This window comes from Saliphagus infecundisoli, from assembly GCF_020177375.1.
GTDB lineage: Archaea > Halobacteriota > Halobacteria > Halobacteriales > Natrialbaceae > Saliphagus > Saliphagus infecundisoli.
In genome coordinates this window covers 109,144-162,518 of the sequence record NZ_JAIWHV010000006.1, presented here as the reverse complement: position 1 = coordinate 162,518, position 53,375 = coordinate 109,144, and the positions used below count along the sequence as shown (strand labels likewise).

Here is a 53,375-nt window from a genome sequence, read left to right as displayed (position 1 = left end):
ATCTGTCCTCGATCAGGTCGTCGTTGACTCCCTCGAGTCGCCAGACGGGGTCTTCGAGGACGACGGCCCGCGGCCGGTCTGGTTGGCGGGCCGCGGCCGCCGTGACAGTGTCCGCACCCATCGAGTGTCCGAACAGGATCGGATCGTCGAGCGCGAGCACGTCGAGTAGACCGAGCAGGTCCGCCGCTCGCTCGGGCGCGCCGTACTCCGCATCGGGGGCGTCAGAACGGCCGTGGCCGCGAGCGTCGTACAACACGACGTCGAAGTCGTCTCCGAGTTCACGGGCGAGGTCGAGCCGACAGTAGCCGTCGTCGGTGAAGCCGTGGGAAACGACGAACGGCGGCCCCGACCCGCCGGTGCGACAGTAGTGGAGTTCGATGCCGTTCGCCTCGACGAATCCGCGTTCCCAGTGCTGGGGGAGCTGCGTCTGCTCACTCATCGAGGAGGATCTCGCAACCGGAGCAACAAATCAGTTCGGGGGCGTCCAGCCGATCGGATTCGATCGCTGACGACCGGATGGAACGAACCGGGCGTTAATCGCCGAGAACTGTAGTGATTTTGTCGAGCAACGTCTCGTTGCGGTCGCCGTAGAACTCCCAGAACATCATACCGCCGTACTGGTGTTCCTGCACGTATTCGGCCTTGATTCCGACGGAATCGACGTCCTCGTAGGTGATGAAGACACCGTCCTCCACCGAGTACACATACGGTACCTTCGCCTCATCGTCCCAGTGGCGCTCGTAGGACGGCTGTGACTCCAGAAGATCGGATACGTACGGATAATCGGTCTCGCCGGGGTCGCCCCGGTTCAGATCCGCTGCGTCATCGAAGGGCTGGTAGAGCCCGTTGTTTTCGTCCGGGACGCCGACGAACCCGTATCCAAAGAACCCGGTCCCGTAGACGAGTTTCTCTTTCGGCATTCCTTCCCCGGCCCAGCCCTTCATTCCGGCATCACCACTGTACCTGTCGGGTCCCGGATCGTCGTCCGCCGCGTAGAGTTTGCCGTTGTGGTTCGTCAGCGAACTCCAGGTCCCAGTGTAGTCGTAGTTCATGACGCTGACGAAGTCGACGTACTCGGCAATTGCCGGCACGTCGAGCGCGGCGGCTTTGTGTGGATCCGTCGCAGCTGCGATGCTCAGTTCGTACTCCTGGCCGTCTGTTGTTTCCGCGTCGTCGAGCTGCTGTCGGACTTCTTCGAGAAGTAGGACGAAGTTTTCGGGATCCTCCTCGCGCTCGGTGTTCCCCGGCGCACCTCCGCCGTCGGGGTATTCCCAGTCGATATCGATCCCGTCAAAATCGTACTCCCGCATCAGATCGATCGCCGTTTGGGCGAACCGCTCCCGGTTTTCCTGAGTCAGTGCGGCGTCCGAAAAGTGCTCGGAGAGTGTCCAGCCCCCGATCGACAGCTGCATTGTCGTCTCCGGGTGTTGCTCTTTCAGATCTCGGAGCGCGTCTAAGTTTAGTGGATCCGCGTACTGGTCATAGAAGGTAACGGTCCCATCCGACTCGATGTCCATGAACGCGTAAATGAGGTGAGTGACCTTCTCGAGTGGGACATCGCTCGGATAGTATTCCTGGTCGTAGCGTGACCAACTCGTGTAATAGCCGACGATTCGCTGCTCCGATTGGGGGTCACTAGGAGCCGATTCGGTTGTTCGCACTGTCACCGGTGACGAGGACGGTCCTTCCACGCCGTCCATACTTGCCGTCACTTCATACGTGTACTCCGTTCCTTCGTCGAGACCGTCGTCGGTGAACGCCGGATCAGTGGTCTCCCCGACGACTGGTTTCTCGCCGGTGGAACCGTTATCGGTGGTACGCCTGTAGACTCGGTAGGACGAAACCCCGTTCAGAGCGTTCCACTCAAGCGTTATACGTGTGGGCTGTACTTCGACGGCTTTCACTCCGGTCGGTTCTCCAGGCTGTGGTTGATCGTTCCCGGCTTGGCCGATCTGATCCCATGGTCCGTTGGACGCATTCAGCGATGGTTCGTCACCTTGTGTCCACCACTGTGCTTCCCAAACGTACCCGTCGTGGACGACCCGATCGCCCTCTTCGTAGACGTTTTCGAGATACCAGGTGGGATGGTCGTACGATTCGTCGAGAGCACTGTAGCGCTTCCAGACCCTGGCTGCTCCAGTCGGCTCGTCGCCACGGGTCCACCACTGGGCATCCCAGATGTAGCCTTCATGGACGACTCGGTCACCCCCTTCATACACGTTTTCTGGATACCAAGTCAGATAATTGTACGATTCGTCGAGGGCTCTAAGGCGCTTCCACACGTCGAGGCTGCTCCTCGGTTTTTCTCCTCGGGTCCACCACTGCGCCTCCCACATGTATCCCTCGTAAATGATCCGGTCACCGGTCGTATAAATGACATCCGACTCCCAGTCTGGATACTCGTTGCTTGCTGCCGATATCGTATTCACACCTACTAACAGTCCAGCAAGTATTGATGATTTCTGGAGAATTCTTCGACGGGATTCTTTCATGAGTTCTGTAGCTGCCTTAGGTTATAACCATTTATATCTATCGGCAAAATTATAACACGACAAAATCACACTCGTCGAATAATGAGTGATGGCTGCCGAAATGCGGCTAATCGTTGGCCTCGTGGCAAATCAGCTGAACCGATTCTAGAGAAAATATCCGTACAATATCTTATAATTTAATGAGTAATATACTAAGACGACCAGAGTTCACCAGCCAATATTATTACAATATACATATAACTTAATCAACTGGAAGTCTTATTGTTTCGCTGGTCGGGTCGGTAATCGCCACCTCCGTCGTTTCGGTCGCTCCGTCTACACGTGCCGTTAGTTCATACTCCCCAAGGAAGGCGGAAATGGTGACCCGCCCCTGATCGTCAGTGGTCCTCTCCGTTTCGGTCCACCACTGACTGAATACCAGATCGATATAGACGTCGTAGGCCGGTTTCGGCGACCAGTCGGTCCGAAACAGTGGGGCGTTGTCCTGCCAGTGGATCGCGTCCCAGAACCCCCACATGAGAAAGCCATCCACGCTCGGATGGCTGAAAACGGTCTTCAGGAACTGGTAGAGGTAGTCGGCTTCCATCTCTTCGGTCCACTCCTCGCCCCACGTGTCGTATTCGGTGATCTTGATCGAGTCGACGAGGGCGCCGAACCGATCAAGCGTCGCGAGCAGTTCCTCGGGCTCTCGTCGATGGGTCACACTGGGATGGTGGCCCTGCATCCCCAGTCCGTCCAGGGGAGCGTCGTTCTCGACCGTATAGGCGATAATGTCCTCGAGGGTCTCGCGGTGACGGTCATCATCACCGACGAGGGCGTCGTACTCGTTGAGGTACAGTCGTGCGTCGGGATCGGCTTCGGCGGCGAGCCGGTACCAGTCGAGAATCGGTTCGGACCGAGTGGGTGGGGCGTCCGGATCGATGAGATCAGTCATTTCGTGATACGCGACCTGCTCGTTTAGTACGTCCCACTCCGTCAGACCCGTAGTATCGCTGAGGTAGCCGACAATACTCGAGACGTGATCGTTGCTCCGAGTCGCGACGTACTCCCCGTCGCCGTCGTCCATCGCTTCGAGGACGTCCTCAGGAATGGCGCCCTGGTTGCGCCGTTGCCAGATACACGTATGGCCTCGCATCGTCAGCCCCTGTTCGAGCAGCCACCACGTCGCGATCTCGGCGAACTCCCGCTGGGAGGGATCCTCCCAGAAGCCCCATTTGTGGTGGTTTTCTAGAACGGCCGTATTGAACAGCTCCGCGATTGCCGTCCGATAGTCGTCCCCCGGGTCGCTCTCCTCGACGAGGTATGCTGCGTTGACCGCGGTCCCGAAGTCGAAGGCGTGTCGTTGCATCGCCACCTCGACGGTCGCCCCCTCGACGGGATCGCCGCTTTCGTCGACAACAACAACCTCGAGTGACGTCGCCCGATGGCGTTCGATCCGGTCGTCCGCGTTGGCTTCCCAGTTCGATGGCCTTTCATCACGGGCGTCCTCGGGCGGGTCGATGTCGTCCACATCCGTGTGTGAATCGTGCTCGTTCAGTGAGCCAACCGAACGGAAAAAGTCGTAGACGAGTGCGAACGAACCGACGACGAGCCCGCCTAAAAGTACCCCGCTGATGAACACCCGTCGCGTCGTCATAGTGACACGATCTATGGGTGAATCCATCGGGCTAGCAGTGTCTGTGTCCTCGTCTTTCGGCCCTTTATCATTCATTTACATCTCCGCCGATCAATGAGAGCCATTCGCTTGTCGTAATCACCTCAATACCGTCTGCGTCGTCGATGTATTCGATCGTTTCCTCGAACCCAGCCTGGGAGATCCAGTCCTCGGATTCGCCGACGTCATGGAACATGATGGGGACGACGGTATTGTACACGGTCGCCCGATCGATCGCTGCCTTGACTTCCTCACGGTTCTCCGCGGTGGCGCGCCCACAGAGTAGCGGTGACGTGATATTCGTTCCGTACTCTGCACGTGGTACCTTGAAGCCGAGTTTGTGGTAGCGGGAGACGACCTCGAGGTTCTCGTCGTTGATCTCTCCGTATGGGTAGATGATGTAGTCGAGGCCATCGTCGAACCCGTGATCGGTGTGCCAGGCCTTGTACTCCGCGAGGAGCTGGTCGAGTGTCGATGGCTTCATCTCCGCGAACGACTCCGCGGCGTGGGGGTGGCTACAGAATTCCCACCCGTGATCCGCGAGGTCGCTGATCTGGTCCTGACTCATATAGTTGTCCGCACCGATCGCGCCAATGGTCGTCGCGCCGGTCGCCTTGAACCCGTACCCTTCCAATATGGGGAACGCGTTCGTGTACGCCCCCTCGAAAAGGTCGTCAAAATGCAAGAGAACGTAGCTCCCGGTGGCCGTCTCGGTCGTCCGAATGTCGCCGACGTAGACCTGGGAAGTGACGTCGTCGACCCAGGTCATGACGTCGACGGTCACGATCGCCGAGAGATCCGGTTCACCCTCGATAGCGTTAACGCCGAGATCGTATCGGTGCCACCCCTCGAGCGTGAGTGTTTCGACGTACTGAGTGAGCTCGAGGGCGTCTCCTGACTCGTCTCGTAGCGTGAGTGCGACCTGATAGTATGCGTCAGTTGGTTCCTCCCATTTTACCGCGATCGAGATCGACCGATCCTCGAAGTTATGGGGTTCGGCGAACGTCCATCGGGCGATCGCTTCCGTCTGGGTTTCGTCGGTTTCGAGGAGCAACGCCCCGTCTTGGTGTCCAGCGTGTTCGTCAGTGGTCGCGGAGACGGCGCCGGCCCACGCGTCCCACTCTTCGAGTTCCTCGTTGAGTTCCGGAACGACTGTCCCGGCACTCGACCGATCATCGAGGAACGCCGATCCGATTTGGTACTGCTCGGGGTCGAACGTCTCGTCAGTCGTCTTGACGGGAGAGGTATTCTCGTCTGGCGTCGTCCCGCTCGACGGGTCATTGGATCGGGCCCACGAGAGACATCCCGCTACGGCGGTTCCTACGGTCGCTGCCGTGAGTTGAAGGGCCCGCCGTCGGGAGCTGTTCGGATCGCGTTCTGTTGGATATCTGTTGGTCATCTTAGAGGGAAGGCGTAAAGTCGTGGAGCATGTCACTTGCTCCAGTTCCGGTTTCCAGTGAGCAGTTCGCCCACTACCCGAATGTAAATATAGAGCGCTGCCGGAAGCTGGTACAGGCGTACCGGGATCGCCACGAGAAACGCCACGAGCGTGAAATGCTGCCGTGCGAATACGAGGGCGATGAGCCCGAACACCGCATACTCGATCGCGACGATCGCGAGCGGTAGCGCGATCGACGTTACTCCGAAGATTGTCAGTACTCCAACAACGAGGAGTCCGACAGGATACAGCCCATCGACAACCTGTGAGGCGACGATTGCGCTAAGCATCCGCTGTGGGTGGGTACGCGCGGCCCCCTGGTTCACTCCGGCCGCCCGTCCGGCGGGCCGGTCCTTGGCCCTCGATAACGCGATTGATTCGTCGGTCGGTGACGCTGGCTCGTCCGTTGCCATCTCCCTCTGGCCTATGACGGACGTCCTGTTTGCACCCCCGTTGGGTTCGGGATCGACTGACGAGTGCGACGCTGGATCAGTACCCGACTCCTGTCCGATGCCGTCGGTAACGTCCCCAGTCCAGGCTCGCAGTCGCCGTGAGAACAACCGGTAGTAGTACGTACTCTGGAGGTACGAAGAACCCCAGAGATACGTCTGGCGGAAGAGCCTCCCGATCGACGGCTCGGTCGTTCGCATCGTAACGCCGTCGACCTGAACGTTTCTGAACCCGCGGTCGAGGAACGAAAAGCCGATGAAGATGTCCTCGCTGTTGGTTAACTGATCGCCGAGAGACGTCTCGAAGTCGTCAACGACCTCCTGGAGCTTCGCCCGGTCGTAGAGAACCCCACAGCCAACCGGAAACAGCGCCGAGCCGATGAGACGCATCTGTGAGGGTTTGAAAAACGCCTGTTCGATCCCATAGAAGACCGAGCGATACTGTTCGACGGAGCGGTGAGTGAGCAGATAGACGAGCCGCTCGCGCCACGATCGATCGGCGACCCGTTTACGGACCGCGTCTCCTGCTCTCGTCTCTGCGGACAGCAGCGATCCCAACTCTTGACTAGTGTAGCTGCTCCTGGCGGCATCGGAGTCGGGATGGACGATCCCGAACGAACAGCCGACGTTATCGAGACTGTGGGCGTCGACCAATCGTTCCAAATAGGTCTCACTGACGAGGTACGTATCAGCGTCGAGGACGAACATCTTATCCGCAGAACTTCGCCGAACAACCTCCTTAAGCCGCTTGGTCTTGCTTCCCGGATCGTCGTGGGAGACGAGATCGATCTCGAGATCGACGTGGGCTCGCATGTCGTCGACGATCTCCGAAGTCGCGTCGGTGGACCCGTCGTCGACGACCGTCAACCGCTCCGGTCGATACGTCTGTCTATCCAACGAGGCGATCGCATACGCGATCGTCTTCGCCTCGTTGTGGGCCGGTATGAAAGCCTCGACTGTTGGATCGGTAGTCCGCTCCTCGTCGCGCAGTACCGACGGGGACGTCCGAAAGAGATAGGCGTAGAGCCCGAGGAGGACCGAGAGACCGGGGAGGAACAACACTCGTTGTCACCCCCTCACTGCTGGGAGAGGGTGAACTGCTCCGTCTGGAGGAGCGTCTCAGCGATCTTTCGAATCCCATCCGAGAGCATCGTTCGTGGCTCGTACCCAAGACGAATCCGTGCTTTCGTGATATCTGCACACCGGCGCTCGACGCGATACGGTCGCGGATCTTCGATATGGACAACCTCCCCACAGTCGAGGACTTCAGTGACGAGTTCGGCGAGTTCCCGGATGCTCGTCTCACGGCCGGTGCCGATATTGAACGTATCGTTTCGTCCGGCGGGCCCCAGCGCACGGATCGTTCCGTCGATCGCGTCGTCGATATACGTAAAGTCCCGCGTCTGTCTCCCGCTACCATAGACCAGGACCCGGCCGCCACCGAGCGCGCTTCGAACGAACTTGGGGACGACGTAGCCGTCGGTCGAGCCGTCCTGATTGGGCCCGTAGACGTTGAAGTAGCGAACGATCGTGTAGGGGACGCCGGCCTCCGTACAGTATGCCTCAACGTACCGTTCGTTGACCGCCTTCGCGACGGCGTAGTTCGTCTTCGGCGCGATCGGGCCGTCCTCCCGGTACGGTGGCTCAGAGAGGTCGCCGTACATCTCCGAGGTTGAGGTGAACAGCACGCGATCGATCCCGGCCTCGAGCGCGCTGAAGAGAACGATCCGGGTTCCCTCGACGTTGACCTCGAGTGTTTGGGAGGGGTGGTCGATCGTCCGCTGGACGCCCGCCATCGCTGCCATGTGGACGAGCACGTCTTGCCCCGCCATGACCCGATCGACGAACGCCTGATCCTGGATGTCGCCGGTTTCGACCGTCACCCCGTCGATCCCCTCCATGTTCCGGAGGTTACCGCTCGTGAACGCGTCCAGAACCGTCACATCCGCGTGTGGAGCAATCCGTCTAACGAAGTTCGAGCCGATGAATCCGCCCCCGCCGGTGACGAGGATACGCTGTCTGGCGAGTCCCTCGACCGTGAACTCGGTCGTCTCCTCGTGTCCCGACCCGTCAGCTAACGCGGATCCCGTCACCGAGTCTGATCGAGTCGATCCCTCGCCATCGTTGTGGTGGTTTACCATGGATTATAGCCTCCGGAAGATGATGTCCGAGCGGGTCGGCTCCTCGAGGTGCCCGGTGATGTCGACGACGACCGGCGGCTCGGACAGCGACGCCGCGAGCCCGTCGGTCGTGAAGTCGGCGAACTCGTCGTGATTGGTAAGCAAGAGGACGGCCGACGCATCGCTCTGCTCGATCGACGAATAGCATTCGAGGTCGAATGCCCCGGCCGCCGCCTCGGGCTCGACGTGTGGATCGTAGCCGACTGGTTCGAGACTGGCTTCGCGGAGCCCGTCGAACAGCCGTCGTTTGATTGTCGAGCGGACGTCCGCTGTGTTGGGTTTGTACGCGAGGCCACATGCGAGCACGCGGTGTCCCGTTGTGGTCGCGTCCCCGTCGTCAACCCCGTCTTGCTCACGGCGCTCGTCGAACGCGTCGGCCACTAACTCGAGGATGTAGTCGGCGACCGATTCATTGACGACTCGAGCCTCGCGCATCAACGAGGCGGACTCGCCGTAGCGTTCGATCGTATCGATCAGATAGTACGGATCGACCGGGATGCAGTGGCCTTCGACCAGTCCAGGCCTGTAGCGTTGAAAGTTCCATTTTGACTCGGCGACCCCGAGGACGTCCTCGTAATCGAGCCAATCGATCCCTTGACACGCCATCGCGAACTGATTGATAAAGGCAATGTTGAGGTCTCGCTGGGCGTTCTCGAGACATTTGGCGGCCTCGGCTGATTCGACCGATGGCGCGAGATACACGTCTCCGGCGACGTTGCCATAGAGGTCCGCGAGCGTCCCACGGACATCGTCGGTGAACGCACTGACGGGTTTGACGGTGTTTTGGAGGCTTCTGTCGGTTCCTGGATCAATTCGTTCGGGAGAATAGCCGACATCGAAGTCCTCGCCGAGAACGAGCCCGGAGGCCTCCTCCAAGACGGGCACGAACTCCTCACGCGTCGCACCCGGATTTACCGTCGACTCGAGAACGGCGATCGTCCCCGGGGTGAGCTGTTCGCCGATAGTTCGACCTGCAGCACGGACGATTGAGAGATCCGGTTTCCGATCCGCGGTCACTGGTGTCGGTACCGACGTGATGATGACGTCGCAGTCACCCAACTGCGTCGGATCGGAGGTATAGGCAGGCGGATCCGATCGATGCGTCGTTTCGGGGATGTTCGTCACCGCAGCCACGAGCGCTTCTCGACCGAGGGTCTCGATCTTTTGCTCGTCGATATCGTAACCGGTGACTCGAAACCCAGCGTCCGAAAACGCTGCTGCGAGTGGCTGTCCAACGTACCCCAATCCAACGACACCTATATGCATTCCTAACTACCCCCTTGAGTTGTATCTCTTATGATACTGACCTAGCGTAAAACTGTATCGACACTCCTTTTGACTTGATTTATGAATTGGATATAAGGTTAGACAAACAGCCATGTTCGAGGTTACATCCCCTGTATGGCCTAAAATGGGCTATCTCAGGCGCTCTTGGAAAACATTCTATCCTATACGATCGATATTTGTTACAAATATTAGGGATTGAATTTTAAGAAATGTCATAGATGGCTCACTGAGAGGGATGGGATATGTTCTATCCAATGGCTCTTTCCAGTACGAATTATCAGCGAATGATGAACATTGGATTCGGTAATTCGACGCCGTGAATCAGCTATCTTTCATAGGCGAGAGAATCCGGTCGGTCACGGCCGTCCTCAGAACGCACGCGTTCTGATGGGCATCGCAAACCTTCGGTTTGCTCAGGGGCGTGAATCGCCGCATGGTCCGTAAACCGCCGGACCGGCAGTGTTAGGTGCGTACCTCCGTCCACCCGACGCTAACAGATCAGGTACCTCAGACTCCCGAAACTCCGAGTGGAACCGCGTTCGGTCGAAACCGAACCGAACGAACCGACTGCGGCTCAGGGAGAGGAGTAACGGCTCTGTGGCAGTGCCAGCACTTCGTCGGTGTGCGAACCTGCAAACACCTAACTCATCGAGATCGGCCTCGTGGAAAGCCCCGGCGTGAACGTCGAGGAGGATGTCACACAGTCAGATAAAGTCTGACAACGTCCTGACCACAGGAAGCCCCACCCTCACAGAGCGAACAGCGTCAGCTGTGAGCGGGTCGGGTGGGAGAAAGTCACTTAGGGGATGGCTTCAGTTTGACTGGCATGAAAGTGCTCTGTATCGCCGCCCATCCCGATGACGAAGTACTCGGTGTCGGGGGGACGCTCGCGAAACACGCTTCGGAGGGGGACGCGGTGGAGGTCATGTTGTTGAGTGACGGCGAAATGGCCCGTCACACGACGGTCACACCGGACGTTCAAGATCGGCGGGACGAACGGCGCCGAGAGGCGCGGGATGCAGCGGACGTCCTCGGGGTCTCGGGGATTGAGATTCACGACTACTGGGGAAACCAGCTCGACGACGTAGCACTCATCGAGATCGTCCGTGACATCGAAACGAAAATCGAGGCGTTTCGTCCAGATACAATCTATACGCACCACTACGGCGACCTCAATATCGACCACGAACTCATCGCTCGGGCCGTTCGAACGGCCACGCGGCCGGACGAGGACTCAACCGTCGACCGGCTCCTCTCGTTCGAAACCCCGTCAGCCACCGAGTGGGCGATGCCGACGGCCGACACTGCGTTCCAGCCGACGGTGTTCGTCGACATTGATGATCACCTCGCACAGAAGATGCAGGCGTTCGAGGTTTACCGCAGCGAGAGCCGCGACCGCCCCCATCCTCGCAACGAGGCGAGCGTCCGGGACAACGCGAGACTGTGGGGGGACAAAAGTGGATTGTCCGCAGCCGAACCGTTCGAATTGCTCCTCCAGCGCCGTCGGTGATGGTCTCCCTCAAGTAATTTCCTGGGCTTTCCCGTTCCACGATAGGGCGTATACCGACGGCACAGCGGCCCCGGTCTCCAGAGGTGTTTTGGTCGTTCGGCTCCACCCGTTCCTACCGATACTACGCGAAACACCCTTCAGCACTGACCCGAAAATCCCCTACTTACTGAGATTGAACGTCAAAAGGTTGCGCTAGATCCTACCGTCTGGCGAACGCGCTTTGCAGCAATCGACTGCGAGGCCGTCTCCTCTGCTCGTGCATTCCGTGCTCGCTGAGGAAGAGGCCTTAGCGCCCCGGTTTACGTAATCCATAGTGAAGTTCATCCGTCCCTCAGTGACAGACATATGGGGAGGATCGTCTCGGGGCATCAACCGCAGTACTATCCGCCGTTGCATTACTTCGCCCGGGTGCAACAGGCAGACGTCTTTTTTCTCTACGACGACGTTCAGTTTTCCCGGGGATCGCTCCAACACCGCGTCTTCATCCGCGGCGATAGCCGAGACTGGTTGACGATCCCGGTCCGAAACACTGGGATCGACACCACGATCACCGATGCGCGAATCGACATGGCGACCCCGTGGCCTGCACGCCATATCAGAGCTCTCGTCGAGCAGTATGGCGAGGATGTGAGGGAACTGACGCCGTTCTACGAACGCCTCTGTCCGCCCGTCGTCGATCCCGAGACCCTCCGTGAGACTCCCGATCGGTTCGATACGGCGGGATTCGGAACTCGACTCGATGAGTGGATACGGCTGGACGAGAAGTGGCGTACTCAACGAACAAAGCTGCGAGCACTCCAGCAGGCGAAATATCGTCTTGCTGCCGAGATCGGTCGACAGAAACGGGTGGATCCGACTGCGGCGATCGACGAGCTGACCGCGGCTGCTGAAGCCCTCACGGCTAAACTCGAGTGCGCCGAGAACACATCCCAAATATTCCAAACCCGTCGTGACAGGGTGCTCTTGGACATCTCACGGGCCTTCGATGGCTCCAAGGAAATTGACAAACTCCCAATGGCAAAGCGGTGGGAGCTTGCTCTCGATCCCGTAGAGTGGATGGGTGACGTGAAACTGGTCGACCTCACGATCCCGTTGCTCGAGGAACTGTTCCGGCGGCTCGAAATCAGTACGACGATCGTCCGGTCCAGCGAGCTGCCCGTCGAACGGGCCGACAACCCGTCCGAATATCTGGCCCGGCTGACCGAGCACCTCGGAGGAGATAGGTTTCTCTCCGGCGGCGTCGGCTACGCGGCCTATTTGGACGAAGCCCCGTTCGAGACCCGAGGGCTGGAGGTAATCGTCCAGGACTGGACGCCGACGTGGGTCGAGGGAGACGTTTGTGTCCTCGACGTGCTGTACGGAGCCGAGGATCCCTCACACTACATCCGCTGAGCAACCTCCTGGATGGGACAGTGGCCGTCACCAATGTCAATAAGCAACGCTTAATTATTTCGTCAGAATTATTTATATTCGCCCACAGTGTACGCTTTTCCATGCCAAGAACCATGGACGACGAATTACAGGGATTGGTCGCGTACAATATCGGACGGGCCAGGGATTTCGCAAACCGGATCAACGAAATCGGTGACATCGATGCGGACACGTTGACCACGCAGGATCCGATCGATACGGAAGGGGTCACCCTTTCGTTGAACGGCTATCTCGGAACGATCAACCTCGCGGTGGACGTCATCCGGACCCAGAGTCGCGACAACTTGAGCGACGTCACCGGGATCGACGCCCACGACCACCTCCAGGAGTTTTTCACTACTCACCGGCGTTCGTCGATCGAGATCCGGAGTACCCTCGCCGATGTCGATTCCGACATAACGAACACAGTGATCATCGTTCCGAACATCGACACCAAACACGGGCGATTCCATTTCAACCTCGCCCGACTTCCTGACCCGGTCAAAGAACACTACGCAGACAAGTCCTACGATGCCTACGTTGAAACCGACCGATGTCCTTCCGTGCCGCTCTCGGAACTGTGTTTAGAGTACGCGAACAGCGTGAAGCAGTGGGAAAGTGAAACGTTGTCACCAGCGATGGAACCGCTCCCTTCCTCGTCCTGACGCGCGCTTACCCGTTTGTAGCCGTTCGTCGAATTGATAAGTCCGTGTGCTCTACCCTGTAGCCTACTAGAGGGTTCGCCTCCCAGCTAGTCGACAACACCTAACAGTCCGGTCACAGTCCTAAGAGTATGAACTACACAGTCCTTCGAGTGTGGGGAATCCCGATTCGAGTGAATATCTCGTTGATAGTTTTCCTACCGATTCTCGCATGGCTCATCGGGAGCGGCGAACAGCTGGCAGCGTATGCGACCGTCATCAACAGCATGACGCCGGCAACCGTTTCGGCCACTGATCTCGGAGCGACCGATCGCTGGATCATCGGAACTGTCGCGGCAGTCGGGTTGTTCGTGAGCGTCACGATTCACGAACTCGGTCATGCGTGGGCTGCCATGCGCTATGATATCACTGTCAAGTCGATCACGCTATGGCTTCTTGGCGGGCTGGCACATCTTGGCGAGGTGCCCAAACAGTGGGATCGTGAGTTCTGGATCGCCATCGCAGGCCCCATCACGAGCCTCCTCGTCGGGGTCGTCTGTATCGGTGCGCTCTCCGTCATCCCTGCGTCGGCAACAATCGTTGTCTTTGCGGTCGGGTTTCTCGCCGTGATGAATCTCGTGATGGCGGTGTTCAACATGCTGCCGGCGTTCCCGTTGGACGGCGGCCGGGTGTTGCGGGCCTTGCTCGCTCGGAATCACTCATACGTCAGCGCGACGCGGACGGCCGCCCGTGCCGGAACCCTGTTCGCGATCGTGTTCATCATCCTGGGGGTTATCGAGTTCAGCCCCGTTCTCATCCTGATCGCGGTGTTCATCTATGTGGCAGCGACAACCGAATCCCGGACCATCGTTCTCGATGCCCTTCTCTCGGGGGTAGCTGTGACGGACCTTCTGGGCACGCCGGAGACGGTTCCGGTTGATGCGACCGTCGACACCGTCCTCCCCCACTTGCTCAGCGCTCGCCGGACGGATCTCGCTGTCGCCGACGAGACCGGCACGATCGTCGGAGCCATTACTGCGCCCTCGCTGCGCTCTGTCCCTCCTGCGGAGTACGACACGACGACCGTCGGCGACATCATGACAACCGATCTCCCGCGTGTCAACAGCGAGACGAGTGCCTTTGATGCACTCCAAGCACTGCGTCGCAGCCCGGCTACGGTCGCCTTCGTCGAGCGCGATGGCACGCTCGTCGGGGTCCTCTCGAACGGCGATTTCACCGCCGCGCTCGATGTTCGCCGCAACGCTGAACCGTTCTAGGGGAATCCACCCGAACGGAGCCTCCACTGCGTTCAGGTTCTATTCTAGTGCGACATAAGGCACCGATCCGTTCGACTCAATCGGCGTGTGTGACGCTGTCCGTACGTTCAGAGATCACTCGGCAGCGTCGACATCGACCCCGATTTCGAACGGAAGATACGCTCTGAGAAAGCGTCACGCTGGCGTTCCGGGCATATCAGGCTGCGTGTCGGGCCGGTCGGGCTGGTCGAGCGTGCGAAGCTGGTCGTATGCGCTGACGGTCGTCGCGAGTGCGTACATCGTGAGGGCTGCGCCGACGGTCTGGGTCACGATGGCGCCGACGATCCCGAACGGCGCGGCGGGAATGGAGACGAGGGCGGTGACCACGACCAGCAGTCCGACCACGGCGACACCGAGACCGAACAGGCGGAGTCGACTGCCGCGAGTGAGGCTCCAACTGCTCCGGAACGCACGAACGAAGTTCTGATCCTCGACGGCAACGAAAACGCTCCAGTAGTAGAGACTGACCAGCAGGAACAGTCCCGGTATCACCAGCAACACGCCTCCAAGAGTGACGATGACGGCGAACACGACCCCGCCGACGATCACGTTCAGCGTCGCCAGACCGATGGTCCGGCGGACGAACGCCCGTGGGATATGTTCGGTTTCGCCGGAGGCGAACACTCGAAGGGCCACGATCATGGTGACCACTGACGCGATCGCAACGACGAACGACAGAAGGCCCATCACAAAGCCGAGGACGCCGACGGTTGGGTCGGCCGTGCCCGCCGGTTCCATCGCAGTCGAGGCGAGGAGGGTATTCATGACGGTGAGGACGGCGAGGACGGCAACGAGGACGAGCCCGTTTCGCTGAACGGTTCGCTCGAACCCCTCGGACATCGTGTTGAGGATCGCAAAGGCCATACACTGAGTACGCGCCCAGCGGATATATACTAGCGAGGTAACATGTATCGCGGACGCTGACGGTCCCGGATGCGTTGTTCTGGGGGGTGACCACTGCCTTCTGGGGTAGCTGGAGCCGTCTTCCCGTTGGGTCCGATAGGATCGTCCCGTGGCCGGAGTTGTCTGTGCAACGTTCGAACGAATCTCACTGAGGACGGGATCGGCGGGAGGAGGTAGTCATCGGGAGTTCGTTTGAGAGGGCCGATGATCACGTCGTGCCGCCGGTTTCGGTAGCGATACCGAGGGTTGCGATTGCCGTGATCGCTTCCTCGACGTTCATCTCGACGTCGGTTACGTGCTCGGTCGGGACGTGCATGACGAAGCCGTTCGTCGTCGGGTTCGGGCCGAGGGGAACCATGATCGTGACCATCTCTGCACCGAGGCTGTGTTCGATTTCGTCAGCGGTATCGCCGGTCAGAAATCCCAACATGTGGGAGTTCTCGTTCGGGAACTCGACGAGTTTCACGTCCTGGAACTGGTCGGTATCGTCGTCGAGAAAGATCTCGCTGGCCTGCCGGACACTCCCGTAGATCGCGCTCACACCCGGGATCGTCTCCATTGTCTCGTGGACCGCCCCGGAGACCCGCCCCCCTGGGGTCTGATCGGCGATGAACCCGATCACGAGGATGAGTCCGACCAGCGCGAGTATCGTCACGAGCTGGAGGACGGCGGTCGACGGTTCGTTGGACCACGCGTATCCGATCGCGGCTACCACCGGGGAGAGTGCCCGGAGCAGGAAGTTCACGACGACGCTGAGAACGATCAGGGTGATCACGAGCGGGATCGTGACCACGACGCCGTTGATCAGCCACTGCTTCACCTTCGCCCAGAGGAGCGCCATGCTGGCCGATTCCACACAGGGGTCCGGAAATTTTTCGGGTTGCGAGAGAAGGCACGCGGTCGGGCACTGGCCTCCTTGATCGTCGCTTCGGCGCTCGTTCAGGGACTTCGTTGTGAGCCTTAATCGAGCGGAACCCCACCCGTTGAGTGATTAGCGCAATGGATGAATACGCATCACAGGCTCCAGCTCAAAGCGCTTCTCACCACAAGTGGATTTCCCGATTAAACAAGCCTCCGAGCGTCGCTGAGAACTAGATCGCCACGTTCCTTCTGGATATTCAGGTGTTGCAGTGACCACTCCACGGGTGGGTCCGAGCGGACGAATCGGCCACAACCGCACGGTTTAGGCCCGTTGGGGTCGTTTGTTGGCGTAACTCAACCGGGAAATCTGGGGCTGGCTTGGGCTTCTCCGTCACCAACTACAGCACCCCTTCCCGCGTGGGGCTTGCGTCGATCCGGTTCGCCGCAAGTACGGCCGATGGCGCGGCCTGTGTGCCACAAGCGGGGCGACCGCGACGGACTGTCGCGGTCGGCGTTCCCATGCGTTCTCCGCCCCGACGTGGAGCATACGAACCGAGACCGTCCAACGGTCGGACGGGAAGTTGCCTCCGTCGGAGGTCGGTTGCAGTGACCGACCCCGAGCGTACGGACGAGGAATTCCACGACTTCAGTCGTGTGGAGGGCGTCAACAAACGTTTCGCGTTTGTGATCTATGCAAGACCGAACGTCTTGCAGTATGACGAAAGTCGCGAAGCGCCTTTCGAACCACCGGCTGGCTTGAGTGATTGGCATAACCTTTGAACGTCCCCGGTCTGCAAACTGCGTCTCCTCCTCCCGTCGATCCTGGTCTCAGCGTCAACGTATTCAAACGTTGCGCGGACTACTCTCGCCAGCCCTCGGCAAAAGCTGGACCAAACGCACTCCACTCCCGGTGGTCGCTCGTCGGCTCGCTCGTTTGCGGGGAACGGCATCGCTTGGGTTCTTCGAACCGTTGGGGTCTATCCAGACGACAGTAGAACGTTCTTATCGGCCGTTGACCCGGATCTGAACGGTGCCGATGCCGGGGACCGCCAGTTCGGTCATCCGGCCGTGGAGCCGCCGGGCGAGTCGTGGCGCCCCGAGACGGAACAGCGCCGCGGCGGCGGCGACCGTTCCGACGACGGCGACGGCGTAGACGGGGTAGCTGATCGCGACGAACAGTCCCATCACCACGAGGGCGAACAGGAGGCTCCCGCGGATCGAGGCGGTCGTCGTGTGCTGGTCTCGTGGGACGTCCGGCCGGCGTTGGTACGGATGTGGCGTCATGGTGGGTTTCGGATCGAAATACGCCTCCAGCGTATATAGTGTTTCATATTTCTGGTAGGAATAGATGGGTGTTACCACACCTTATATAGCAATATCTCCTTATCGACGCGTCTTGCGCCACGTAGCTTCTAGCATGGTACACGGTCATCTCATTACGGTATGATTATGGTTATGTACAGAACGATCGTGGCGGTCGTCGGGAGGTCCAGCGCCGGCTAGAGGTCGGCGACGTCCTCGATGGCGTCGGTCAGCGCCCGGACGCTCTCGACGTCGTGTTCGCCCATGTGGCCGATCCGGAACGTCTCCTCGCCGAGATCGGAGCCGTAGCCGTTCGCAAAGACCATGTCGTACTCTTCGCTGACCGCCTCGATGGTGGCGGCGACGTCGATGCCCCGGGTGTTCTCGATACAGCTCACCGTCCGCGATTCGTACCCCTCCTCGGGAAACATCTCGAAGTGTTCGCGGGCCCATTCGCGGGTGTAGTCGGCCATCTCGCGGTGGCGCTCGTCGCGGGCGTCGTGGCCCTCATCGAGCATGTGTTTCATCTGTTTACGGTAGGCGAGCATGACCGGAATCGCGGGCGTCGAATGGGTCTGGCCCTTCCGGTCGTAGTAGTCGAGCGAGCGCTGGAAGCCGCCGTACCAGGAGGCGGAGTCCTTGTCGACCTCGCGCTCGTATGCCTCGTCGCTGACGACACAGACCGCGAGTCCGGGTGGCATCGCGAACGCCTTCTGGACCGACGTGAAGATGACGTCGATTCCATGGCTATCGATGTCGACGTAGTCGCCGCCCAGCGCGGAGACGGCGTCGACGACGAAGTACGTCTCCGGGTAGTCGGCGACGACGTCACCGATCTCCTCTATGGGGTTTCGGACGCCCGTCGAGGACTCGTTCATCACGCAGGTGACGGCGTCGTACTCGCCGTCGCTTCCCTCGAGTGCCTCCCGGACGTCCTCGGGTTTGACCGCCCGGCCCCACTCGTACTCGAGGGTGTCGACGTCCTTGCCGAGGCGTTCGGCGACGTTGGCCTGGCGTTCGCTGAAGCTGCCACACGTCGTCACGAGCACCGACTCGTCGACGAGGTTGAGCATCGAACTCTCCATGAACTCGGTGCCCGAGCCCGTGAGGACGATGACGTCGTTGTCGGTGCCAAGGAACTCCTTGGTGTCCTCGACGACGGTCGTATAGAGGTCGGTCATCCGGTCCATCCGGTGGCCGAACATCGGCTGGGCCATCTCCGCGATGACTTCCTCGCGGACCTCGGTCGGCCCCGGGATGTACAGCGTCTTGTCGGGATACTCCCCGTACTCGTGTTTCTCGGTCACGGTGGGGACAACTGCGTCGCGCGAGGGTATGGTCGTTGTGATAGCCCCGAAAACTGACGGCGCGCGCCGCTCAGGCGACCAGCGGGGACTCCGGCTCGCCGTCGGCGTGCTCGGCGAGGAACGCCCGAATCCGCGCCGCCGTCCAGTCTGCGTTCTCGACGGGAAGGAGGTGCGAGCCGCCCCGCCGAGTCTCGAGCCTGGCGTCGGGAATCCCCGCCTCGAGGAGCCACGAGTTCTCGACCGGCACCACCCGGTCGGCGCTCCCGTGGAGGACGAGCGTCGGGAGCCGGATTTCCTCCAAGCGGTCGCTCGCGTCGAAGTCCTCCATTGCCCGCCACTGGGCCTGCCGGGCGGCCTCGCCGACTTCGCCCTCGAGGCGCCACTCGACGATTCGGTCGATCAGGTGGGGGTTGCGGTTCGTAAAGCGCTCGGTGAAGGCGGGGCGCATCCGCTCGCGAATCGTCGCCCGGTCGGAGCCCGCACGCGCAAACAGCGCCTCCGCCGCCCCCTCGGGAACCGCCACGGCGTCGCTCCCGCCGTGGGTCGTTCCACAGAGGGTCAGCGATGCGGCTCGCGAGCCCTCGAGGGCGTACTTCATGGCGACCATCCCGCCGAGGCCGAGGCCGACGAGGTGGGCGTTCCGGATCGATTCCGCGGCGAGGACGGCCTCGAGGTCGTCGGCGAGATCCTCCACGGTGTAGCCGAAGCGAGAGAGCAGCGGTCCCCGCAGGAGGGAGGGGAGCGCGCGAACCGGCCGGGGGATGGCGACGTCCGACCGGCCGGTGCCCCGCCAGTCGGGCGCGACCGCATCGACCGCGAGGGCCTCGCGCTGCCAGCGCCAGAGCCACCGGCCGTACCCCATCTCCTGGAGAAAGACCACGGTCGGCCCCTCGCCCTCGTCGCGCTCGTAGTGGATCGCCACGCCCGCGTCCGTTTGCGCCCACGGCATGCTCGCTTCGAGGAGCGCGAGGGCCTTGAATGAGGGGTAACCACGGCGCTTAACACCGGCCGCGCGAATGGGTTGACGATGCAGCGACTGCACGCGCGCTACCCGTTTCTCGAGGCCGCCCGCGAGACCGTCGCCTCCGAGACGGTCGAACTCGCGACGGTCGTCGAGCGCGATCCGGCGGTCGTCGAGCGCGCCGTAGAGCGCGTCGTCGCTTCGCTCGAGGACGGCGACACCGGCGAGCCAAGCCGGGACACCCGCACGGAGCTGCTCTCGTACCCGGTCGCGCGCGTGCTCGTCTCCGCGGTCGAGGAGAACGTCCTCGTCCGGAAGTACGCCCGCGCCGAGGCCGAGGAGGCCCACGACCGTTTTCGCACCGAGTTCGAGGAGACGGTTGAGCTCAAGTCGGCAGCCTCGTCGGGACTCACCCGCGAGACGCTCCTCTCGGAGTTCGACCTCGCGGGCGACGTTCGGGCGGTCGAGGGAGGCTACCGGATCGGCGTCGGCGCCTACCTCCCGCTGGCGGCGGGTTGCTGGGGCGACGAGTGGCGCCTGGTCAACCGGGCGCTGTCCGACGGCGAGGTCCCGGTCGACGAGACCGAACTCCACGCGCTCCTCCGGGAGGCGGTCCGGGCCCGCGTCGAGGAGGGGCTGCCCTTCGCGGTGCCCGAGGAGATCGTCGACTCCCTCGAGGCGGAGGTCGCCCGGGTTCGGGAGATCCTCGCCGACCTCGAGCTTACCCGCGAGATCGACACCGTCGTCCCCGACCTCTTTCCCCCCTGCATGACCGCCCTGCTCGACGACATCCGGAAGGGCGAGCACCTTCCCCACCACTCGCGGTTTGCGATCACGGCCTTCCTCGCGAGCATCGGGATGGATACCGACGAGATCGTCGAACTCTACCGGGTGAACTCGAGCTTCGGCGAGGAGATGACTCGCTACCAGACCGACCACATCCGCGGGGAGACCTCCCCGACGGAGTATTCGGCGCCCTCGTGTGCGACGATGCAATCGTACGGCGACTGCGTCAACATGGACGACCTCTGTGAGCGGATCTCCCACCCGATGGCCTACTACGAGCGCCGGCTCGACGACGCCGACGACGAGGAGATAGAGGACTGGCGCGAGGCGGAACTCGAGGAGGCCTGATCAGGCGGCGTTCGGGCCGTCGGCGTCGTCGAGGCCGTCCTCGGGGTCGTTCAGCGCGTACGCAAGCGCGATCCCGACGGCCGTAAGCAGGAGGACAAACCCGGCGATCACGGCGACCAGAAGCTGGCCGCCGTCGGTGCCGAGGTCGCCGCCGTTGCCGTAGGTCGTGCCGATCCAGTACATCGCGGCGATCATCGCCCCGACCGCGCCGACGGCGGCGACGATTTCGACGATCCGGTCGCGCTCGAGCATTACTCGGGGTTCCAGCGGACGGGTCAAAAGGCCTTCGACGCGGCCGGTTTCGGGCCTGGAGGACGCAGGCGAGGGTGTTAGGTAGCCTCGGCACCTACTCCCGATACAGGCGAACCGTCCCCCAATCACCCGAGATCAACCCACATGACGCAACCCATGAACACACCCGCGTCACGGAAGTCCCGCCTCCCGCTGCCCGACGAGCCGTCGGTCTTGGACGACCGGTCGCGGCGCGCACGAACCGAACGGATGTCCGTCCTCGCGCTCGGCGAGGGCCTCTACGAGGTCGGTTCCGAGAGCGACCACACCTACCTCGTCGACCTCGAGGCCGGCCGCTGTACCTGCCCGGATCACGTCTTCCGGGACGCCCGCTGCAAGCACGTCCGCCGGGTCGCAATCGAGATCACCGCGGGTCGGACGCCGCCGCCGGGCAAGCGCGCGGTCCCGTGTGGCGACTGCGACGAACCCGTCTTCGTCCCCGAGGACGCCCCCGAACCGGTTTATTGCGAGGAACACACCCTCGCGCCGGGCGACACGGTTCGGGACCGCGAGACCGGCGACCGGCTGACCGTCGTCGGCGCCTCCGACCTCCGGGCCGACAGCGTCGAGATCCCCGAGGCCGGCTCCACGGTCGCGGAATACGGCACCAACGCGGGCTACGAGCCCGACGTCCCGGTCGTCGGCGCCGTCTATCCCCACGCCCGGATCGCCCGCAATGGGCCGGTCCCCCGGGAACTTCGGGTCTACACCTTCCCCCGGACCCGTCTGCAAAAGGCGGATGTCGGCGAGGAAGCGACGGGCGAGGCCCAGCCTGCTTAGCGAGAGCATAGCGTCCGACGGTTGTTTTCGGCCCGCTCAACCTGATTCTCGTGCTTAGTACAGGCTTAGATATATCGGTCAGTACGAGAAGGCATATTATAAATCAGTGTGAAGATCGGTCGTGTATGTCCACCCTCACGCAACAATTGGTTGATTTTTGGGGATCGCGAACTGCACAGGCCATCGGAGCTGTGGTCATCCTCGGATTAGGTGGATATACTCTACTGTACGACACCGGAACGTTCGCTCTAGTAAGTGGTGTCATGTTCCTTTCCATGGGACTACTAATGCTGTATGAACTGCTCGCCGGTAAGGCTACCAGCTGAGTATGTGAAGAACGACTGACGTGGATGATACATTCATGTCTGGAATGAACATATTCCAGAAATAACACCAAGTGTGGAAACGGCTCTGTGACTTCCTAACGCAGTCGTACCATCACGTTCGGGCGGCTCACTCCAACATTGCCGCGCCCTCCTCGACCGACAACTCCCCCTGCTCGACCGCCTGCAGCACCCGAACGATTTCGGGGTCGGGTCCGTCATCGGCGACCTCCGCCAGGGTGACCTTCTCGCTGTCGCCGACGAACTCGGCGAAGTCGGTGCCGTCGGCGAGCGAACGCTCCTTTTTGACCCGGTAGTTGCCGCCGTCGGTGACGTAGAGGTCGGCGGGATGAAAGAAGTACCAGTCCTCGCGGTCGAACCGGACGCCGATGCGGGGTTTCGCGCCGAAGTTCCGGGCGAAGTAGGTCAGCGCCTCGACCTCCTCGCCGGAGAGGTAGATCGGGTCGCCCGCGCTGGATTTGGCCTCGATCGCGTAGAACGTCTCGCCGTCGCCGGCGAGCACGTCGGGTAGTTCCCGGTCGGTCGCGGCGCCGCTCGCGGGCGCGCGCATCACCGCGAAGCCGGCCTCGTCGAGGGCGTTGACGAGTTCGCGCTCGCGCCGGTCGCCCTTCGCGTGGGACATACACGGGATCGCTCGCGGGCGATAATAAACCGGGCGGAGTGGCGCGGTCGTCGGGGAGCGATGGAGGGTCGGGAGGAGAGGATAGGTTAGCCAAGCAGGTACTTCAGGACCGGGCGCTCCCGGACGATCCGGTGGGCCTCGACGAGCCGGTCGACCCCGAGGATCCGGCCCGCGGCCAGCGCGCCCAGCGTCAGGAAGACGGCGGCGTACACCAGCTGGCTGTTGACGAGGCCGTTGGCGACGTCCCAGCTACCGAAGTAGAACAGCACCATCTGGAGCGTGGCGCCGAACGCGGCGAGCCTGACGGCGGCACCCAGGATCAACGCGGCGCCGATCAGGAGCTGGGTCCCGGGGACGATCACGTCCACCGCGGCCATCAGCGTCGCGTCGGCGGCCATCGCTCCGTAGAGTCCGCTGGCTGGGCTCGCCGGATCGACGTTCGCGAGGTAGCCCTCGGCGCTGAACCCGCCGGTGGCCTTCCCCCAGCCCGCGGACAGCATGACCCAGCCCATGAGCAGGCGCAGGCCCACGACGGCCCAGGCGCCGAGCTGGTGTGGTCTCCCCTCGAGGGTGATCCCCCCGAGGCGGCTCTCCAATCGGTTCTCGAGCGTTGTTTCCATCGTCGGTCACCTCACGTCTGGATCGACGCGTCCCGACCACGTATAACGAGCCGACGGTTCCCATCGGCCGGGAATCGGGCGCTATGGCGGTCGAAACCGACGGATTCGCCTCATCCAACGGGAAGAGCGAGCCGGACGAGCGCCATCGCCGCCTCGAGGTCCTCGGGGGCGTACTCGATGGTGAGATAGAGGAACCCGAACTGGATCGCGTTGAAGCCGGCGTGGGCGACGATGGGGACGACGAGGTTCCGGGTCCGGACGTAGACGTAGCCGAAGACGATCGAGCCGCCGAAGACCACGAGCAACGAGACGAGGACGCCGGCGAGGCCGGTCGGGTCCAGGCTCGGCGCGGTCGCCGCGTAGACGGGAAAGTGGACGCCCGCGAAGACGAGGCTCGTGACGACGACGGCCCCCATCCGGGAGAAGGCGGCGTAGAGGCGCTTCTGGATGACGTTTCGCCAGAGGAACTCCTCGGCGGGGGCATTGAAGAGGAAGGCGATGACGATGAGATAGAGCGCCATCGTCGAGTCGTCGCCGATGTAGTCGACGACCTGGTTGTCGGTCGCCGAGAGGTCGGCGACCGTCGCGAGCACGCTGACGACGATCACGAACCCGAAGCTCGCGACGATGCCGAGGATCGCGTACTTCCAGTCGCGAAGCGACGGCGTTCGGAGATCGACGAACGACCAGCCCAGCCCGGTGTAGGCGAGATAGGCCGCGCCCGCGACCGCAAAGCCGAGGAAGTTCAGGATGAAGAAGGCGACCAGCAGCCCGCGGCCGACGCCCGACGGGTCGAGAGCCAGGTCGGGTTCGACCAGGATCGCCGGCAGCGTCGTCACCTGGGAGGCGAGGAGCCCGGCGACCGTCAACGCGACCGCGACGAGCACCGACCGGACCCGGCCGTCGGCCTCGGTGAGCGTGTCCATGCCCCCCGTAGGAAGGGAACTCCCTTGGGCGTTCCTCTCTCCGAACCGCTCCTCTTCCGAAGCCGCCCCCACATGAATGGCCGTCGAAACCAACCGGACCCCGAGTAAACCCGTTCAGGTCCCGTGCTCCCAGCTTCCCATGTACTCCGTCTGGGTATCGGTGAGCGAGTCGATCGAGACGCCGTCGGCCTCGAGTTTGATCTCGGCGATCTCCTTGTCGAGTTCGTCCGGCACGTCGTGGACGCCCGGCCCGTACGCCTTGCTCTCGACGAGTTCGCGGACGCAGGCAGCCTGTACCCCGAAGCTCTGGTCCATCACTTCGACCGGGTGACCCAGGGCGACGGGCGCCGCGAGGTTCACCAGCCGACCTTCGGCGACGACGTTCAACCGCCGGCCGTCGTCCATCACGTAGGCCTCGACGCCGTCTCTGGCCTCGTAGCGCTCGGTGGCGAGGTCGTCTAGGGCCTCGAGGTCGATCTCGATGTCGAAGTGGCCGGCGTTCGCCAGCAGGACGCCGTCTTTCATCTCCGGGAAGTGTTCCTCGACGATGACGTCGCGGTTCCCGGTCGTCGTCAGAAAGACGTCGCCGACCTCGGCGGCTTCGGCCATCGGCAGCACGTCGTAGCCCTCCATGTGGGCCTCCAAGGCCCGACGGGGCTCGACCTCGGTGACGATGACGTTCGCGTTCTGTCCGGCGGCCTTCTTCGCGACGCCTTTCCCGCAGTAGCCGTAGCCTGCGACGACGACGTTCTTGCCCGCCCACGAGAGGTTCGTGGTCATGGCGATCGAGGCCAGCGAGCTTTCGCCGGTGCCGTGGACGTTGTCGAACAGCCGCTTCATCGGCGTGTCGTTGACCGCGAAGACGGGGTACTCGAGCGCGCCGTCTGCGTCCATCGCACGAAGCCGGTGGACGCCGGTGGTGGTCTCCTCGCAGCCTCCCAGGATCCCCTCGATCAGTTCGGGGTGGTCCTCGTGGATCGCCGCGATCATGTCCATCCCGTCGTCCACGGTAACGGTCGGCTCGTGGGAGATGACTGCCTCGATCGCCTGGTAGTACTCCTCGTCGTCGACGCCGCGCTTGGCGTAGCTCGTGATCGAGTCGTGGCTATCGAGCGCCGCCGAGACGTCGTCGTGGGTCGATAGGGGGTTACAGCCGGTGACGGCGACCTCCGCGCCGGCCTCCGCGAGCGTCTCGACCAGGATCGCCGTCTTCGCCTCGACGTGCATCGCCATCCCGATCCGTTGGCCCTCCAGTGGCTGTTCCTCCTCGTACTCCTCGCGCAGGCGCGTACAGATCGGCATGTGCTGGGCCGCCCACTCCATCTTTCGACGGCCCTCCTCGCGAGCCGCCTCGAGGTCGTCGAGTTGCTCGCCGATCGGGGGATAGTCGGTCATGGCCCGAGGTGGACGGGCCGTCCCCAAAACGCTACCGAAGGGGCCCGAGAGCGGACGATCTCTGCGGGGAGGTGATGGTCCGGTGCTCCCCGAAAGTGGTCGCGGCGACCGCCGACCGAACTCCGACGGGGGAGAACCCTTTTGGCTCGCCTCCCCCTATCGAGCGGCGTGAACCTCTATCGTAGCGCCCGGACCGTCGCCGGCGCGTCGGGCGATCGGGCCGTCGACTGGCGGGCCGCCGCTGAGGCCGCGAAAGCCGCCACCGACCCCGGCTCGATCGACCTCGAGCCCGGCGAGCGGGCGGCCTACGCGGGCGACGTCCGGGACGCCCGCGACGACGTCTCGGAGATCGCGGGCCTCGAGTTCGAGCTTCCGGGCACCGTCGAGATCCAGAACCGCCACCACTGGATCGACGCCAACGTCGAGACCTTCGAGCGGGTGATGGCGCCCGTCGAGTCCCGGGTCGGCGCCTTCCCTGGCGTCGCCCGGACGGTAAACACCGGGACGATGACCGTCATGCTCTCCTTTCTCGGCCGGAACGTGCTGGGCCAGTACGACCCCCTCCTGCTGGCCGACGACCCGACACGCGAACACGCGCTGTACTTCCTCCGGCCGAACATCGTCGACGCCGCTGACGCCCTCGACGTCGAGTACGACCGCTTTCGCCGGTGGATCGCCTACCACGAGGTCACCCACGCCGCGGAGTTCGCGGCCGCGCCCTGGCTCCCCGACCACCTCGAGGAGCGGATGCAACGAGGGATCGACGAGCTCTCGGAGGGCAGCTTCGACAAGAAGGCCTTCCGGGAGCTCGACGCGACGATGACCGTCGTCGAGGGGTACGCCGAGCTCCTAATGGACCACGCCTTCGACGACGAGTACGCGGACCTCCGGGAGAAGTTAGAGGCCCGCCGGCAGGGACGAAACCCCCTCCAGCAGCTGTTCCGGCGGCTGATCGGGCTCGGGCTCAAGCGCCGCCAGTACGAGCGCGGGAAGGCCTTCTTCGAGCACGTCGCCGCCGAGCGGGACGTTGCGGCCGCCGGCGCCGTCTGGGAGCGCCCGGCGAACCTGCCCAACCACGACGAGATCGACGAGCCCGACCGCTGGCTCCGCCGGCTCGATCCCTAAACGATCCAGCGCAGGTAGGCGAGCAGGGCGAAGCCGGCGAGGAGCCCGCCGAGAACCGCGAGGGCGACGAGGAGCGGCGCGGCGTCGCCCTGGAGCGCGACCAGTCCCCCGGATCCCCCGACCAGGGCGACGAAGGCGGCCTTCAGCCGCCGCGAGCCGACCGGGTCGGCCGAGCGTCTACCCGTCATCCTCGGGGGGCGCGCTGACGTGCATCGTGACGAACAGCCACTCGCCGTCGATCCGTTCTACGACCCCGCTCCAGCGACTGTCGTAGCGCCGCCGGGCGCCGCCCTCACGGTCGGTCCAGGCCATCGTGACCTCGTCGGCGAAGCGGGCGAGGTCGTCGTACTCCTCCACCCGGAGGTCGTGGCTCTCGACGTGCCAGTCGGCGGTCGTCTCGCGTTGCTCTCGGAGGGCCGCCCGGACCGCCTCGCTCCCGAACAGCGACTCGGTGATCCCGAACTTGACGGTCCTCTCGCCCTCCCGGAAGGCGTCGGCGAGCGGGTCGTCGTTCCGGAGCCGGTCGTAGTAGGCCCGGACGGCGTCCTCGGCGCGTTCGGTCATGGCCGGAGATCGGCGGGCCACGAGTAAAGGCCCACCGGACCCGGCACCGGCCAGTGAACGAGCAGTCGTGGGCACAAGCTACATGCCTCCCGAACGGGAGAGGTCGGTATGGCCAGACAATCGTACCAGGAACAGCTCGAGGAACTCCGCGGCGACGTCCTCTACATGAGCGAGGTCGTCATGGAACGGCTCCGGATGGGCCTGGACGCGTTGGACAGGAAGGACGAGGCCCTCGCTCGCGAGGTGATCGAGCGCGACGACGAGGTAAACCGGATGTACCTCGACCTGGAACAGGACTGCATCGACCTGCTGGCCCTCCAGCAGCCCGTCGCGAGCGACCTCCGCTTCATCGCGGCCTCGTTCAAGATCATCACCGACCTCGAGCGGATCGCCGACCTCGCGACGAACCTGGGGGAGTACACCATCGACGCCGAGCGCGACCTCTTTCCCGACGTCGACGTCCAGGAGATGGGGTCGCTCACCCTGGAGATGATCGAGGACGCGATGGCGGCCTACGACACCGAGAACGTCGAGGCCTGCTACGAACTCGCCGAACACGACGACGACGTCGATCGATTCGCCGAGCGTGCCAGCGAGGTCGTCGTCCGGGACCTGATCGAGCGCGAACTCGAGACGCCGAGCGAGGTCGAGGGGTTGCTCCAGGACGTCTCCCGGCTCCTGCTCACCATCCGCGATCTGGAGCGGATCGGCGACCATGCGGTCAACATCGCCGCCCGGACGCTGTACATGGTCGAGAACGACGACGAACTGATCTACTGACGGCTGGTGCTCGGGAGAAGTCGGATAGGTGACCGTACGACCGATCCGCTCGGGGCGACCGGTCGCGGTCGGGAAGTCGGCGGCCACACAGCCACGGATGGCCGCACACGGTGATCGGACATGAGTGATCCACCGGCACTCACAGGGTCGGTCGGATGGCGATACGTCGATTCGCGTCGCCGGCGCGGTGCGCCGACATCACTACTTTCGGGTGTTACAGTAATAAAGCTAGTTACTGCGGAGATTACGCCCGTTTCGGACTGATAGGGGGATTATCGTTTTCTTTTCGACCCTATTAGTGTCTCAGTGTCCCATAATCTCTCCGTCCGCGGCGCGGAAGCTGTCCGTCCGTTCAGTTCCGGGCGATCTCCCGTCCTCGCCCCGCGTTTCGGAAGCTGAAAGCATCACGGATTTATGATAGTCCTGTGTACCGTGGAATCGATCCGTTTTCATGACGCGCTTGACGCAGACGCGCCGACGGTTTCTCGCGATCGGAACTGGTACCGTCCTCGCCGGGGCGGTCGGTGGCTCGAGAACGCTCGCCCAGGAGGGCGAGTGGACGGCGGCCGACGCCCCCATCGAGGGGACGATCAACGACGTCGTCCGGTCGAGCCAGGGACCGTACGCGGTCGGGGAGGGCGGGGTCGTCCTCACACGTCGGGCCGACGGCTGGGAGACCGTTCTCGAACGGGGTCCGACCGTCGAATCGAACGCACTGACCGGCGCCGGGGTCACCGACGACGGCGACCACGTCTGGTTCGCCGGGGGAAGCGGCGTCATCGGCCGCTACGACGCCGTCGACGAGGAGCTGACCGACCACTCCGCGCCCGACGGCAAGACGAGCACGTGGGAGGCGATCACGGTCATGGGCGAGGCGGGTTCGGAGACGGTCCACCTCACAAACGGCTCGGGGGAGTACCTCAACGGCCAGTTGACCGAGGCGGGCGGCGTCGACTGGGGCGAGGTGGTCAAGCCCGGCGGGGGCTCGAGCGCGTTCGGCATCGACTTCGTCGACAGCGAGACGGGCTACATCGCGGACACCACCAGCCAGGTGTACGAGACGACCGACGGCGGCGACTCCTGGGAGACGATCGGTATCGACGGCGCCAGCGAGGAGTTCCGGGACGTCGCGGCGGTGTCGGCCGACGAGATCAACGTCGCCGCCGGCAACGGCGTCATCTACCGCTACGACGGCGCCAACTGGACGCCGGTGACCGTCGGCGAGTCGACGGTCGAGACCGTCACCCGCGAGGGAAGCGAGGGGCTGGCGGCGGGTGCCGGCGGGAGCGTCTACGAGTACGACGGCAGCGAGTGGACCGAGGTCGGAACGCCGACCGAAAGCACGCTCTCGGGGGTCGCCCTCGGCAGCGACGCGTTTCCCGCCGTCGCCGCCGGCGGGAGCGGGGCCATCGTCGAGCGCGGCGAGTACACCGCCGAGGACGACCCCGAGCCGACGACCGGCGACTGGTCGGCGATCGAGACGCCCGTCGACACGACGCTGACCGGCGTCGCCCAGTCGGGCCGGGGGCCGTACGCGGTCGGGGAGGGCGGGGTCGTCCTCACGCGCCGGGCCGACGGCTGGGAGACCGTCGTCGAGCGGTTCCCGGCGACCGAGCCGGCGTCGTTGACCGACGTCGCCGCCAGCGACGACGGCGACCACGTCTGGTTCGTCGGCGCCAGCGGCGTCGTCGGCCAGTACGACGTCACCGACTACCAGCTGACCGACCACTCCGCACCCGAGATCGAGGAAGAGGACGGCAGCACGAGCCGGAAGACGAGCACGTGGGAGGCGGTCGCGGTCACGGGCGCCGCGGACTCGGAGACGATTCACCTGATCAACGGCTCCGGCGAGTACCTCAGGGGAACGGTCACCGAGGCGGGCGGCGTCGACTGGGGTGACGTGATCAAGCCCGGCGGGGGGTCGAGCGCGTTCGGCATCGATTTCGTCGACAGCGAGACGGGCTACATCGCCGACACGACGAGCCAGGTGTACGAGACGACCGATGGCGGCGACTCCTGGGAGACCATCGGCGTCGACGGCGGCTCGGCGGGGTACAACGACGTCGTCGCCCGCTCGCCCGAGGAGATCTACGTCGCCGCAGGCGACGGCACCGTCCTGCGGTACAACGGCGCGGTCTGGACGAAGCTCTGGGCCGGCGGCAACGGGCTGCTCGGGGCCGATGCGACCGACGAGGAGGCCGCGATCTCGGGCGCGGAGGGGACGATCTACGAGCAGACCTCGCGGGGCTTTCGGGCCGCGGACGTCGACGCCGAGAACACCTTGGAGGACGTGAGCCTCGACGCGAGCGGCGACTACCCACACGCCGCCGTCGGGGCGAGCGGGACCGCCGTCGAGAACGGCGAGTACGGCGCCGCCCCGGTCGAGGACGACGAATCGACCTCGGAGTGGGAGGCCGCCGAGGCGCCGGTCGAGGTGGTCTTCCACGGGGTGACTCAGGCCCAGAACGCCTACGCGGTCGGGGAAGGCGGGACCGTCATCGAGCGGTCGGACGGCGAGTGGTCGGTCGTCGTCGAGGACGGTCCGGGCGCCGGGGAGAACACGCTGAACGCCGTCGCGGCGACCGATCTCGGGAACGGGGTCTGGTTCGCGGGCGGCAGCGGCGCCCTCGGCGAGTACGACGCCGTCGAGGGGGAGCTGACCGACCACTCCCAGCCCGAGATCGAGGAGGAAGACGGCAGCACGAGCCGGAAGACGAGCACGTGGGAGGCGATCGCCGTCACGGGCGAACTCGGGGCCGAGACGGTCCACCTGGTCAACGGTTCGGGCGAGTATCTGCGCGGAACGAAGGGCTCCGACGGGAGCATCGACTGGGGTGACGTCATCAAACCCGGCGGGGGCTCGAGCGCCCTGGGGATCGACTTCGTCGACAGCGAGACGGGATACGTCGTCGACACGACGAGCCAGGTGTACGAGACGACCGACGGCGGCGACTCCTGGGAGACCATCGGTGTCGACGGCGGCTCCGCCGCCTACACCGGCGTCAGCGCCCGCTCGCCCGAGGAGATCTACGTCTCCGCGGGCAACGGCACCGTCCTGCGGTACAACGGCGCGGTCTGGACGGCCCACTGGGCCGGCGGCAGTGAGTTGAACGCCATCGACGCCGACGACGACGACGTCGTCACGGCCGGCGCCGGAGGGACGATCGTCGAGCGGACCACCCGCGAGTGGGCGACCGCGGAGACCCCGACCGAGGCGACCATCTACGGGATCGCGCTCAACGAGGGCGGCGTGAATCCGGGACTCGTCGTCGGCAACCCGGGAACGATCTTCGAGCGCGTGGGGACTGCGGTGGACGACCCCGACGACGGAGGCTCCGAGGACGATGGTGACCAGCAGGACGGCTCCGACGGCGAGGGCTCCAGCGACGACGATCAACAGGACGATGGAGGAACGGGCGACGACGATCAGCAGAGCGATGGGGACCAGCAGGACGGTGATGCTGGTGACCAGCAGGACAGCGATGAGCAGCAGGACGACGGGAATACGGGCGAGGATGACGGCGATCAGCAGGACGACGGAGAGGCGGGCGACGACGATCAGCAGGACGGCGGTCAGCAGGACGATGGAGGGACGGACGAGGAGGCCTCCGAGGGGGACGGCTCCGACGGCTCCGACGAGGGGGATGGCGGCGATCAGCAGGACGACACCGGCGACGACTCCGACAGCTCCGACGGTACGGACGACGGGGACGGGTCGGACGACTCCGCGGACGGCGATCCGGCCGAAGACGGCTCCGAGGGAGCGTCCGAAGACGGGGAGGAGTCCGACGACGACGCACCCGCAGACGGCTCCGGCGACGGCGGTCAGGAGGACGACGACCCCGACGGCGGGGACGGGCAGGACGGGGCTGACGACGGGGGCGATGGAGGCGCGAGCGAGGGCGGAGAGACGGGTGGGGACGCTTCCGACGGCGACGGCTCAGAAGGAACCGACGACACCGAGGGAACGTCGGACGGGGACGCGGCTACCGATCCGGAGGCGGATGCCGACCCGGACGGGGACACCGATTCCGGCGGCAGCGACGACGCCAGCGACGAGGACGGCGGCTCGGCCGGGACGGCCTCTCTGTCCGCGACCGGCACCGGCGCGGACGGCAGCGGTCAGTACGAGGTCAGAAACGACGGCGAGACGGCGATGACGGCGACGATCACCGTCGACGGCGAGACCGTCCGGGAGGTCGAGGTCGACGCCGGCGGAACTTCCTCGATCGCGCTGGAGGGGATCGAGGGCTCGACCGTCGCCCTCTGTATCGACGGCGAGGAGGTTGACCGCGTCCGGCCCGCCGACTGCTGACGCCGTCGGCTGCCAACGGCACGACGCGGTTCCCGATGGATACGCTACGACCGGGCGACTCGACGGACACAATTCTTATCGACGTTCCTCGCTGAGGAGAGTCATGAACAGACGAGACGTTCTCGTGACCGGAACGGTCGTCCTCGCGGCAGGGTTCGCCGGCTGTGCAGCCGAGCAGGTAGACGAGGCCGACGAGGCCGATGATGCCGACGGGACGGATGCCGAGGACGCCGAGGACGAGGGGGACGCTCCCGCGGAGGGCTCGGAGGACGGGAACGGTTCCGACGGTGTCGAGGAGGGATCCGAGGGGGACGAAGCGGTCACGATCTCGGGCGAGGAGGAGGAGGGCGACGTCTCCGCAGGCGGCCCGGTCCGGATCGAGCCGGAGACGGAACTCGACGGCTCGATCGCGGCCGACGGCCCGGTCACGGTCGGAAGCGAGGCCGAGATCGGCGGCGGGATCGAAAGCGGCGGGGCCGTCACGATCGAGAACGGGGCCGACGTCGACGGTTCGATCGCTGCCGACGGCGATCTGGTCGTCGGGGAGGAGGCAGAAATTGACGACGAGGTCGAGAGCGGCGGAGCGATCAAGGTCGAGGACGGTGCCGACTTCGACGATGACCTCGCGGCAGGCGGCGAGATAGCGGTCGGGGCCGACGTCGAGATCGGCGGCGACGTCGACGCCGGCGGCGCGGTTACGATTGGCTCGGACTCCGAGGTCGACGGCTCGGTCACCGGTTCGAGCGTCGACGTTGACGACGCGGAGATCGACGGCGAGGTCACCGAGACCGGCTGACCGCCCGCGTTCACGCGAGGGCGGGCAACCGTTCCGGACGATTATCGAGGACGTAAGTCCGGGTTCGCTCCGGCGAGACCCGTCAGACCGGTCGTTTCGGCGGACGACGCGACGGCGTTCGGGCCGGCGGTCGGTTCCGAAGCGAACGGTTCTCGTGGCGGATGGCTGTCGTTGAACGGACGAAATCGTGGATTCAGGCGATCAAGAAATTCGGGGAGACGTGACTGAATCGGCGTCAAGGGTCTCAACGCTGTCCCCCCGTTATAGGCGTCGGCCGGAAGGGGAAACTACCATGACCGGCCCTCCACTCGGCAGACGACGGTTCGGGGCGACAGTCGCCGCCCTCGCTGTCGGCCTCGCCGGCTGTATCGACGACGACGAGGACCCCGACGACGAGCCAGAAGACGACAGCGGGGACCCGGACGTCGCGATCGACCTCAGCGAGATCGGGCTCGGCGGTGGCGAAAACGAGACCGAAACCGACGACGGCGAGGGTGATCGAAACGCAAGCGATGACACCGACGACGGGAACTGATCGCATCCACGGCTCCGAGGACAGCCCGCTGGTCGTTTCGATTCCGCTTCGAGCAGAGGGCGAACGGGGGTCGTTCGGGCTCCGGCGGGATTCGATCTACCGGTCTCCGGTACGTTCCCGTGGCCGCCGTACTACCGTTCGGTCCCGATGATGACGGTGTTTTCCACCAGCGATTCGTGGCCCCGCCGGAGGCGTTCGGAGAGCGCCTGGTGGGAGACGCCGATCTCCTCGGCGAGATCGGTCATCGAGGTGTCCCTGGGGATCTCGTAGTAGCCGGCGTCGTAGGCCGAAACCAGCGTGTCCTGTTGGCCGTCGGTTAGCCCGAACCGGCCCTTGCGGCCGTCGTCGACGTTGTAGATCGTGTAGATGTCCATCGAGAGGCCCCGATCCTCGCAGTAGTCGTGGGTCCGCGAGAGGGCGTCTCGGCTCGGAAACAGGATTCGCAGGCGCCAGTCGTCGCCGTTGCCCTCCGCCGAGAGGATCGCCCCCTCCTCCTCGACCAGGATCTGCACCAGCGTGTCGATCTGTGCGACCCAGTCCATCCGATAGAGGCGCTCTTCTTCCAGATCCGCGAGACACTCTATCTCGGCGACGCTGTCGTCGCCCTCGAGGGCGTCCTCGACGTCGCCGGCGCTCGGCCCGTCGATCCAGACGTAGGGCATCACGTGGTCGGTGTCGTGGGCGACGACGCGCTCGATCTCGTACTCGAGGTCGTCGAAGCGATCCGTCGTCTCGCTCAGGGCGAACTCCTCGGCTGCCAGTCCGATCTCGACGACCGTTCCTCCCATACCGACCGGTTGGCTTGCGTGCGTAAGTAGGCTGTCGTTCGTCGCGGGGACGTGGTCAGGTCTACGCCGCGTCGTCCCGGCGTTCGTCGCCGACGGCGACACAGGTACCCGACTCCGCCGAGCGGTAGATCGCGTCGATCACCCGCTGGACCGACAGCCCCTGCTCGACGGTGTTCATCTCGGGGGCCTCGCCCGCCGCCACCCCCTCGAGGAAGAGCCGATCGCTGCCGGCCCAGCCGGCGTGGTCGATCGACCCCTCGGAGACGGTCGCGTCGACGAGGTGGTCGGTGCCCTGCCGGCCGGCCTCGTGGATCGTTAGTTCCTCGCCGCCCAGCTCGAGGGTCGCGCCGGCCTCGGTCCCGCGGGCGAGGAACTCCGTCGAGTCGGGCTGGTTGGCCGCCCAGGTCACCTCGAGGGAAATCGTCCGGTCGTCGCCACACCGGATCATCGCGGTTGCGGAGTCCTCGACGTCGAACACGGCGTCGTCGGTCTCATCGTACCAGTCGCCGGGATCGACGTAGTCCTCGCGGTGGCCGAACTCGGTGCGGGTGACCGCAAAGACCTCCTCGACTTCCGGATACTCCATCAGGTAGAGCGCGAAGTCGATCGCGTGGACACCGATGTCGACGACGGCGCCACCGCCCGACAGCTCCTTCTCGGTGAACCACGAGCCCACGCCCGGAATCCCCCGCCGGCGGACGTAGTCAGCGTCGACGTGGGTGATCTCGCCGAACCGGCCCTCGGCCTGATACTCGGTGAAGACCTCCGCGGCCGTCGAGAGCCGGTTGTGGAAGTTCACCATACAGAAGCCCTCGGAGTCGGCGGCCGCGGCCGCGATCCGTTCTGCGCCCGCCAGGTCGTCGGCGAGCGGCTTCTCACAGAGGACGTCATAGCCCCGCTCGAGGGCGGCGACGACGGCGGGCTCGTGGAAGGCGTTCGGCGTCGAGACCGCGACCGCGTCGAGCTCCTCGGAATCGTACATCTCCTCGAAGGACTCGTAGGTCGCGGCGCCGTAATCGCCCGCGAACGCCTCCCTGGTCTCGGCGACGACGTCGGCGCCCGCGATCACGTCGTGGCCGAACTCCACCGCGTTGTCGGCGTGGGTCCGGCCCATGAAACCGAGGCCGACGACGCCGAGGCTGACAGTCGTACTCATCGATTCGGGAGAGAAAGTCCCGCCCCAAATAGATGCGTGTCTCGGTCGCGGGCGGGATCGAAGGAGTCACTCCTCGCGCTCGGTCGGGGTCATCGCGACGACGACGTCCCGGACGTAGCGCATACACGAGCCGATTCCCATCACCCCGTCCATCAGCGCCTGCTGGGTCGTCTCCTCGGGGTAGAGGCGGGCCTCGAGCTGGAGCGTCGAGGCGTGGCGAAGCGCCGCGGGGGCGCCTTCCCCGTCGAGAAAGGTGTAGAAGCCCGGCGTCGCCGCCAGCATCGGCCCGATCGACTGCAGCAACTGGCTTCGCCGGTCGTCGTCCCGGAGGAGTTCCGTGGCACCCTCGCCCTCGAACCCGTTTCGCCCGACGATCCGCACCGGTCCCCACTGCTCCTCTTTGATGACGTGAATCGGGAGCCGGGAGAGCTCGAGCTCGAAGTTGAACTCGGTTCCCGACTCGTCGTGGCTCTCGACCGACCGGAGGACGGTGTCGTCGAGCCAGTGGCGGACCTGCTCGTCGCTGACGTGTCTCGTCATGGGCACCGATCAACCGACGGCGGCAAAAAGCTTCAGCGTGCGAGGGACGCGTCGGCACCCATCGAAAGAGGCAGGGTCGGCCGACACCGAGGCGTTCAACTCCACGAGGGAGAGACCGCCGGACGTGTCGAACGTGGATCGAGCGACGTCCGTCGGCGCCCGCGCCGCGAGCGGGTCGGCCGAACCGCCGGAGCCGCGTGGGTGGTCGCAGCCGTGACGCGGCCGAAACCGTCGGGGCGGGCGGGCCTGTTCGGGACGATCTGTCTGCTCTCCTTTCTGGTGAACTACGGCCGGATGGCGTTTGCACCCCTCGTGGACTTCTTCATCGAGTCGGGCGTGAGTCCGGCGACTGCGGGGCTTGCGGCGACGGCCGTCTGGATCGGGAGCGCGCTCACCCGGCTCCCGACGGGCTACCTGCTCACGTTCGTTTCCCGCCACCGCGTCCTGCTGGGGATGGGCGCCTTTCTCGCGAGTGCGGCGGCGTTTACCGCCCTCTCGCCGACGATCGGACTGACCGTCCTCGGTGCCCTGCTGATCGGCCTGGCGACCGGCGTCTTCTTCATCGCGGCCAACCCGCTCGTGAGCGAACTCTACCCCGAGCGGATCGGGCTCGCGGTCGGAATCCGCGGGATGTCCTCTCAGGTCGCCGCCGTCGGCGCGCCGTTCCTGGTGACCGCGACGATCGCACTCGGCTCCTGGCGGCTCGGCTTCGGCGCGCTCGCCGCCCTCGCGGTCGTCGCGACCGCCGTCCTCGCCGTCGCCGTCCGCCGGGCCGACCTCCCCGACGCCGGCCGCGAGGACCGCGACCTGCTGGCGGGAATCGCCGCCCAGTGGCGCCTGGTCGCCGCCGGCATCGTCTTCGTCGGCTTCACGGGGTTCGTCTGGCAGGGCGTGTTTAACTTCTACGTCACCTACCTGGGCGCCGCCAAGGGGATCGGGTCGGGAACGGCCAACACCCTCCTGACCGTGATGTTCGCCGCCGGCATCCCCTCGTTTCTGGTGGCCGGCCGCCTCGCGGACCGGTTTTCGTATCTCCCCGTCCTGCTCGCCGTCCTCGGGGGATTCGTCGCCTGCCTGCTCGCCTTTACCGTCGTCTCCGGGGTCGCCGGGATCGCCGCCGTCTCGATCGTGATGGGCGTCGTCATCCACGGCCTGTTCCCCGTCGGCGACGCCTACCTCCTCGAGACCCTGCCCGACGAGAACCGTGCCAGCGCCTACTCGGGATTCAGCGCGACGATGATGCTCATCCAGGCGCCGGGAAGCGTCGCGGTCGGGCTGTTCGCCCAGGGCGGGATCGCCTACTCGGAGGTCTTTCGGGGGTACGCCGTCGCGGTCGCCGCCATCGCCGTCGGGATGGCCGTTCTCGCTCGTTCCGGGCGGTTGCCGACTGGACGGTGACTCCCGCCGCCGGGGTTTGGACCCGACGGCTCGGCGGTCGACGTAGGTTACGGCGCCGACGGCGACCCGTCGGCCCGTCCGAGGACGGTGAACTCGGTGCCGCCACACTGCGTACATCCTGCGGGGACCCCGATCGGCTCGATTTCCCCGTCGGGGGAGAGCCGAACGGTGTAGATGTTCCCGCAGCCGTCACACCGCCCGGCCGCCCGGTCGTTCTCCGTGATGTGGGTCATGGGCGTGCTCCCTACTGGGACGGACGGGTCCATGAACCCCGGATACCGTTCGTGGATCAATCGGAGTGGATGGCGATCAAGCGGGTTGAATTCGGGACGAACGACAGTCTGTCGAACCGAACTGTCGGTTACGATTCGGTGCCAGCGCGATTCCATCCACGGGTTCCCGATCGACGACCCGGGTCGCCGGGTGCTCGTCGTACGTCGGGAGGTGGTAGTCGCTCGCCATCCAGCCACCACCGATCACCCCGACAGCAAGCTCGTCCATGCCGGCTTCTCGACCCTCCTTCGCTTAAACCCCGGCGACGCTCCTCTCCCGGTCCGGTTTTCGGTGTCGGCGAATCGGGGTCCCCGGCGTCGACATCGAGAGCCCCGGGAGAACCGGCCCGTTCGGACCGTCCTCTCCAATCTCCGCGATCGATGTCCGAGCGGGCCCGTCGTCGGCGACCGAGTGGCGTATCGTCGGTGCGACGACCGCCACTGCCTTCCCCCACCACCGACAGACCGCCCGCCAGACATCGTCTATCGGTTGACGAACGGAGAAATATACCCACCGTTCGAACGGTTGTTCACCCGCGAACAGCCCGTTCGTCAGTGAACCGTTATACCGGCGCTCCTCGAACCACGCGAGCATGGCCGGAGATCGACGGGCGGACGCGATGGACCGCCTCCGGTACGCCCCGATCCTCGAGGCGTGCCGGAATGCCCCGCGGACGAGACGGGAACTCGCCGAGGCGACCGACGTCTCGCGCACGACGGTCTACCGGATGACGGTCGCTCTCGCCGACCAGGAGTACGTAGAGCGGACCGCGGACGGCTACCGGACGACCACACGGGGCGAGGCCTTCGGCCGGCTGGCGGAAACCTTTCTCGAGGGCATCGAGGCGATCGACCGCCTTGACCCGCTGTTCGAGGTCATCTCCCACCCCGACCTGCTCGACCACGCCCACACGCTGACCGATCCGACGGTGACGACCGTCGACGCGACCGACCCCTACCGCGTCGCCGACCGCGCGATCGAACGCTTCGAGGCCGCCCACGACCCCCGCGGCGTCGTCTCGAGCGCGAGTCCGACGGGACTGCTCGAGGACGCCCGGGAGATCGTCGACACCAAAGACCGCATCGAGTGGCTGTTCGCCGAGCGCGCGCTTGCGGCCCACGACGCCGTCGGCGGCGAGGCGTTCCTCGACGCGCTCGAGGCGCCCCACCTCTCGATCGGAGTCGTCCCCGACGAGGCCGTCCCCTTTACGTTCTCGGTCGACCGCGACGACGTCTCGGTGTCGGGCCACGACCCGACCAGCGGCCTGCCGACGGTGATCGTCGAGTCCGACTCGCCGGCGGCGTGGGCGTGGCTCGACGGCCGGTTCCGATCGCTTCAGAAACGGGCGACGCCGCTGAACGCGTGGCTCGGGCGATAGCTCCGGGGTCGAGGGTCGGATCTCCTGGTGGCCCCGACGTGGTCCGGCCGGAGCGAATCGATGTCCATGTGAACTGTAGTCACAGGTTGCGTATCAGAACTATCGATCTCGAATAGTCCGGCCGAACGGTGCCGAACTCCTCATGTTGGTTTTTCGTCGCGGGGTAATTCATTACCCGGGACGTCACCAGGTGATGGGTCATCGGATGCTTCGGCTTCCGCGTTGGCCACGAGTTCGTTGAACTTCTGCGAACGAGTCGCGATGAAGTCCATCGTGTCGCTGTCCGGTGTCAGCTCTCGGGATTCGACGAGGAACGTCGTAATCACGACCGTCTTGACCCAGGGGCGGAGCACGCCGAGGTAGACCGTCAGCGCAATTCCACCGACGACGACCCAGCCGAGGATCTCATACGTCGGCGAGAGGCCACCGAAGACGGCCGCCAACGGGGTCAAGCCTAACAAAACGCCGAACGCAACCGCATACATTCCGAGGACGATGATGAGCGTCGACGCTAACACCGGCTTCCAGGTCTTGCCGTAGAGCACTACCCCGTCGCGAGCGGCCCGCCAGTTGTTCTGGTCCTCGTTGAGGAAGACGTGTGCGAGGATTGCCTCGTCGATGTAGGAAGCGGCGAGTGCGATCCCTCGGCGAAGCACCGCAAGAATGTTGCCGAGCGTCGGGACGAAACTCAGGAGATTCGACAGCGAGATCACCGTATTGTTGAACTGCCTGATGACCGATTTCACCAGCTGATCGACGACGAACAGTGCGCTCGCCCCCGCGAAGTTCTCCTTTACTTTGCTCGTCCCGAACGCGATCTGATTCGATGGAGTCTCACCCGTGTCGACGATATGGGCGATGACGGCGATGTGGCCCGCGGCAACCAGATACAGGACGTATCGCCTTGCGAGTCGCATCACACCGAGGAAGATAAGCGTCGCAATGAACAGCCCGATCCCGGCGATCGGTCCAGAGAGGGTCCCCGCGTCCAGCAGCGTAAGTACTAGCCACCCAATGACCCCGAAGTAGAGGACCGTCAGGAGACCGAACAGCCCTCCGACGGCGAGTCGTAGTGCGACGAACGGCAACGTCCGAAAGAAGACGCCGGTCGCTTTGATGAAGTGTAGTTTCATTGGTGTTCTAAGTCGTCACTCACCGTGGCGGCCCACGTCTCGCTGCGACCAAGACTGCCAGTCACATGCGCGATTCCAACAGGACCCATCTCCCGAATCCCTCTTTGCTGATCGGCTCGGGTTGTACGGTCGCTGGCCGCTCCGATCATCCTTGATGCTCCGCGCTCTGTGAGTCCCCAATCGGGTGTCTCCACGCCAATTGGATCCGCGGTTGTTCTTTCTTCGGCCCGTTCGTCGGTCGGTTCTCCGTTGGTTTCGGTGTCTTCCGTTCTCATTGGTCCGTCTCAGTGGGTGTTATTCGCTTCCGCTATACTCGACCAGCTCCATTTCGAGAAGCGTCTCACCCGTCTCGTCGTCATAGTACGCGACGTATGCCGGAAACGCGAGCTCGGGTGCGAGACAGCTCTCGTGGACGACCGTGTCGTTGATCTCCGTTACGGCCACGTAACACTCCGTTCCGACGTAGGAGGCAGTATCCTCGACTGCGTACCGCAGGCTGCCCTCCTCAGTGCCGAAGCGCCACTCGTACCCGACGTACACGCCTTCGTTGGCCGCGACGTGGGGCGAGTACAATCCCGAGCCGATGAAGATCGCAGCCGGAGTCGTCATCAGCTGCGAGAAGATCTCGTCCTCGGTTCCGGTCACCGTCCGGGCGAACTCTTCACCCTCTTCGTATGTCAGCTCGGTTTCGACGGTCAGACGGTCGTCACCGGCGTCTTCGACGGTCCAGAGAAAGACGCCAGCCCCGTCTTCCTCGCTCTCGACACGGTACTCGTAGTGTTCGCCGGCTCCGAACTCGTACAGTCGCCACTCGTCGTCGTTGGTTTCGGGTGGATCGTCGGGAATCTCGATATCGATACCAACCCGTTCGCCGAGTTCGTCACCCGCGCGATCCGTGGCTTCGGCTTTGACCCGATCGGTAATGGCCTCCGTGCTGAGACAGCCACTCAGGCTCAGAGTAACGCACCCAACGAGAGCGCCCACGATCGATCGGCGGTGCACTCCCATCGGACGTGCTCGAGACCCTTCGGATGTGCCACCCGAGTTGGATGGTTCAGACGTCATGGTGAACTCCCTCGTCATCGCGACTCGTAGTTGGCGAGTTCGACCTCGAGCTCGAGGTCGCCGTCCTCGGTGTAGGTCGCGACGTAGGGGGCGATCCCGCCGTCGGCGCCGCGGAGGCAGCTCTGCTGGGAGAGTTCGCCGTCGACGGTCGTCTCGACGAAGTAGCAGTCGACGCCCGCGTAGGAGCGTTCCTCGACTACTTCGGTGACCTGGGTCTGGCCGTCGACCGTGGTCTGCTTGCGGTTGCCGACCGAGGGGTCCGTAAAGCCCATCTCGAAGTAGTAGAGCAGGGAAGCGCTCTGGAGGGCGAGCACGGGCGCGTGGGCCTGGGTGAGGAACAGCTGGCCCATCACTTCGTCGGCGGGCCCGGTCGTCGTCGACTGGTACTGTTCGGTACCGAACTCGTAGTCGATGCTCGTCGTAACCTCCTCGTTGCCCGCGTCCTCGATGTCGTAGACCAGCCGGCCGGTGACCTGTTCACCCGTCTCCTCGTCCATTCCGGCGAGATCGAACGCATAGTGGCCGGGAGCGCTCAGGTTGAACCACTCGCCGTCCGCGCCGTCGCCGACCATCGAGTCGAGGCCGACGTCGCCGTCGCTATCGTCGGCGCCCGCTCCCGACGAGCCATCGCCCGCGTCGTCGCTATCCCCGGCACCGTCCGAACTGGCGCCGTCGTCCGCCGCATCGTCGCCGCTGTTCCCGTCGCTCTCGCCGTCGTCGGCGGAGTCTGCCTCCGCGACGCCGTCGTCCTCGCCGCCGAGGTCGCCGAGCCCGCCCATCCCGGTACACCCGGCGAGGGCGACCGAGAGGACGACCGCCACCACCACGAGGGTGTGGGCAGTGAGCCGAATGTTCAAGAGGCGATCCAGTCCGGTTCGTCCGCGTGGTTCGTGCATGATGTATCGTCCGTGTCGTTTTCGGGTTCCGGTCCGTTTTCAGTCCGTCTCGAGGGCGAACGACTCGGCGACCCGCGTCGCGAGTTCGTCGAGGTCGTCCTCGTCGTTCCAGTCCACCCCGAGGACGTAGCCGGTCCCCTCCGCGAGCGCGAAGAGGTAGGTGAGCCGCCAGCGTTCGCCGTCCGAGCGGTAGGCGTACTCGACCACGCTCGCCGTTCGTCCGCCCTCGAGGGCGACGTCCCGGCGGTCGAGGGCCTCGAGGGATCCGATGTGGTCGTCGGCCTCGAGGGCGTCGAGGAAGGCCGCGACGTATGCCGTCAGCGTGCAGTCGACGCCGTCGTCGACGGTGACGGTCGCGCCGGCCGATCCCCGCGGGTCGTCGAACGACGCCCCGCCCGCCGGCTCGGCCTCGACGCGCCAGTCGGCGGGGTACACGAGCCGGTAGCCGTACTCGTCGTCGACGTAGGTCTCGACCCTTGCCGTCGGTTTCTCCCCCCGGTTCGTGGGAACCACCGCTCAGACCAGTTTGTCGGCGATCCCCGCGGCCACCGGTAGTCGGGTGGTCTCGCCCCGGTAGGCGTTGACCATGAGGTAGACCCAGAGCGCGAACCCGCCGACGATGAGCGCCAGCCAGACCAGTCCGAGGACCAGCGAGACGATGCTGCCGACGAGGAACGTGCTCGTGCTCGCGAACAGCACCGTCGAAATGACGGTTCCGACGATGCTGAGAGCGACGTACGCCAGGAAGAGCAGGCCGGTAACGACCATGCTCTGGGCGGCGTGAAACCGCACGAACCGGTTCTCCTTTTCGATCAGGAAGAAGATCAGTCCTGTGACGAACCCGAACAGATACGAGAGCGCCCCCGCGACGTTCTCGTCCAGCCCCGATCCGGTTTCGGTCGGCTCCGTTGGTTCCGCCGCAGTCTCCGCCTCGATATCCACGTCTGATGTCTTGCTTGCCATTTGTTGTCTCGGTGAGGATAGCCGTCCCGTGGCGGTTCCTCTCCTACCAGTCAACAGGGGTGATAGTCAGATATATTAATTGGGTGGGATTGTCTCACGAGGTGGGATCGTCTCGGGGGGTGAAACACCCGTCGAGGCCCGCCGCGTCTGCCACGGGAGGGGGTTCGGCTCCGGTCCCGGAGGCGGGAGGGAGTCGACCCGTATCCGAGCGGTTCCGCCCGTCTCCCGGCCGACTACCCGTACCGACAGGAATTGGTCAACTCGCCGACGTCCTCGACCCCCACCGTCACGCTGTCGCCGTCCTCCAGGAGCACGGGCGGCTCCCGGTAGACGCCGACGCCGGGGGGCGTTCCCGTAAAGAGCAGGTCCCCCGGTCGGAGGGTAAACGCCCGACTGCAGAAGGCGACGAGGTCGTCGATCCCGAAGATCAGCTGGTCGGTCGTCGATTCCTGGAGGCGCTCGCCGTTCACCTCGGTCCAGATCTCGAGGTCGTGGGGGTCCTCAATCTCGTCGGTCGTCACGAGGTCGGGGCCGATCGGCGCGAACGTATCGAGGCTCTTGCCCCGAACCCACTGGCCGTCGCCGTGCTGGAGGTCCCGCGCGGAGACGTCGTTGCCGACGGTGAAGCCGGCGACGTACTCCATGGCCTCCTCGGGATCGACCCGGCGGGCTTCCCGGCCAATGACGGCGACGAGTTCGGCCTCGTAATCGACCTTCTCGGTGAGCTCGGGGTCCCACGCGATCGAACTTTCGGGCCCCGTCACGCACGTCGGGAACTTCGAGAAGAGGACGGGTTCCTCGGGGATCGGGTTGTCGCCCTCCTCGGCGTGGTCCCGGTAGTTGAGCCCGACGCAGACGATCTTCCCGGGGTCGGTAACGGGGGCGGCCCGTTCGACCGCTTCGTGGTCGTGGAGGCCGATCCCTGTCTCGGCGGCGTACTCGACGGCCAACTCGGCCTTTCGCTGCCACTCCCAGCCGGCGAGCAGGTCAGTCGTTCCCGGGCCAATCTCGATTCCGGCGCTCTCGCCGGCTTCCGGGAGCGAGACGACGCCGTCGTCGGTCGAGACGCCACACCACTGTCGGTCCGCGTCTTCCGTTCGGTATTGTCCGAGTCTCATGGGTGGATACGTGGATGGGTGTCGTGGTAGGTACTTTGGTCCGTACTCAGAGATCGATCCCGGCTTCGTCCATCAGGCGCCGGCCCGACTCGACGAACCGGTCGAACTCCCCCTCGACTTTGGGGTTCAGGAGTTTGCCGTCGCGTTTGACCGCCTCGCCGTCTACGAGCACCGTCTCGATGTGGGAGGGATCGGACTGGAAGACGACGGTCTGGATCGGCGAGTGCGAGGGTGCCGTCATGAAGTCGTGGGCTCGTACCGTGATCAGATCGGCGCGTTTGCCCGGCGTGAGCGTCCCGATATCATCCTCTAACCCCAGGGCCTTCGCGCCCTCGATCGTCGCCATCTCGAGGGTGTCCCGCGCGGTGATCCCGACCTTGGTGACCTCCTCGTGACCCTTCAGAATCGCCTGGTTCTCGAACATTCGCTGGACCTGGAGCCCGATCCGCATCTGGGAAGTCACGTCGCCGCTGACGTCCGAACAGACGTCGACGCCCCAGGCCGGCCGGCCGCCGGCTTCGAGAACCTTCCCGGTGACCGGAATGCCGTGGCCCATCTGCATCTCGACCTCGGGGGTCGAGGAGAAGGAGACTCCCTGGGAGACGGCGTGGTCTACGTCCTCCTGGGAGAAGTGGTTCCCGTGGGCGACGTTGACGTCGGAATCGAGCATGTCCTCGAGACAGCCAAAGCCCTGGTAGTCGTCGCCGTAAACCGACGAGGGCCAACACGCCGCACCCATGTGGACCGTCGCGGGGACGCCGAGGTCGCGGGCCAGTTCCAGATCGCCCCGGGCGATGTCGTCGGTACAGAAATCCGGTCCCCGGAGCCCGAGCGCCAGACCGAGCAGGTCGTCGTCGCGGATCCGTTCCTCGTAGAGGTCACGAACGTTCTCCTCGGGCAGGCCGACGTCGCTCTCGAACCACCACTTGGCGGCGTCGTCGCCCGGCGGGCCGTAGGTGTACACCGCACGCAGTCCGGCGTCCCGGAGCGCGTCGACCGCTCTCTCGCCGTGTTCGAGCGTGTTCGGGTACGACCAGTCCAGGGCCGTCGTCGTCCCCGTATGGAGCTTCTCGAAGGCGCCGAAGAGGCCGCCGAGATACATGTCCTCCGGCCGGTAGAGTCCGGTGACGTTACCGAGCATGTGCTCGAAGTACTCGCCCATGAGCGACCAGTCGCCCGCAATCCCCCGGACCTGGGTCTGTGCGAGGTGAACGTGTGAATCCACGAACCCCGGCAGGACGATCCGGCCCTCGGCGTCGATGACCTCGGCGTTGTCCGTCGAGAGCCCGCGTCCGACCTCGACGATCTCTCCCTCCTCGATCAGGACGTCCCCCTCCTCGAGTTGGCCGATCTCCGGATCGAGGGAGACGACGGTTCCGTTCTTCACGATCGTTCGTGTCATGGGCGGTACGGTAATCTGACCGCGAGGGTAAAACTTTACCGCCCGGTAAGGGACGCGATGGATCGGAACGTTCGTGTTATGTGGGTCTCTCTACGAGAGTCGGTATGAGCGACCCCGGCGAGACGGTCTCGGCGAAGGACACCGAGGACGTGATCATGGAGGCGACCTTCCGCGCGCTGAGCGAGCACGGCTATACGGACTTCCGGATGCGCGACATCGGCGAGGAGATGGATCTCACGAGACAGGTCATCCACTACCACTTCGACGGCAAGCACGACCTGATGTCTTCGTTTCTCGAGTACGTCATCGACCAGTACGAGGGAAGCGTCGAGGTCGAGGAGGACGCCGACCCGAGGACGGAACTCGACGCCCGGATCGACCAGTGTCTGTTCGGCCCGGAGTTCGAGGAGTTCGGCCACTGGGACCGGATGAAGGTCTACCACGAACTCTACACCTACGCCCAGAACGACGACGACCACCGGGCGCTGTTCGACGACCACTACGACCGGATCCGGGGCAGCGTTGTCGAGGTCGTCGAGCGGGGAATAGAAGAGGGGGAGTTCCGCGCCGTCGACGCCGAACTGATGGGCCAACTCCTCACGGACGTCATCCACGCCGCCCGCGGGCGCCGGATCGCGCTGGGCCACGAGGACGCCCCCGAACAGGCCCGCCGGGCCATCGACGAGTTCGTCCTCGACTCGCTGTCCGCCGACGACTGACTGGTGAACTTCACTCCCCGCCGTCGTCCCCGAAAACGCCCGCCTCGGCCAGTTCGTCGATCTCTCCTTCGGAGTAGCCAAGTTCCCGGAACACCTCGCGGTTGTGCTCGCCTAACAGCGGCGGCGGGAGTTCGAAGCCGCTGTCGGCGCCCTCGAACTTCAGCGGGTGTTCGATCACCGGGATCGTCCCGAGTTCGGGATGCTCGAGTTCGGTGATCGTCCCCCGGGCCTCGATCTGGGGATTGTTCAGAGCCTCCTCGACGTCGTAGACCGGCCCGGCCGGAACTCCGGCGTCCTCGGCGATGACCTCGATCCACTCCTCGGTCGTCCGTTCACGGAGGGTCGCCTCCAGCTCGGCTTCGAGTTCCTCGACGTGTTCGACCCGGTCTGCGTTCGTCTCGAAGCGGTCGTCCTCGGGGAGGTCGGGGCGGTCGATGGCCCCACAGAGTTCGGCCCAGAGCTTCTCGTTGAGGACACAGACGTTGAGGTAGCCGTCCGCGGTTTCGTAGGTCTGGTAGGGCGCGAGAACGGGATCTTTCGTCCCCATCCGTCCGGTCTTCTCGCCGGCGAAGGCCATCCCGGCCTGTTTGGTGAGCCAGGGCAGCGTCGCCTCGAGCATCCCGAGATCGACGTACTCGCCCTCGCCGGTGCGCTCGCGGCGGTAGAGCGCGGTCGTCGCGCCGAAGGCGGCCCACATCGCGGTGATCAGGTCCGTCATCGGCAGGCCGACTTTCACCGGCTGGCGCTCGGCCTCGCCGGTGACGCTCATGATCCCGCTCATCCCCTGGATCAGCAGGTCGTACCCCGAGCGTTTGCGCCAGGGACCCGTCTGGCCGAACGCCGATATGGCGAGGTAGATCACGTCCTCGTTGTGCTCGGCGATCGTGTCGTAATCGACCTCCAGACGTTCTGCGGTGCCCGGCCGGAAGTTCTGGACGAAAACATCGGTTTCCTCGACCAACTCGTACAGCGCCTCCCGTGCCCGGGGCTCCTTCAGGTCGAGTTCGAGGCTCTTCTTCCCGTAGTTCAGCGTCCAGTAGTACGGCGATTCGCCCTCGACGAAGGGCGGTCCGGAGTGGCGGATGGCGTCGCCGTAGCCGGGTTGTTCGACCTTGAGGACCTCCGCGCCCTGGTTGGCGAGCATCGCCGAGCAGAAGCCACCGGTGACGAACGTCGAGAGATCCAGAACGGTCACGCCCTCGAGTATCCGTCTGCTCATGGCCCCTCTCCGGCGTCGCCGAGTCGCCGCATGCGTTCGAATGTCATGATTCCCGCCGGGCCGCCCACGGTACGATGGATGGAACCGTACCGCACGCTCCTGTAGGGAGTCGGAGTACCGACTGGTAAACCTGTCGACGATGGTTCCGGCCGCGGGCCGATCCCCCTGACGGACCGCCACGAGCGGGAGTCCGCGACCGATCCACTCCGTCCGCGGGTTTTATACGATCGGGTGGCCAGACGCCCCGTGACTCCCGCGGACGACGGTTCGCTGGTCGCGCTCAGTGACCTCGGCACGGCCGCCTACTGCCCCCGAAAGTACTACTACCGGGATCGGGAGGACGACCGCGAACCGCCTCCCGAGGTGGGCGACCGGCGGTCGCTCGCCGTCCGGTATTCGGACCTGCTGGCGGCCGACGACGCCGACCTCGCGGCCGAACCGGTCGCGGTCGATCCCCCGGCGTACCGCCGGACCCTCGAGGCCACCCGGAACCGGCTCGAGGAGAGCGGTCGGTGGGAGGCGATCCGCGACCCCGCGGCGCGGGACGTCTACGTCGCGGGCAAGGACTGCCACGGGATCGTCCACAAGGTGCTCGAGGAGCCCCTCGAGCCCTCGATAGTCTCGGTCGGGGAGCCACCCGAACAGGGTGTCTGGCACGCCCAGTCGGTCCACGCCGTCGCGGCGGCGAAGGCCCTGGCCTGGGACCGCCAGCAACGGATCGAGACCGCCTGCGTAGAGTACCCTCGCTACGGCGTGATCCGTCGGATCACGCTCTCGACCCGCCGGAAGGCCGAGTACCGCCAGACGCTCTCGACCGTCCGCGGGATGGAGGGGTTGCCCGAGCGGACCACCAACCGCTCGAAGTGCGAGCACTACGAGTACGCCGACGAGTGTGGCGTCCGCACCCGGACGGTGCGGTCGCTGCTCGGTCTCGGCTGACCGGCCCCGGCGGGTCGGGTACGCCGGGCGGGCTCGAAACCGTGATGGCGCCGGCCCCGAAAACGGGGATATGCGATCGACCTCGCGACGCCCCCTCCTCGTCGCCTGCGCGTTCGCGCTCGCGGGCTGTCTCGGCGAGGACGACCCCTACGCCGACGAGGAGATGGTCGAGAACGAACCCGACTACGGCGGCTGGCTCGGAAACGCCGACCATCCCGGGACGGTCGACCGGACCGGGGAGGGAGAGACGGGCGTCGAGGTCGGTGCCGGCAGGGACGGCCTCGCCTTTTTCCCGACAGCGATCCGGGTCGACCGGGGAACGACCGTCGTCTGGGAGTGGACCGGGGCGGGCGGCCGCCACAACGTCGTCGAACGCGAGGGCACCTTCGAGAGCGACCAGACCGGGGAGGCGGGTCACACGTTCGAACACAAGTTCGAGGCGGAGGGTAGGTACGCCTACATCTGTACGCCTCACGAACGCCAGGGGATGAAAGGCGCCGTCGACGTCGTCTGATACGGTCGGTGACAACGATGTACCGGTCGATCGAAGTGCCGTGTTTCGACCGGCGGTGCAATGACCTGTAACCGATCGTCCGAATCAGGGCCTCGACCGTTCGAGAGCCTCCGAAACCGGTCCCGGGTCGGCTCCAAGGACCGACTCGAGCCGGCCCGAGACGAGCGACGTATCGCGCGGGTAGTCGGACTCGGGAGGAACCGATTCCGGGACGACCCGTCCTGCGGGCTCGTCGAGCGCGTCCATCGCCGCCCGATGGAACTCGTGGATGCTCGTTCTGGGGGCGGCGGCGTGAACGACGCCAGTCACCTCGTGGCGGGTGAGGTCGGTGACGATTTCGGCCGCGTCGCCGATCGAGATCGGGCTCTTGTAGGCGTCCTCGAAGTACGCGACCGTCTCGCCGTCACGGATCCGCTCACGCGTAGCCGCGAGTCGAGGATCGAGCGTTCCCCCGGAGAAGCCATAGAGGTAACTCGGCCGGACGATACAGTGGTCGGGACAGTGATCTTCGAGGACCCGTTCGAACGCCCGGACGCGCCGTCCGTACTCGCTCGCCGGAGACGGATCGCTACCCTCGTCGTACGGGCCGTCAGCACCGTCGAAAACGGCGTCCGTCGAGACGTAGACGACCCGCCGGTCGCGACAGGCGTCCACGAACCGATCGAGAGATCGGTCGAAGAGCCCCCGATTCCGGCCGTCCCCCCGCTCGACGGTCGCTACGAAGATGACCCGTTCGATCCCCTCCGTGTCGAGTATCGTCCCGAGATCGTCGTTCCAGAAGTCGTACCCGACCGTCTCGACCCCGGATATCGGGACCTTCCCTTCGTGAACGGTGCCGACCACGTCAGTGTCGGCGTCCCGGAGCTGACGGGTCACTTCGGACCCCAGGAAACCGCTCGTACCGACGACGAGCGTTCGTTCCGGCATTATCGGAGAAACTGCCAGCGGAGTGAAAACGGTTACCGTCAGCGATTCAGCGTGTGGATCGCCTGACCCAGCGCGTTCTCGGCGGCCTCCATCGTCGCCTCGGCGAGGGTGGGATGGGTGTGGACCGTCGACGCGACGTCCTCTAGGGTCGCGCCGAGTTCGATCGCGAGGCCGAGTTCGGCGATCAGCTCGGAGGCCTCGGGGCCGACGATCGCCGCACCGAGCAGGTAGCCCTCGTCGTCGGCGACGATCCGGACGAAGCCGTCGGTCTCGCCGACCGTCAGCGCCCGGCCGCTTGCCCGGAACGGGAATTTTCCTATCAGAGGGTCGTAGCCTGCATCCTCGGCTTTGGCCTCGGTGAGGCCGACGGTCGCGATCTCGGGGTCGGTGAAGACGGCCGCGGGCATCGCCTGATAGTCGATCGCCTCTGGCTCCCCGGCCGCGACTTCGGCGGCGACCTTCCCTTCGGCACTGCCCTTGTGGGCGAGCATCGGCTCGCCGGCGACGTCGCCGACGGCGAGGATCCCATCGACCTCCGTCCGGGCGCGGTCGTCGGTCGGGATAAAGCCCCGCTCGTCGGTCTCGATTCCGGCGTTTTCGAGGTCGAGCGTGTCCGTGACCGGCGCACGCCCGACCGCGACGAGGACGTGGTCGGCTTCGAACGCGAGTTCGTCCTCGGCGTCGGATTCGTCCGCTGTCTCCGCCGGGCCACCCCCATCGGCGGCCGCCTGGCCCGCGGGCTCGGTGTGGATCCGGATTCCGTCCTTCGCGTCCTCCCACTCCGTCGCGGTCCGTTCGAAGTGAAAGTCGATCCCGAGGTCCTCGGCACGCGATTTCACCGGACGGACGAGGTCGCGTTCGTAGCCCGGCATGATCCCCGCGAGCATCTCGACGACCGTCACATCGGTCCCGAGTTTCGCGAAGACGCCCGCGAGTTCCATCCCGATGTAGCCCGCGCCGACGACGACCAGCGAGTCGGGGACTGAATCGAGCGCGAGCGCCTGCCGCGAGTCGAGGACGGGCTCGTCGTCGAACGCGAAGTTCGGGATTTCGACCGGTCGGGAGCCCGTCGCGACGATGGCGTGTTCGAAGGACACCGACTCCGAGCCCTGGCCGTCGCCGTCGTGAGAGACCCGGACCGTTCCCTCGTCGGCGAACCGGGCAGTGCCCTCCATCAGATCGACGCCGTTTGCTTTGCAGAGCTTCTCGACGCCGCCCGTCAGCTGATCGACGACCCCGTCCTTCCAGTTGACCATCCCCGAGAGGTCTATCGCGGGGTCGGCGTGGATCCCCATCTCCTCGGCGTGGCCCGCCTCGTAGGCGAGGTCGCTCGCCGTGATGAGCGCCTTCGAGGGGATGCAGCCGTGATTGAGGCAGGTGCCGCCGTAGGCCTCCCGCTCGACCAGGGTCACGTCCAGATCAAGCTGTCCGGCCCGTATCGCGGCCGTATACCCCGCGGGCCCGCCGCCGATCACCAACACGTCCGTTCCGGTTGTGACGTCTCCGACGACCATTGGTTCCTTCCTCGCCCGCCGACCGTATAAAATCGCAGGAATTGCCGCGAGTTTCCCCTACTCCAGCAGGAGCAGGTCTGGGTTCTCTAGATACCGCATGACCTCGTTGGTAAAGCGCGCGCCGGTCGCGCCGTCGATCAGCCGGTGGTCGAACGACAGCGACAGGGTCATCACCGACCGTGGTTCGATCGTCTCCTCGCCGTCCTCACCTTCGACCACGCGGGGCTTGCGTTTGATCTCGCCCATCGCGAGGATCGCGGCCTCGGGGTAGTTGATGATCGGGGTGGCGTACTCGCCGCCGATGCCGCCGACGTTCGTCACGGTAAAGGTCGACCCCCGGAGTTCGTCGGGGCTGATCGAGCGCTCGCGGGCCCGGGAGACCAGTTCGTTCATCTCCGAGGAGAGCTGGAGCAGTCCCTTCCGGTCTACGTCCTCTATGACTGGAACCATCAGGCCGACGTCGGTCGCCGTCGCCACGCCGACGTTGTAGTAGTGCTTCTCGACGATCTCGTCCGTCTCTTCGTCGATCATCGCGTTCATCTCGGGGAATGCCTCGAGGGCGGCGACGACCGCCTTCATCACGAACGGCATGTAGGTCAGGGAGATGCCCCGCTCCTCGGCGACGGGTTTGAGCCGCTCGCGCGTGGCGACGAGTTCGGTGACGTCGACTGCGTCGTGGTGGGTGACGTGGGGTGCGGAGTACTTCGACTCGACCATCGCCTCCGCGATCCGTTTCCGGACCCCCGAGAACGGCGTGCGGGTCTCGCGGGCGCCCGCCTCGTCACTCGCCGGACCGCCGGCGACGGCCCGGGCGTCGGCCTCCTGGGCCTCCCTCTGGGCCGCAGCGTACTCCTGGACGGCCTCGGGCGTGACGAACGCCTCGCCGTCGCGCCGGTCGCTCGCCGGCACCCGATTCAGATCTACGCCCTCCTCGCGGGCGACCCGGCGGGTCGCCGGCGCCGCGAGGGTGCGGTCGCGGTCGGCACCCTCTCCACCCGCCCTCCCGGCGGCCGTCGTCGGTGCCGTTCCGGCTGCGGGCTCGGTGTCGGCCTCGGCGACCGCGCCCGTCGCCGTCGCTTCGGTCGTCTCCGAACCGCCCTCGTCGGTCGCGGGAGTCGTCTCACGGGCCTCGAAGTCGTCACGGAGGGCGACGTATACGTCGGCCTCCGTCACCCGGCCGCCGGGACCGCTTCCCGCGATCGAGCCGAGGTCTACCCCCTCCTCGCGGGCGCGCCGGCGGAGCCGTGGCGGGACGAACACCCGGTCGTCGGGCGTCTCGGGCTCCCCCTCGGATTTCGATTCGACCCTCGCGGTTTCCTCGCTCTCGTCGTCGGTCGATTCGTCGCGGTGTTCGCCGTTTTCAGTCGTCGGTGCTTCGGTTTCCGCGGCGGACTCGCCCTCGACGTCGAACGTGACGATCACGTCCCCGACGGGGACGACCTCGCCCGGCTCTGCGTGGAGCGTTCGGACGGTGCCGTTTACGGGCGAGGGGACC

Annotated in this window: 54 protein-coding genes (1 of these 54 running past the window's edge); 18 read left to right on the top strand and 36 right to left on the bottom strand. The window is 64.9% G+C overall.

All coding sequences use genetic code 11. The annotated features are described in order from the left end of the window. From LCF40_RS10780 to LCF40_RS10750, 7 genes are all read right to left on the bottom strand, one after another. Positions 1–439 (bottom strand): alpha/beta fold hydrolase (locus LCF40_RS10780; RefSeq protein WP_224828473.1); only part of this gene is annotated, 439 nt, incomplete at its 3' end. Between the two features lie 94 nt (positions 440–533). Then, on the bottom strand, positions 534–2,492 hold the full coding sequence (locus tag LCF40_RS10775) for a glycosyl hydrolase family 18 protein (RefSeq protein WP_224828472.1): 1,959 nt from the start codon (positions 2,490–2,492) through the stop codon (positions 534–536). A gap of 241 nt (positions 2,493–2,733) precedes the next feature. Continuing rightward, entirely contained in the window at positions 2,734–4,128 is a 1,395-nt protein-coding gene (locus LCF40_RS10770; protein WP_224828471.1) for an endo-1,4-beta-xylanase, read from the bottom strand. Between the two features lie 67 nt (positions 4,129–4,195). Then, the gene (locus LCF40_RS10765) at positions 4,196–5,545 is read right to left on the bottom strand and encodes a polysaccharide deacetylase family protein (protein ID WP_224828470.1); all 1,350 of its coding nucleotides are present in this window, start codon (positions 5,543–5,545) and stop codon (positions 4,196–4,198) included. A 32-nt stretch (positions 5,546–5,577) separates the two neighbouring features. Continuing rightward, positions 5,578–7,095, bottom strand: coding sequence for a glycosyltransferase (locus LCF40_RS10760; protein ID WP_224828469.1), 1,518 nt, complete (start codon positions 7,093–7,095; stop codon positions 5,578–5,580). Positions 7,096–7,109: 14 nt separating this feature from the next. Then, complete coding sequence (locus LCF40_RS10755) at positions 7,110–8,174, bottom strand: NAD-dependent epimerase/dehydratase family protein (RefSeq protein ID WP_224828468.1); 1,065 nt, start codon at positions 8,172–8,174, stop codon at positions 7,110–7,112. 3 nt (positions 8,175–8,177) lie between these two features. Further along, positions 8,178–9,479, bottom strand: coding sequence for a nucleotide sugar dehydrogenase (locus LCF40_RS10750; protein WP_224828467.1), 1,302 nt, complete (start codon positions 9,477–9,479; stop codon positions 8,178–8,180). An 847-nt stretch (positions 9,480–10,326) separates the two neighbouring features. On the opposite strand from LCF40_RS10750, the gene LCF40_RS10745 reads away from it, so the two are divergent. The 4 genes from LCF40_RS10745 to LCF40_RS10730 all read left to right on the top strand — a co-directional run bounded on the left by LCF40_RS10745 (position 10,327) and on the right by LCF40_RS10730 (position 14,338). Next, positions 10,327–11,010, top strand: coding sequence for a PIG-L deacetylase family protein (locus LCF40_RS10745; protein WP_224828466.1), 684 nt, complete (start codon positions 10,327–10,329; stop codon positions 11,008–11,010). A 345-nt stretch (positions 11,011–11,355) separates the two neighbouring features. Further along, a complete protein-coding gene (locus LCF40_RS10740) occupies positions 11,356–12,402 on the top strand; it encodes a WbqC family protein (RefSeq protein WP_224828465.1) in 1,047 nt (348 codons plus the stop codon). Between the two features lie 20 nt (positions 12,403–12,422). Next, the gene (locus tag LCF40_RS10735; protein WP_224828464.1) at positions 12,423–13,085 is read left to right on the top strand and encodes a hypothetical protein; all 663 of its coding nucleotides are present in this window, start codon (positions 12,423–12,425) and stop codon (positions 13,083–13,085) included. 128 nt (positions 13,086–13,213) lie between these two features. Further along, complete coding sequence (locus tag LCF40_RS10730) at positions 13,214–14,338, top strand: site-2 protease family protein (protein WP_224828463.1); 1,125 nt, start codon at positions 13,214–13,216, stop codon at positions 14,336–14,338. Between the two features lie 174 nt (positions 14,339–14,512). Here LCF40_RS10730 and LCF40_RS10725 read toward each other — a convergent pair whose 3' ends face one another. Together LCF40_RS10725 and LCF40_RS10720 are read right to left on the bottom strand one after the other, a co-directional pair. Next, positions 14,513–15,241, bottom strand: a complete 729-nt coding sequence (locus LCF40_RS10725) for a DUF7847 domain-containing protein (protein WP_224828462.1) — start codon at positions 15,239–15,241, stop codon at positions 14,513–14,515. A 247-nt stretch (positions 15,242–15,488) separates the two neighbouring features. Continuing rightward, positions 15,489–16,121, bottom strand: a complete 633-nt coding sequence (locus LCF40_RS10720; protein ID WP_224828461.1) for a DUF502 domain-containing protein — start codon at positions 16,119–16,121, stop codon at positions 15,489–15,491. A 626-nt stretch (positions 16,122–16,747) separates the two neighbouring features. Here LCF40_RS10720 and LCF40_RS10715 point away from each other — a divergent pair. Beyond that, positions 16,748–16,921 (top strand): hypothetical protein, encoded by a 174-nt coding sequence (locus LCF40_RS10715; RefSeq protein WP_224828460.1) that lies wholly within the window; start codon positions 16,748–16,750, stop codon positions 16,919–16,921. Positions 16,922–17,143: 222 nt separating this feature from the next. Here LCF40_RS10715 and LCF40_RS10710 read toward each other — a convergent pair whose 3' ends face one another. The 3 genes from LCF40_RS10710 to LCF40_RS10700 form a co-directional block, all read right to left on the bottom strand. After that, positions 17,144–17,425, bottom strand: coding sequence for a hypothetical protein (locus LCF40_RS10710; RefSeq protein ID WP_114576041.1), 282 nt, complete (start codon positions 17,423–17,425; stop codon positions 17,144–17,146). Positions 17,426–17,640: 215 nt separating this feature from the next. Continuing rightward, positions 17,641–18,750: a pyridoxal-phosphate-dependent aminotransferase family protein gene (locus LCF40_RS10705; protein ID WP_224828459.1), complete on the bottom strand. Its 1,110-nt coding sequence runs from the start codon at positions 18,748–18,750 to the stop codon at positions 17,641–17,643. Positions 18,751–18,820: 70 nt separating this feature from the next. Continuing rightward, complete coding sequence (locus LCF40_RS10700) at positions 18,821–19,699, bottom strand: alpha/beta fold hydrolase (RefSeq protein ID WP_114576043.1); 879 nt, start codon at positions 19,697–19,699, stop codon at positions 18,821–18,823. Positions 19,700–19,777: 78 nt separating this feature from the next. Here LCF40_RS10700 and priL point away from each other — a divergent pair, with 78 nt between their 5' ends. Next, positions 19,778–20,845 carry a DNA primase regulatory subunit PriL gene (priL, locus tag LCF40_RS10695; protein WP_114576044.1) on the top strand — a complete coding sequence of 356 codons (1,068 nt, stop codon included), beginning with the start codon at positions 19,778–19,780 and terminating at the stop codon, positions 20,843–20,845. On the opposite strand, the gene LCF40_RS10690 is transcribed toward priL, so the two are convergent. After that, positions 20,846–21,097, bottom strand: a complete 252-nt coding sequence (locus LCF40_RS10690) for a DUF7472 family protein (protein ID WP_114576045.1) — start codon at positions 21,095–21,097, stop codon at positions 20,846–20,848. 156 nt (positions 21,098–21,253) lie between these two features. On the opposite strand from LCF40_RS10690, the gene LCF40_RS10685 reads away from it, so the two are divergent. Next, positions 21,254–21,916, top strand: coding sequence for an SWIM zinc finger family protein (locus LCF40_RS10685; protein ID WP_224828458.1), 663 nt, complete (start codon positions 21,254–21,256; stop codon positions 21,914–21,916). Positions 21,917–22,041: 125 nt separating this feature from the next. Next, positions 22,042–22,242 (top strand): hypothetical protein, encoded by a 201-nt coding sequence (locus LCF40_RS10680; protein WP_224828457.1) that lies wholly within the window; start codon positions 22,042–22,044, stop codon positions 22,240–22,242. A gap of 127 nt (positions 22,243–22,369) precedes the next feature. Here LCF40_RS10680 and hjc read toward each other — a convergent pair whose 3' ends face one another. From hjc to LCF40_RS10660, 4 genes are all read right to left on the bottom strand, one after another. Next, the gene (gene hjc, locus LCF40_RS10675; RefSeq protein WP_224828456.1) at positions 22,370–22,882 is read right to left on the bottom strand and encodes a Holliday junction resolvase Hjc; all 513 of its coding nucleotides are present in this window, start codon (positions 22,880–22,882) and stop codon (positions 22,370–22,372) included. An 86-nt stretch (positions 22,883–22,968) separates the two neighbouring features. After that, positions 22,969–23,502, bottom strand: a complete 534-nt coding sequence (locus tag LCF40_RS10670; RefSeq protein WP_114576049.1) for a DoxX family protein — start codon at positions 23,500–23,502, stop codon at positions 22,969–22,971. 110 nt (positions 23,503–23,612) lie between these two features. Further along, positions 23,613–24,428, bottom strand: a complete 816-nt coding sequence (locus LCF40_RS10665; protein ID WP_114576050.1) for a CPBP family intramembrane glutamic endopeptidase — start codon at positions 24,426–24,428, stop codon at positions 23,613–23,615. 114 nt (positions 24,429–24,542) lie between these two features. Continuing rightward, entirely contained in the window at positions 24,543–25,823 is a 1,281-nt protein-coding gene (locus tag LCF40_RS10660) for an adenosylhomocysteinase (protein ID WP_114576051.1), read from the bottom strand. 168 nt (positions 25,824–25,991) lie between these two features. Here LCF40_RS10660 and LCF40_RS10655 point away from each other — a divergent pair, with 168 nt between their 5' ends. After that, the gene (locus LCF40_RS10655; protein WP_114576052.1) at positions 25,992–26,948 is read left to right on the top strand and encodes a zinc-dependent metalloprotease; all 957 of its coding nucleotides are present in this window, start codon (positions 25,992–25,994) and stop codon (positions 26,946–26,948) included. Here the strand turns inward: LCF40_RS10655 and LCF40_RS10650 are convergent. Both LCF40_RS10650 and LCF40_RS10645 read right to left on the bottom strand, forming a co-directional pair. Next, positions 26,945–27,136 (bottom strand): hypothetical protein, encoded by a 192-nt coding sequence (locus LCF40_RS10650; RefSeq protein ID WP_224828455.1) that lies wholly within the window; start codon positions 27,134–27,136, stop codon positions 26,945–26,947. The two genes, LCF40_RS10655 and LCF40_RS10650, sit on opposite strands and share 4 nt — an antisense overlap. Then, entirely contained in the window at positions 27,126–27,512 is a 387-nt protein-coding gene (locus LCF40_RS10645) for an AtzH-like domain-containing protein (protein ID WP_114576054.1), read from the bottom strand. Before LCF40_RS10645 ends, LCF40_RS10650 begins: the two co-directional genes overlap by 11 nt. Before the next feature lie 108 nt (positions 27,513–27,620). Here LCF40_RS10645 and phoU point away from each other — a divergent pair, with 108 nt between their 5' ends. From phoU to LCF40_RS10625, 4 genes are all read left to right on the top strand, one after another. Next, the gene (gene phoU / locus LCF40_RS10640) at positions 27,621–28,292 is read left to right on the top strand and encodes a phosphate signaling complex protein PhoU (protein WP_114576055.1); all 672 of its coding nucleotides are present in this window, start codon (positions 27,621–27,623) and stop codon (positions 28,290–28,292) included. Between the two features lie 451 nt (positions 28,293–28,743). After that, positions 28,744–32,607: a hypothetical protein gene (locus tag LCF40_RS10635; protein ID WP_224828454.1), complete on the top strand. Its 3,864-nt coding sequence runs from the start codon at positions 28,744–28,746 to the stop codon at positions 32,605–32,607. Positions 32,608–32,710: 103 nt separating this feature from the next. Further along, positions 32,711–33,403: a polymer-forming cytoskeletal protein gene (locus LCF40_RS10630; protein WP_224828453.1), complete on the top strand. Its 693-nt coding sequence runs from the start codon at positions 32,711–32,713 to the stop codon at positions 33,401–33,403. A 292-nt stretch (positions 33,404–33,695) separates the two neighbouring features. Continuing rightward, a complete protein-coding gene (locus tag LCF40_RS10625; protein WP_114576056.1) occupies positions 33,696–33,938 on the top strand; it encodes a hypothetical protein in 243 nt (80 codons plus the stop codon). Between the two features lie 131 nt (positions 33,939–34,069). Here LCF40_RS10625 and LCF40_RS10620 read toward each other — a convergent pair whose 3' ends face one another. The 3 genes from LCF40_RS10620 to LCF40_RS10610 form a co-directional block, all read right to left on the bottom strand. Further along, positions 34,070–34,726: a helix-turn-helix domain-containing protein gene (locus LCF40_RS10620; RefSeq protein WP_224828452.1), complete on the bottom strand. Its 657-nt coding sequence runs from the start codon at positions 34,724–34,726 to the stop codon at positions 34,070–34,072. 61 nt (positions 34,727–34,787) lie between these two features. Next, complete coding sequence (locus LCF40_RS10615; protein WP_114576058.1) at positions 34,788–35,882, bottom strand: Gfo/Idh/MocA family protein; 1,095 nt, start codon at positions 35,880–35,882, stop codon at positions 34,788–34,790. A gap of 66 nt (positions 35,883–35,948) precedes the next feature. Then, positions 35,949–36,422, bottom strand: coding sequence for a hypothetical protein (locus tag LCF40_RS10610; RefSeq protein ID WP_114576059.1), 474 nt, complete (start codon positions 36,420–36,422; stop codon positions 35,949–35,951). Between the two features lie 213 nt (positions 36,423–36,635). Here LCF40_RS10610 and LCF40_RS10605 point away from each other — a divergent pair, with 213 nt between their 5' ends. After that, positions 36,636–37,820 carry an MFS transporter gene (locus tag LCF40_RS10605; RefSeq protein WP_224828451.1) on the top strand — a complete coding sequence of 395 codons (1,185 nt, stop codon included), beginning with the start codon at positions 36,636–36,638 and terminating at the stop codon, positions 37,818–37,820. A 47-nt stretch (positions 37,821–37,867) separates the two neighbouring features. On the opposite strand, the gene LCF40_RS10600 is transcribed toward LCF40_RS10605, so the two are convergent. The 3 genes from LCF40_RS10600 to LCF40_RS10590 all read right to left on the bottom strand — a co-directional run bounded on the left by LCF40_RS10600 (position 37,868) and on the right by LCF40_RS10590 (position 38,534). After that, positions 37,868–38,053: a hypothetical protein gene (locus tag LCF40_RS10600; protein ID WP_114576061.1), complete on the bottom strand. Its 186-nt coding sequence runs from the start codon at positions 38,051–38,053 to the stop codon at positions 37,868–37,870. Between the two features lie 76 nt (positions 38,054–38,129). Then, positions 38,130–38,321 carry a hypothetical protein gene (locus tag LCF40_RS10595; RefSeq protein WP_224828450.1) on the bottom strand — a complete coding sequence of 64 codons (192 nt, stop codon included), beginning with the start codon at positions 38,319–38,321 and terminating at the stop codon, positions 38,130–38,132. Between the two features lie 24 nt (positions 38,322–38,345). Continuing rightward, the gene (locus LCF40_RS10590; RefSeq protein ID WP_224828449.1) at positions 38,346–38,534 is read right to left on the bottom strand and encodes a hypothetical protein; all 189 of its coding nucleotides are present in this window, start codon (positions 38,532–38,534) and stop codon (positions 38,346–38,348) included. Positions 38,535–38,685: 151 nt separating this feature from the next. Between LCF40_RS10590 and LCF40_RS10585 the strand changes: the two genes are divergently transcribed. Next, on the top strand, positions 38,686–39,471 hold the full coding sequence (locus LCF40_RS10585) for a helix-turn-helix transcriptional regulator (RefSeq protein WP_224828448.1): 786 nt from the start codon (positions 38,686–38,688) through the stop codon (positions 39,469–39,471). Between the two features lie 140 nt (positions 39,472–39,611). On the opposite strand, the gene LCF40_RS10580 is transcribed toward LCF40_RS10585, so the two are convergent. The 7 genes from LCF40_RS10580 to LCF40_RS10550 all read right to left on the bottom strand — a co-directional run bounded on the left by LCF40_RS10580 (position 39,612) and on the right by LCF40_RS10550 (position 46,048). Then, positions 39,612–40,604 carry a hypothetical protein gene (locus tag LCF40_RS10580; protein WP_114576082.1) on the bottom strand — a complete coding sequence of 331 codons (993 nt, stop codon included), beginning with the start codon at positions 40,602–40,604 and terminating at the stop codon, positions 39,612–39,614. 294 nt (positions 40,605–40,898) lie between these two features. Then, the gene (locus tag LCF40_RS10575) at positions 40,899–41,612 is read right to left on the bottom strand and encodes a hypothetical protein (RefSeq protein WP_224828447.1); all 714 of its coding nucleotides are present in this window, start codon (positions 41,610–41,612) and stop codon (positions 40,899–40,901) included. A 71-nt stretch (positions 41,613–41,683) separates the two neighbouring features. Continuing rightward, positions 41,684–42,565: a hypothetical protein gene (locus LCF40_RS10570; RefSeq protein ID WP_224828446.1), complete on the bottom strand. Its 882-nt coding sequence runs from the start codon at positions 42,563–42,565 to the stop codon at positions 41,684–41,686. A 39-nt stretch (positions 42,566–42,604) separates the two neighbouring features. Next, entirely contained in the window at positions 42,605–43,078 is a 474-nt protein-coding gene (locus LCF40_RS10565) for a hypothetical protein (protein ID WP_114576085.1), read from the bottom strand. Positions 43,079–43,081: 3 nt separating this feature from the next. Continuing rightward, a complete protein-coding gene (locus tag LCF40_RS10560) occupies positions 43,082–43,528 on the bottom strand; it encodes a DUF4870 domain-containing protein (RefSeq protein ID WP_224828445.1) in 447 nt (148 codons plus the stop codon). A gap of 233 nt (positions 43,529–43,761) precedes the next feature. Then, a complete protein-coding gene (locus tag LCF40_RS10555) occupies positions 43,762–44,646 on the bottom strand; it encodes a fumarylacetoacetate hydrolase family protein (protein ID WP_224828444.1) in 885 nt (294 codons plus the stop codon). A 46-nt stretch (positions 44,647–44,692) separates the two neighbouring features. Further along, positions 44,693–46,048 carry an amidohydrolase family protein gene (locus tag LCF40_RS10550; RefSeq protein ID WP_224828443.1) on the bottom strand — a complete coding sequence of 452 codons (1,356 nt, stop codon included), beginning with the start codon at positions 46,046–46,048 and terminating at the stop codon, positions 44,693–44,695. 104 nt (positions 46,049–46,152) lie between these two features. On the opposite strand from LCF40_RS10550, the gene LCF40_RS10545 reads away from it, so the two are divergent. Continuing rightward, the gene (locus tag LCF40_RS10545; protein WP_224828442.1) at positions 46,153–46,767 is read left to right on the top strand and encodes a TetR/AcrR family transcriptional regulator; all 615 of its coding nucleotides are present in this window, start codon (positions 46,153–46,155) and stop codon (positions 46,765–46,767) included. Between the two features lie 10 nt (positions 46,768–46,777). Here the strand turns inward: LCF40_RS10545 and LCF40_RS10540 are convergent, their stop codons facing one another. Continuing rightward, a complete protein-coding gene (locus LCF40_RS10540; protein WP_224828441.1) occupies positions 46,778–47,986 on the bottom strand; it encodes a CaiB/BaiF CoA transferase family protein in 1,209 nt (402 codons plus the stop codon). Positions 47,987–48,232: 246 nt separating this feature from the next. Between LCF40_RS10540 and LCF40_RS10535 the strand changes: the two genes are divergently transcribed. Further along, positions 48,233–48,925: a hypothetical protein gene (locus LCF40_RS10535; RefSeq protein WP_224828440.1), complete on the top strand. Its 693-nt coding sequence runs from the start codon at positions 48,233–48,235 to the stop codon at positions 48,923–48,925. Positions 48,926–48,995: 70 nt separating this feature from the next. Next, entirely contained in the window at positions 48,996–49,439 is a 444-nt protein-coding gene (locus tag LCF40_RS10530) for a halocyanin domain-containing protein (RefSeq protein ID WP_224828439.1), read from the top strand. Positions 49,440–49,523: 84 nt separating this feature from the next. On the opposite strand, the gene LCF40_RS10525 is transcribed toward LCF40_RS10530, so the two are convergent. The 3 genes in view from LCF40_RS10525 to LCF40_RS10515 are tightly spaced (at most 57 nt apart) and all read right to left on the bottom strand, a layout consistent with a single transcriptional unit that may run on beyond the window. Then, positions 49,524–50,366 carry a sugar nucleotide-binding protein gene (locus LCF40_RS10525; RefSeq protein ID WP_224828438.1) on the bottom strand — a complete coding sequence of 281 codons (843 nt, stop codon included), beginning with the start codon at positions 50,364–50,366 and terminating at the stop codon, positions 49,524–49,526. A gap of 38 nt (positions 50,367–50,404) precedes the next feature. Beyond that, a complete protein-coding gene (gene lpdA, locus LCF40_RS10520; protein ID WP_224828437.1) occupies positions 50,405–51,880 on the bottom strand; it encodes a dihydrolipoyl dehydrogenase in 1,476 nt (491 codons plus the stop codon). A gap of 57 nt (positions 51,881–51,937) precedes the next feature. Further along, on the bottom strand, positions 51,938–53,375 hold the 3' portion of the coding sequence (locus LCF40_RS10515; protein WP_224828436.1) for a 2-oxo acid dehydrogenase subunit E2. 140 nt of this gene lie beyond the right edge of the window; only the last 1,438 of its 1,578 coding nucleotides appear in the window; its start codon lies off the right edge, out of view — the gene reads right to left on this strand; its stop codon occupies positions 51,938–51,940.

Coding starts and splice junctions, on each gene's coding strand:
- LCF40_RS10540 (WP_224828441.1), bottom strand. CDS start 47,986: ATGAGCAGACGGATACTCGAGGGCGTGACCGTTCTGGATCTCTCGACG.
- LCF40_RS10630 (WP_224828453.1), top strand. CDS start 32,711: ATGAACAGACGAGACGTTCTCGTGACCGGAACGGTCGTCCTCGCGGCA.
- LCF40_RS10690 (WP_114576045.1), bottom strand. CDS start 21,097: ATGCTCGAGCGCGACCGGATCGTCGAAATCGTCGCCGCCGTCGGCGCG.
- LCF40_RS10650 (WP_224828455.1), bottom strand. CDS start 27,136: ATGACGGGTAGACGCTCGGCCGACCCGGTCGGCTCGCGGCGGCTGAAG.
- LCF40_RS10700 (WP_114576043.1), bottom strand. CDS start 19,699: ATGCCGTGGGCGCAAACGGACGCGGGCGTGGCGATCCACTACGAGCGC.
- LCF40_RS10610 (WP_114576059.1), bottom strand. CDS start 36,422: ATGACGAGACACGTCAGCGACGAGCAGGTCCGCCACTGGCTCGACGAC.
- LCF40_RS10550 (WP_224828443.1), bottom strand. CDS start 46,048: ATGACACGAACGATCGTGAAGAACGGAACCGTCGTCTCCCTCGATCCG.
- LCF40_RS10595 (WP_224828450.1), bottom strand. CDS start 38,321: ATGGACGAGCTTGCTGTCGGGGTGATCGGTGGTGGCTGGATGGCGAGC.
- LCF40_RS10585 (WP_224828448.1), top strand. CDS start 38,686: ATGGCCGGAGATCGACGGGCGGACGCGATGGACCGCCTCCGGTACGCC.
- LCF40_RS10645 (WP_114576054.1), bottom strand. CDS start 27,512: ATGACCGAACGCGCCGAGGACGCCGTCCGGGCCTACTACGACCGGCTC.
- LCF40_RS10560 (WP_224828445.1), bottom strand. CDS start 43,528: ATGGCAAGCAAGACATCAGACGTGGATATCGAGGCGGAGACTGCGGCG.
- LCF40_RS10740 (WP_224828465.1), top strand. CDS start 11,356: ATGGGGAGGATCGTCTCGGGGCATCAACCGCAGTACTATCCGCCGTTG.
- LCF40_RS10775 (WP_224828472.1), bottom strand. CDS start 2,492: ATGAAAGAATCCCGTCGAAGAATTCTCCAGAAATCATCAATACTTGCT.
- LCF40_RS10665 (WP_114576050.1), bottom strand. CDS start 24,428: ATGGACACGCTCACCGAGGCCGACGGCCGGGTCCGGTCGGTGCTCGTC.
- LCF40_RS10725 (WP_224828462.1), bottom strand. CDS start 15,241: ATGGCCTTTGCGATCCTCAACACGATGTCCGAGGGGTTCGAGCGAACC.
- LCF40_RS10555 (WP_224828444.1), bottom strand. CDS start 44,646: ATGAGACTCGGACAATACCGAACGGAAGACGCGGACCGACAGTGGTGT.
- LCF40_RS10525 (WP_224828438.1), bottom strand. CDS start 50,366: ATGCCGGAACGAACGCTCGTCGTCGGTACGAGCGGTTTCCTGGGGTCC.
- LCF40_RS10660 (WP_114576051.1), bottom strand. CDS start 25,823: ATGACCGACTATCCCCCGATCGGCGAGCAACTCGACGACCTCGAGGCG.
- LCF40_RS10615 (WP_114576058.1), bottom strand. CDS start 35,882: ATGAGTACGACTGTCAGCCTCGGCGTCGTCGGCCTCGGTTTCATGGGC.
- LCF40_RS10770 (WP_224828471.1), bottom strand. CDS start 4,128: ATGACGACGCGACGGGTGTTCATCAGCGGGGTACTTTTAGGCGGGCTC.
- LCF40_RS10635 (WP_224828454.1), top strand. CDS start 28,744: ATGACGCGCTTGACGCAGACGCGCCGACGGTTTCTCGCGATCGGAACT.
- LCF40_RS10720 (WP_224828461.1), bottom strand. CDS start 16,121: ATGGCGCTCCTCTGGGCGAAGGTGAAGCAGTGGCTGATCAACGGCGTC.
- LCF40_RS10745 (WP_224828466.1), top strand. CDS start 10,327: ATGAAAGTGCTCTGTATCGCCGCCCATCCCGATGACGAAGTACTCGGT.
- LCF40_RS10755 (WP_224828468.1), bottom strand. CDS start 8,174: ATGGTAAACCACCACAACGATGGCGAGGGATCGACTCGATCAGACTCG.
- phoU (WP_114576055.1), top strand. CDS start 27,621: ATGGCCAGACAATCGTACCAGGAACAGCTCGAGGAACTCCGCGGCGAC.
- LCF40_RS10575 (WP_224828447.1), bottom strand. CDS start 41,612: ATGGGAGTGCACCGCCGATCGATCGTGGGCGCTCTCGTTGGGTGCGTT.
- LCF40_RS10600 (WP_114576061.1), bottom strand. CDS start 38,053: ATGACCCACATCACGGAGAACGACCGGGCGGCCGGGCGGTGTGACGGC.
- LCF40_RS10765 (WP_224828470.1), bottom strand. CDS start 5,545: ATGACCAACAGATATCCAACAGAACGCGATCCGAACAGCTCCCGACGG.
- LCF40_RS10625 (WP_114576056.1), top strand. CDS start 33,696: ATGACCGGCCCTCCACTCGGCAGACGACGGTTCGGGGCGACAGTCGCC.
- LCF40_RS10680 (WP_224828457.1), top strand. CDS start 22,042: ATGTCCACCCTCACGCAACAATTGGTTGATTTTTGGGGATCGCGAACT.
- LCF40_RS10620 (WP_224828452.1), bottom strand. CDS start 34,726: ATGGGAGGAACGGTCGTCGAGATCGGACTGGCAGCCGAGGAGTTCGCC.
- hjc (WP_224828456.1), bottom strand. CDS start 22,882: ATGTCCCACGCGAAGGGCGACCGGCGCGAGCGCGAACTCGTCAACGCC.
- LCF40_RS10530 (WP_224828439.1), top strand. CDS start 48,996: ATGCGATCGACCTCGCGACGCCCCCTCCTCGTCGCCTGCGCGTTCGCG.
- LCF40_RS10685 (WP_224828458.1), top strand. CDS start 21,254: ATGAACACACCCGCGTCACGGAAGTCCCGCCTCCCGCTGCCCGACGAG.
- LCF40_RS10730 (WP_224828463.1), top strand. CDS start 13,214: ATGAACTACACAGTCCTTCGAGTGTGGGGAATCCCGATTCGAGTGAAT.
- LCF40_RS10750 (WP_224828467.1), bottom strand. CDS start 9,479: ATGCATATAGGTGTCGTTGGATTGGGGTACGTTGGACAGCCACTCGCA.
- LCF40_RS10545 (WP_224828442.1), top strand. CDS start 46,153: ATGAGCGACCCCGGCGAGACGGTCTCGGCGAAGGACACCGAGGACGTG.
- LCF40_RS10570 (WP_224828446.1), bottom strand. CDS start 42,565: ATGCACGAACCACGCGGACGAACCGGACTGGATCGCCTCTTGAACATT.
- priL (WP_114576044.1), top strand. CDS start 19,778: ATGCAGCGACTGCACGCGCGCTACCCGTTTCTCGAGGCCGCCCGCGAG.
- lpdA (WP_224828437.1), bottom strand. CDS start 51,880: ATGGTCGTCGGAGACGTCACAACCGGAACGGACGTGTTGGTGATCGGC.
- LCF40_RS10670 (WP_114576049.1), bottom strand. CDS start 23,502: ATGGAAACAACGCTCGAGAACCGATTGGAGAGCCGCCTCGGGGGGATC.
- LCF40_RS10580 (WP_114576082.1), bottom strand. CDS start 40,604: ATGAAACTACACTTCATCAAAGCGACCGGCGTCTTCTTTCGGACGTTG.
- LCF40_RS10710 (WP_114576041.1), bottom strand. CDS start 17,425: ATGACGCCACATCCGTACCAACGCCGGCCGGACGTCCCACGAGACCAG.